This is a genomic window from Gelidibacter algens (assembly GCF_001678675.1).
Classification (GTDB): domain Bacteria; phylum Bacteroidota; class Bacteroidia; order Flavobacteriales; family Flavobacteriaceae; genus Gelidibacter; species Gelidibacter algens.
In genome coordinates, this window is record NZ_LZRN01000001.1 from 57,672 (window position 1) to 115,342 (window position 57,671).

Here is a 57,671-nt window from a genome sequence, read left to right on the forward strand (position 1 = left end):
TTGATGTGGTGCCCTCGGCTTCAAAATCATAATCGGCATACAAAGTATCACCTCTCATTACACCTTCAAAAGAGCCGTGGCTGGCGTCTTTCTCGAATACATTATAGACCATTTTCCCGGTCACAAGGGTTTTGTTCTCCTTTAGCATGAGTTTGATGGTATCTTTGTTTTTGGCGTACATATAGCAGTGTTCCTCAATTTTTATTTTCGGTTTTTCATTCGCTTCAGTTTGTAGAGGTGCTGCTTCTGCTTGGGGTTCTTTGCAGGAAATACTCAATGTAAACAATGATAAGACCACTGTTTTTAAGATTGTTTTCATTTTTATTCCGAATTATTTTTCACTCGTCAATAACTAAAAAGAAACCTATTCCTTACAATTAAGAATAGGTCTCCTGTGCGTTTATATCAAAAAAATTATTTTTTATTTTTTTGTATCTTTTATTGTTTTTTTATCAATGTCAAACTGATTGACATCCTCTTTATTGACTCCTGTCGGATTGGTAGGTGTGGTCTGTTCAGTGGTTCTTTTAAATTTCTTGTTATCGTCTATAACTCCCATGATTTCTAGTTTTAAATTCCTTGATAAGTTAATAAAAAGAGAACGGAATTATATTAAGATTGTCTTAAAATTTAAGGGCGACATTAGCGCTTGACTATTCTATGGCCTTAGGAGCGGACTTATAAAGCTGTTGATGTTTTCAGGCCCATTAGAAGTTAAATGCTTTATAAATGCACTTCCTATAATGGCGCCTTTAGCATGCGTTGTGGCTTGCGTAAACGTTTTATGGTCAGAAATACCAAAACCAACTATTTGCGGACTCTCCAGCTCCAAGTTGGCAATACGCTCAAAGTAATCTGTTTGTGCGTCTCCAAATCCAGAACTGCTACCCGTTACACTGGCGCTACTTACCATATAAATAAATCCTTTTGAAAGTGAGTCAATGAATCTAATCCGTTCATCAGAGGTTTGTGGCGTAATCAAAAACACGTTGATGATGCCATACGCTTCAAAAACAGCTTTGTATTGCTCGTTATAAACATCCACCGGTAAATCAGGAATAATGAGTCCGTCAATACCCACTTCCGCACATTTTTTACAAAAAGCTTCCACGCCATATTGCAACATCGGATTGAAATAGCCCATGATGACCAGAGGAATGCTGACCGTTTTTCTGACGGCTTGAAGTTGGTCAAAGAGCACATCAGTTGTCATCCCATTTTTTAGAGCTTGGGTAGAACTTGCTTGAATAGTTGGCCCATCTGCTAAAGGATCACTAAAAGGCAATCCAATTTCAATCATGTCCACACCGTTCTTTTCCAGATCTTCAATGATGCCTACGGTATCCTTTAAATTTGGATACCCTGCGGTAAAATATATGGAAAGTAATTTTTTGTTTTCTTGTAATTTTTTGTTGATTCTGTTCATAGAAAATTTATTTTTTCATTTCCGCGCAAGCGGAAATCTCATTTGTTGATGCTCCAAGAATATTGGGAATCCTTTGTTAAACTTTATCTTTAAAAACCTATCAGGTTTTCAAAACCTGAGAGGTTTCGTGTGCATAAAAAATATTGAGAAGAAGCGATTTTTATTGGTCTCAAATTTAGTTAAAACTATGTACTTTAGTGCATCTCGCTTTAGCTTCTAAAAATTTTGACACGAATTTCACGAATTTTCACGAATTCATTGGTTCATTGAAAATACAGTCGTAAATCATTTACTGTAAATTTCACGAATGCAACAGACTTTCAGTCTGTTTTAAAAAATCTATGGCACTTTAGTCCATAATGATTTAGTTTCATATACCTCCGTCTTTTTTGTAACCACAATCTTATCTACCACAGGTGCATTAATATATTCCAAATTTTAATTTAAGATGGACGTACTTGCGTTAAGGATTGAGGCATTGTTGGAGCTCCTCGAAGAGAGCGACTGCCGAAAGCCTGACCCTTGGGTAACGCCATAATTTTAAAGATTAAAATGCTTTACATAAGTATCCAAATCCTTATCCCCACGACCAGAAAGGCTGACCACAACTATATCATCAGGTTGAAACTTTTTATGTTCAAAAATGGCCAAGGCATGGGAGGTTTCAATAGCAGGAATGATGCCTTCCATTTTGCACAAATCCAATCCTGCGGTCATGGCATCATCATCTGTAATGGCGATAAATTCAGCGCGTCCACTTTTGCACAAGTGCGCATGCATCGGGCCAACCCCAGGATAATCCAAGCCTGCAGAAATACTGTAAGGCTCCGTAATTTGACCATCAGGAGTTTGCATCAAAAGCGTTTTGCTACCATGAATAATCCCTTCCTTTCCCAATATAGACGTAGCAGCACTTTCACCAGAATGCACACCTTTGCCCGCAGCTTCCACCGCAATGAGCTTGACCTCTGTATCTTCTAAAAAGTGATAAAAAACACCAGCGGCATTACTGCCACCACCAACACAGGCCACGACATAATCAGGCTTTGTGGTACCTTCTTTTTCTTTAAGCTGCCATTGGATTTCTTCAGAAACGATTGCCTGAAAACGCGCTACCATATCTGGATAGGGATGTGGGCCAACCACGCTACCAATAATATAATGGGTGTCTACCGGATTATTGATCCAATCCCTGATGGCCTCATTAGTAGCATCCTTTAGTGTGCGACTTCCAGAAAGTGCAGGCACTACTTTTGCGCCCAACATTTTCATTCGTGCTACGTTTGGAGCCTGACGTGCAATGTCAACTTCTCCCATATATACAATACATTCCAAGCCCATCAGTGCACAAACCGTTGCCGTGGCGACCCCATGTTGACCAGCCCCAGTCTCTGCAATAATACGGGATTTGTTCAAGCGTTTGGCCATCAAAATCTGCCCAATGGTGTTGTTGATTTTATGTGCGCCTGTATGATTGAGGTCTTCCCGTTTTAAGTAGATTTTCGTATTATACTTCTCGCTCAATCGTTTTGCAAAATAGAGTGGGGAAGGACGCCCTACATAATCTTTAAGCAAGGCATTGAATTCTTCTTGAAATTCTGGTTCTGCCATTACCTTGAGGTAGTTTTGGCGCAATTCTTCCACATTTGGATACAGCATTTCAGGGATGTATGCACCTCCAAATTCGCCGTAATAACCTTTGTCATTAATGTTGTATGTCATTTTTCACGAGATTAGAACTCACAAGTTTTCAAAACTTGTGAGGTTGGGTTTAATTTTATTTTTAAATTCTTTTAATATTTTGAGATCTTTCAAACCTGGCTCACTTTCAAATTTGCTATTCACATCAATGGCATAGCAATATTTAGAAGCGTTGCCTTGAAGGAATGCGGTGATGTTGTCAGTTTCTTCCAATCCAATGCCACCACTTAAAAAGTAAGGTTTAGTTGATGGGTAATTTTTCAAAACATCCCAATTAAAGGTGTAGCCGTTGCCTCCTGGGAGTTTGCCTTTGGTGTCAAACAAAAAGTAATCGCACACCAATTCATAAGGTTGTAATTGGTCAAAATTGAAATGGTCTTTGATAGAAAATACTTTTACAATATCAATTTTGCTGTCATTGCTAGCGTGGCATGGCAATCTCTCATTTTTAATTGCGTTTACGTTGTCGATGTTCTCCTCGAAGTGACGTTTTAACTGGCTGCAAAACTCAGGTGATTCTTCACCATGTAACTGGACGACATCCAAGCTGTATGTTTCTACTTTTTCAAGAATCTCATCCATTGAAGCATTCACAAAAACCCCTACTTTTTTTGTTCCTTGGGGTAACTGTGGCATATTTCCATTGAAAAACCTAGAAGATTTTTCATAGAATATAAATCCGAGATACTCTGGTTGCAGTGCGGCAATTTCTGTGATATTAGCTGGATGCTTCATACCGCAGATTTTGATCCTCACCCCAGCCCTCTCCAAAGGAGAGGGGGTTTGACCCGGAATTTGTTTAATATTTTCGCTGCTCATTTGAATTTCGATGTTTGTTTCAATATTTAAGTAAATCTTTTATAAATGTGGAAGCACTTTCACCAGCATTCTCTGTTTTCATAAAGTTTTCTCCTATTAAAAAGCCTTGGTACCCATAAGGTTGTAATGCTTTGATGGCTTCAATGTTACTGATGCCGCTTTCTGATACTTTTATAAAGTCGTTCGGAATTAATGTGCTCAAGTGTTTGCTGGTGTCCAAACTCACCTCAAAAGTTTTTAAATTGCGATTGTTTACCCCAATCATGTCTAAACTTGGCATGACTGATTTGTGTAATTCTTCTTCATCATGGATTTCTAGAAGCACATCGAGATTTAAGCTTTTTGCCAATTCAGAAAACTGTTTGATCTCTTCTTTGGATAAAATGGCTGCAATAAGCAAAATCACATCGGCTCCGTAGGCTTTTGCTTCCAGAATTTGATAGGTGTCAATAATAAATTCTTTCCTGAGCAAAGGCAATTGGCAACTTGCTCTTGCCAACAACAAATCGTCCAGAGATCCTCCAAAATATTTGCCATCCGTTAAAACAGAAATCCCGCAAACTCCCGCATCTTCATAACCCTTGGCCACGTCAAAAACATTCAGGTTTTGGTTGATAACCGATTTTGATGGCGAACGTCGTTTGTGCTCGGCAATGATTCCTGAAGAGCTGTGCTGCAATTTGTTGACTAAAGAAACAGTTGCTCTTTCAAAAAACACCGATTGTTCCAATTGTGAGACAGGAATAATCAATTTTTTGAAGTCAACTTCTTTGCGCTTATCAGCGACGATATGGTCTAAAATGTTCATTTTATAATCTGTTGTGTGTTGTGTGTTGTGTGTTGTGTGTTGTGTGTTGTGTGTTGTGGGTTTTGTGTTGTGGGTTGTGGGTTGTGGGTTTTGTGTTGTGTGTTTTGTGTTGTGTGTTGTGTGTTGTGTGTTTTGTGTTGTGTGTTGTGTGTCTGCTATGTCGACTTGACTGCTAACTGCCAACTGCTGACTGCCGACTAACTGCTACTTATTTTAACTAAGGTCTCAAACTTCTCTCTCGCTCGTCCGCTCAACAATGCTTCTTTGGCCAATTCAAAACTGTCTTCAACAGATTTTTTGGTAACTGTGGCAATGGCCATGGCGGCATTGGCGCAAACCACATTATTTTGTGCTTCTGTGCCTTGGCCATTTAGGACCTGCGTGAATATTTTTGCTGCGTCTTCTACAGATTCGCCGCCATAAATATCATGTTGATTTAAAGTCTCCACACCAAAATACTCTGGATTGATAATTGTTTCTGAAGCATTGCGGATCACTTTTGCTGGTCCAGTCAATGAGATTTCATCATAGCCATCCAGAGCATGAATAATCGTGTAATTTTTATCGGTATTTTGATAAAGATAGCTGTACATCCTCAACAACTCCAAATTGAAAACACCCACCATCTGATTTTTTGGAAATGCTGGATTCACCATTGGTCCCAACATGTTGAAAAATGTTTTTACGGCGAGATCCTTACGGATAGGCGCCACATTTTTCATAGCAGGGTGAAAGAGTGGTGCATGCAGCACACAAATACCGGCCTCGTCTAAGGAACGTTTTAGAAAATCGATGTCAGCGGTGAATTTAATACCTAAATGCTCCATCACGTTAGACGATCCGCAGGCAGAAGATACACCATAATTACCATGTTTGGTGACGTTAACGCCAGCGCCTGCAGTGACAAATGACGCCAATGTTGAAATATTAAAGGTGTCTTTACCATCGCCACCTGTGCCGCATAAATCAATGCCATTGTAGGCGTCTAAATTGACGTGTAAGCAAAGTTCCAAAAGTGCATCTCTAAAGCCTTGTAATTCTTCAATAGTGACGCTTCGCATCATATAAACTGTAAGGAATGATGCAATCTGGCTTTGATTATAATCGCCTTTGGAGATGTTGACCAGCACCTGTTTGGCTTCTTCACTAGAGATGCTTTCTTGATTGATGAGTCTGTTGAGTATGTGTTTCATGCTACTTCCCACGAAAGTGGGAATCTTTTTTGATTAAACTAAGTTTTTTGTACCTGTATAAAATAGAATTTACTTTTACATAAACGCTTCCTGACTCATCCCGTTTTCCTGGGATGATTCCACCTTCCCTATTAAAGGAAGGCATTTTGATCACTCTTATTTAAACTTAAATTCATGAGATTCCTGCCTTCGCAGGAATTTTAATCCAATTTTCTAAAATCTTTTTCCCATGCGGTGTCAACACCGATTCTGGATGGTATTGAACCCCTTTTAAATCGTATACCTTATGGCGTAAGGACATCACCTGACCATTTTCATCATAGGAGGTGGCTTCCAATTCTTCTGGCAAATTTGGATCCAACACCCAAGAATGGTAACGCCCAACTTCAATGGTTTTATCCAATCCGTTAAAGAGCGATTCGTCGGTAACACAACTGGTCACTTTGGTAGCCACACCATGATAAACATTCTCAAGGTTGATTAAGGTGCCGCCATAAACTTCGCCAATGGCTTGCTGACCGAGGCAAACTCCTAAAATGCTTTTTGTGGGTGCATAGGTTTTTATAATGGCCTTTAGCAGTCCCGCTTCATCTGGAATTCCTGGTCCTGGGGATAGCACGATTTTTTCAAAAGCATCCACCTCGTCTAAGGTGAGTTGATCGTTCCGTTTTACGGTAACCTCACAGCCCAAATCTTCAAGGTAATGAACGAGGTTGTAGGTAAAACTGTCGTAATTGTCTATAACTAGTACTTTCATATGCATTCCCCGCGAAGGCGGGGATCTTTTTTGATTAAAATTAAAACTCGGTGTGGATGCTAGAGTAAACGTAAAGCTCTTAAAAACCCTTCCGTCATCATCCCGTTTTCTCGGTATGAATCCACCTTCCCTTGAAATAAGGGAATTAATTCTTTGCGTTTATATTTCCTTCCCCATCTCAATTGCCTTCGTCAATGCACCCAACTTATTGTACACTTCCTGCAGCTCATCTTCGGGCTTTGACTTAGACACTATGCCGGCACCTGCCTGCCAATGTAGTTGGTGGTTTTTGCTCAAAAACGTTCGGATCATAATGGCGTGATTAAAGTTACCTTCAAAATCCATAAATCCGATGGCGCCGCCATAAAAATCACGGCTCGTTTTTTCGTATTTCTCGATGAGTTGCATGGCCCTATGTTTTGGCGCACCGCTTAAGGTTCCCGCAGGAAAGGTGTCGGCAACCATTTGCATGGTGGTCGTGTCTTTATGTTTTTGACCAGTGACCTTACTTACTAAGTGAATAACGTGCGAAAAGAACTGCACTTCTCTATATTTTTCTACCGTTACCTGACTGCCGTGACGGCTCAAATCATTTCGAGCCAAATCAACAAGCATCACATGTTCAGCATTTTCTTTATCGTCAACTGCTAATTGTTTGGCGAGTTCAGCGTCCTTTTCATCGTTTCCGGTCCGTTTGAAGGTGCCTGCAATTGGATGGATTTCGGCTTTGTCTTTATTGATGACCAATTGTGCTTCTGGCGAGCTGCCAAAAATCTTAAAATCGCCATAATCAAAATAGAAAAGATACGGAGAAGGGTTGATGCTTCTCAAAGCGCGATAGACATTAAATTCATCACCTTTAAATTGCTGTGAGAATTTTTTGGAAAGTACCAATTGAAACACATCGCCTCTGGCACAGTGCTTTTTTGCTAGGATTACATTGTCTTTGTACTCATCATCGGTTAAATTTGAAGCGGTCTCACCATCTGTTGAAAAATTAAAGGCCGCAAAGTTTTTTGATTTGATGAGCTGTAAAATTTCATCGATATTGTTATCAGTATCATAGCAATGGGCGAATACATAGGCCTCATTTTTAAAGTGGTTGATAGCGATGATGTTCTGATAAACCGCATAATAAATATCAGGAATATTTTGATGGCCTTCTTTTTTTGCAATGTCTACATCTTCAAAATAGCGCACCGCATCATAAGCAATGTATCCAAAAATGCCATTATTAATGAACTTGAAGCTCTCTTCAGAATGGATTTTAAAGCGCTGTGTAAAATTATGGATTACATTGGCCACATCAGTATCCGGAGTGATGTGAGTAAACACTTGACTTTTATCAGGAAAGGTTTCTGTAATGGTTTCATCCTTCACTTTTATGGAAGCAATTGGGTTGCAACAGATATAGGAAAAACTGTTATCATTGGCATGATAGTCACTACTTTCCAAAAGAATGCTGTTTGGGAATTTATCCCTGATTTTTAGATAGATGCTTACTGGCGTGATGGTGTCAGCCAGTATTTTTTTGTAATGTGTGTATAGACTAAACGTCTTCATAGGTTTCAAAGGTTATAAAAATGCAAAAAGGCCTGTCGTGAATGACAAGCCTTTTTTATATTAAATTAAATATACTATAGCGTTACCTCACGAATGTTGTTTCGAAAAGTTCCACCACCAAGTATGATTTAAAATTGTGTACATGTTTTTGTTTTGTCAAATATAGAAATGAAAATTAAGTTTTTCAAACAAATTGAAAAGAAATTCTAAAAAAGAATCCACTTCCTAAGTTTTTGGAAGTAGGATTCTCGTTATTTGATGTGGCTACTAACCAATTTTAAAGTTTAGAATTTAAGGTTGATGCTTAAATCAAATTCATCATAGATAGCTTTATCTTTCAAGTTGTCAAAGAAACTTGCTGAGCCATATTTGATGTCATATTTTGTTCTGTCAATCTTTAAGTTAGCAATAGCAGAGTTATTGTCTTTTATAGTCATGTTAAAAGTGTTTGGAAAGCTGATGCCCTTGATGGTCAAATCTCCTGTGACTTTATATTTACCGTCTTTGCCTTCTACCTTGGTAATCACAAATTTTGAGGTCTCGTGATTGGTAGTTCCAAAAAAGTCATCTGATTTTAAATGACCTTCAAGCTTGCCTTTCATTTCTCCTTCTAAATCTGTTACGGTCAATGTTGACATGTCCATAATGAAAGATCCTCCTGTTAATTGGTTGTTGTCATTAAATTGGAGAGTACCTTCTTGAAGTTTAATGGTACCTTCATGTTGTCCTGTTACTTTTTCTCCTTTCCAGTTGATTTTACTGTTAACCACGTCAACTTCTTTTTCTGTTGACACTGTAAAAGCGGCGAATGCCATTGCTAAGATTATTGTAGTTTTCATAAGAATTTGTTTTTGATATTAGTATTTAAATTAATGGTTTTAATCTCTGAGTTTTGTTAATAAATGATTCAAGGTTTGAAGTTCTTCCTGAGTTAGGGGAGACGCTATGTGTGCTTCTGTTTTTTCAATGACCGGATCAATCTCCAATAAGGCTTTCAAACCTTTTTCTGTGATGAAAATGTCAACCTTACGCCTATTTTTTTCACATATAAATCGTTCTACAAAGCCTTTCAAAATGAGCTTATCCACCAACCTTGTGGTATTACTCATCTTACTGACCATTCTGTCCTGAATGTCCTGAAGGTTGGTCGGTTTGCCGTGTTGGCCCCTTAGAATTCTGAGTACGTTAAACTGTTCAATAGAAATATCAAAGGGTTTTAGTACATGTAACATACTGTCCTTAATTGTCGTACTGGTGTAGGAAATATTCAAAACGGTCTTTTTTGCCAATGGCATTTCGGATTTTGTTTTTAAAATATCTTCCAACTCTTTCATGTACAACAATTGTATATACAAATGTAATCGTTCTTTTTAAATTAACATCGATGCGGTATATAATTTTTTGTTAAAATTCCAGTTGAGATCAAATGGATTTTTATTTTTATGACATGAGAATACTGTGTTTATTAGTGTTGGTTTTATTGATGTCATGCAAGAATGAATCTCAAAAGAATGGGACGGTTGTAGATGCACATAGCCCAGTTGAGGTACGAGAGCGCCCGTTAGAGATCTATGACTTTGAAGGCTTAAAGCCGTTTTTAAAAACTACATCAGATACGGTGTATGTGGTTAATTTTTGGGCCACTTGGTGTGCACCCTGCATTAAAGAAATGCCATATTTTGAAACTTTGAACGCGAGGTATAAAAACAAAAATGTAGAAGTGCTATTGGTGAGTTTGGACTTTCCTAAGAAGTACGATTCCCATTTAAGGCCCTTCATAAAGAAAAACGGATTACAATCTAAAGTTGTAGCTTTGGATGACGCCGACTTTAACTCATGGATCCCGCAAGTTGATCCAGATTGGTCAGGGTCTATACCTGCAACGCTCATCTTTAACAAAGACAAACGTGAGTTTTATGAACAATCCTTTACCTATGACGAATTGGAAACCGAACTTCTAAAATTCATCAAATAACATTCGCTTCATTCCCTTTTAATAATGGAACGTTTCTTGAAGTGTTAATGAAACTATTTAAAAGAACATCACATGAAAAAAATAAAAGGAATTATAGCCATCGCCGCAATTATGATGCTTTCGGCTTTTACAACGGTAAGCAATGGGTACAAGGTTGGAGACATCGCCACAGATTTCAATCTGAAGAATGTTGATGGGACCATGGTGTCGTTGTCAGATTATAAAGACGCCAAAGGATTTATCGTCATTTTCACCTGCAACACATGTCCTTATGCGGTGGCTTATGAAGATCGAATCATTGCCCTTGATAAAAAGTACGCATCCAAAGGCTACCCTGTTATTGCCATCATGCCCAATAATCCTGAGATCCAACCAGGAGATTCTATGGAAGCGATGAAGCAAAGAGCACAGAAAAAGGGCTTTACATTTCCGTATCTAATGGATGAAGGCCAAAAAATTTATCCCCAATATGGCGCTACAAAAACACCACAAGTGTATGTGCTTCAAAAAACCAGTAAAGGCAATGAAGTAAAATATATTGGAGCCATAGATGATAATTATCAAGATGCTAAAGCGGTCAAAACCAAATATGTTGAAAATGCTGTTGACGCTTTAATGTCAGGTCAACCTATTAAAGAAACTGAGACCAGAGCGATTGGGTGTTCTATAAAGTCTTAATTAGTTGGCGTTAAACGATGTCTGAAAAATTTATTGAATTCTTATAATTAGAAATATTTTTTTAGAACGCTATTATTTGATTGTCCATGTAAACAGCAACCAAATTGACGCGTAACTGTTAAAAATTAAATCTGAGGTGTAACACTTCGGATTTTTTTTCGTCTTTGTCCTAAAGAAATGTTAAATTTGCATCTTTGAATATAATTTCTATGGCAGATTTAACACAACAACAATGGTCTTCTCAAATGGAGAATGACAAGGATGCAGTAGTTCTAGATGTTAGAACACAAGAAGAAGTCGATGAAGGCTATATTCCTGGAGCGATCCATCTAGACATTCATCAAGGTCAGGAGTTTATCGAAGCGATTAAAAAATTGGATGCAAACAAGAGCTATTATGTGTATTGCAGATCAGGCGCTAGAAGTGGACAAGCCTGTTCCATAATGAATCAGTTAGGATTTGAAAAAGCATACAATTTAATGGGCGGTTTCAGTAAATGGGACGGACCATCCACACAATAAAAAATAATTTTTTCTTTATAAAAAGAATAAACCAAAGATTATGAAACGCCTTTTACTAGTATTTACAGTTGTTGCGGCCTCATTCTTGGCAAGTTGTGAAGATGATCATGGCAGCGAAATAAAAGTGGTGACCCCTGAAGAAATGCAGTCATTAATGGAGTTGGAAGACGTGCAACTGGTAGACGTCAGATCTGCCAAAGAGCGGGTGGATGGCTTTATCAAGAATTCACAAAATATCGATTTCAATTCTCCAACTTTTGATGAAGACATCCTAAAGTTAGACAAAACCAAGCCTGTCATTTTATATTGCCATGCTGGCGGACGTAGCGCAAAATGTGCCAAAAAGCTTCAAGAGGCGGGTTTTATTAAAATATATGATCTTAAAGGTGGCATCACCCAATGGAAATTTGAAGGCTTTGATTTAGAGTTGGCCAATTAAATACTTCCTAGTTTTTTACTCTTATTTTTCTAATGGTGTAGCGTTTCTTCTTTCGGGCTTATGTTCCCTACATCACCCTCCATCCGCTAATTTTTACGGTAATTCATCGTGGTTTTTGTTGAAAAATAAATACATTAGCCTGTTAAGATGTGATGGCTTTTCTATGAGTCGATTAGAAGGGACAGATTCCTGATAATAAATCTTATCTACCATCAAGTTGAAGAACCCATAATTTCCAATAGCTTATAAACTTGGACCAGCATAAAAATAGAACACTTCGTTTATGGAGAAAGCTTAAGGATGGTGATGTTGAGGCTATGGGTGATCTTTATGATATTTATGCTGATGAATTATTTGCATATGGCATGCAGTTTTCGGCCGATAAGGGTCTCGTCATGGATGCCATACACGATTTGTTTTTAAATCTTTACAAATACCGAAAAACGATAGCCGAAACGGATAATGTTACCTACTATCTGTTCCGTTGCCTCAAAAACAATATTCTTAAAAAAGCGACAAAAGGGCTTTCTCTAGTTGCATATTCTCAAAATCATGAATTGAATCATGATGAGCCATCTGTGGAAGAGCACATTTGTGCTAAAGAATTTGAAAACGAACGCGCCTACAAACTTGCAAAGGCCATCACCAGGTTAAGTAAAAAGCAGAGAAAAGCCCTATCCTTAAGGTTTACAGAAGAACATTCTTACGAGGACATTGCCGCCATTATGGACGTTTCCGTTCAAACTTCAAGAACAATTATTTATAGGGCTATCAAGACGTTGAGAAAACAGCTCTACCTATTTATGACCTTCTTTTTTTAAAGTTTTTAATCTTTTCAAAAAAAAAGTGTCTATAAACTAACCCTATCTGACTTACTATAGTAAGACACCCCGTGTTTTGATGTCCACCGTCAAATACAATGTGCTTTAGTAATCTATTTAGATAGTCCTATGCAAGATCATTCGAAAAATAATATAAATTTTCAACAGCTTTCAAAACATGAGAAAGCTCGTATTAAACAGCGCATCGCCAGTTCAGTGTATGCCTATATAAGACGCCGAAGAACTAAAAAATATGGTTTTGGAATTGTGGCGGCTAGCGTTGTCATGCTCCTTTCTATAGGATTTTTTAACAGTATTAAAGAAGATTCCTCTATTGAGGTTTTTGCAAAAACCGTAAAAGATCAAAAATCTACTCATAAGGTGCAGTTGGTCTTGAATGATGATCAACAGGTTGAAATAGAAGGAGACCACTCGTCAATTAGTTACTCAAGTACGGGAGACGAAGTTAAGATCGGGAAAGAGCAATATGTAAGTCAAAACACTTCAAATTCAGAGACCATCGTATATAATACGCTCATCGTTCCTTTTGGTAAGCGTTCAGAAATTGTGTTGTCAGATGGGAGCAAGGTTTGGTTGAATTCTGGTTCAAAGCTGATATTTCCTGCTCAATTTTCTAAAGATAAACGAGAGGTCTACCTAGAAGGTGAAGCTATTTTTGAAGTGGCACATCGTCAAAAACAGCCATTTTTGGTAACATCTGAACATCACGAAATTGAGGTGTTGGGAACGGTTTTCAATATCAGCAACTATAAGGATGATACTGCAATTACTACAGTTCTACAAAGTGGAAGTATTCAAATCAACTTTACTGAGGATCAACTTTTCAATGCTGATAAGGCCATTAAAATATCTCCAGGAACACTAGCTTCTTTCAATAAAAATAACAGAGCCATCACCACCAAAACTGTAGCAACTGAGCCCTATTTTTCATGGCGCAACGGAATTTTTATTTTTAGAAACGACTCGTTAAAATCCATTATGAAAAAAATCTCACGCTACTACAATGTGGACATTGTGATTAATGATGAACACTTGGCCAACGAAACTTTTTCAGGTTATCTGGATGTCAAGGAAAACATTGAACATGTGATGCAAACTATAAAAGAGACAGAATCTTCAAAATTTGAATATGAACTAACGCAAGATAACAAACTCATTATTAACTAAAACCTTATCAGCAATTGAAAAAATAATCTGTAAAAAAAAACTAGAAGATGCGTCAACATCCTCTAGCATTTAAAAAATCAACATTACCGTAAGTCAGCAATATTAACCACTAAAACAAAATTATGAATAAAAATGAGAACCTTTATTCTTTTAAAAGGATAAAATCTTTTAGATACTATTTGGTACATATGATGCGAGTTTTCCTCTTATTAGTCACCCTTGGTCTCAGTTCAGCTTTTGCAAATTTTTCGAAAGCTCAAACCAAGATGGATATCAACGTGAAGGATGTTTCCTTGGAAGAATTATTTAAAGAAATTCAAAACAAGAGCGAGTTTATTTTCTTTTATAAGGACGATGTTTTGAAACATAAAGTGTCGCTATCATTGAAAAATGCAACTGTAGCAACCATTTTGGATACGGCTTTAAAAAACACCAACCTGATCTATAAAATTGATTATAGGCAAGTGGTCATTAAAGAAGATTTGAGTGTTGATGCCAAGCAAATGGCTAACCAAAACCAACAGCAACGTACCATAAAAGGAAAAGTGTTGGATGAAGCTGGGGTGCCACTTTTGGGAGCCACAGTACAGCTAAAAGGGACAAATAAGGGTGTTACTACAGATTTTGATGGTAATTATGAATTGTCCGTTCCAGAAAACGCGACAACTTTAGTCATCTCTTACTTGGGGTTCGTTACTCAGGAAGTCTCCATAGATGGGCAATCAACAATTAACGTTACCATGGTGGCTGATAACATGGCTTTGGAAGAAATTGTCGTTATTGGTTATGGTACAGAACGAAAATCATTAATAAGTGATGCCGTTACCGCAATCAGTTCAAAACAAATTGAAGATTTACCTGTGTCATCAGTAGATGGTATTCTACAAGGACAGGCTTCTGGTGTTCAGGTCATGCAAAACTCAGGAACTCCTGGTGGCGAAATGTCAGTGCGTATTCGTGGTTTAACGTCTATTAGTGGTTCTAGTCAGCCGCTTTATATTATTGATGGAATTCCAGTAACTACGGGCGATTTTGGACAAATTGGCTATTCCGGACAAGGGTCTAGTGCCTTGACTGATTTAAATCCGAGTGATATTGCCTCCATCAGTATCTTAAAAGATGCGTCTGCAACAGCCATTTATGGTGCTAGAGCGTCCAATGGTATTGTGTTGATTACCACCAAACGTGGTAAGGCACAACAATCGGTTGTGAGTGTCAACGTGTATTCTGGGGTTCAACGTGCTTGGAATAAATTGGATATGTTGGATGCAAGACAGTGGATGGACTATAGAAATGATCTCACAGGAACGACCGTTTTTACGCCTGAGCAAATGAACAACATCACTATTGATACCAATTGGCAAGATGTTATTTTTAGAACAGCACCTGTAAGTAGCTATGAGGTTTCTGCAACTGGAGGCTCAGAAAAGACCAAATTTTTTATCAGTGGAACGTTGTTTGACCAAGAAGGAATTTTGATAGGTACAGATTACCGAAGAATGAACGCACGTGTCAACATTGACCATCAACTTTCAGATAAGGTAACCATTGGAACCAGTATCGGGTTGACCTATGCTAAAACGGATCGTGTGGAAAGTGACCAAACACTTCATGGGCCGCTTCCAAATGGTATTTCAACACCAGCCATTTTTCCTGTTTATAATGAAGACGGGTCTTACAATCAGTCAGGACCTTATTCAAATCCGGTATCTATCGCTAATGAAGCTATTAATGAGAATTTCTCTTACAGAACTAATTCCAATATCTATATAGACTGGAAAATTATAGAAGATTTGACCTTCTCATCAAAATGGGGTGTTGATTTTTTAAATTTCAGAGAACATGGGTATGAATCGACAAGAACGGTACAAGGTGCAAAATATAACGGTCTTGGATTTGAAACGTATAGCAACGTCACCAATGTGGTGTCCAATAACCTTTTAAAGTATAATAAACAGTTCAATAAACACAAAATAGAAGCTTTGTTAGGGTACAGTTTTGAAAGCTATAGTTACCGTTCCTCTTTTATTAGGGGGCAGGATTTTGCGGATGATGATTTAGAATATATAGCTTCTGCAGCGACCATTGTTTCAGCAAGTGCAGGTGCAACTGACACAGGGTTGAGATCTTATTTTGGACGTTTAAATTACAATTTTGATGATAAGTATATTGCTACGTTTTCAGGACGCTCTGATACGTCAACAAAATTTGGAGAAAATAACAGAACAGGGTTTTTCCCAGCAGCATCTGTGGCATGGCGTATTATTCAAGAAGATTTTATGGAAAGCCTAACGCCTATTTCTGATTTGAAACTTCGTGTGAGTTATGGTTTGACAGGCAACGATGACATCAGTCCATTTTTGTTTTCTGAGCTTTATGGCAACACAGCGTATGGCGGTTTGCCTGCCATCTATCCTAGCAATATTCCCAATCCGGATTTGAAGTGGGAGAGTACTTCACAGTTAAATATTGGTTTGAATTTAGGCTTGTTTAATGATAGAATTACACTGACTGCTGATTATTATGACAAACAAACCAATGATTTGTTATTGAGCCGGCCATTGCCGCCAACCTCTGGTTTTTCATCTATAACAGAAAACGTAGGAAAGGTCGAAAACAAAGGGATTGAAGTGTCATTATCCACTCAAAATTTTATTGGCGATTTCACTTGGAACACAACCATGAATATTTCAGGAAACAGAAATAAAGTATTGGAACTCTACAACGGGCAGCCCATTGACGATATTGGTCGTGGTGGTAACCGGATTATGGAAGGCCAACCCATTGGTGTTTTCTACAGCTTTAAATCGTTGGGTGTAGATCCTTCCACAGGAGATATTGTGTATGCCGATACCAATTTTGATGGGGTCATTACCTCTGCCGATAGAACCATTGTTGGGAATCCGCATCCAGATTTTATCTTCGGGTTGACTAATAACTTTGCTTACAAAGGACTCGATTTAAGTATATTCCTTCAAGGATCCTATGGCAATGATGTATTTCACGGTTCAAGATTGTTTCTGGAATCCCTTCAAGGAGGTGATAACCAATTGGAAGCTGTTACCAGACGTTGGCAACAACCAGGGGATATTACAGATATTCCAAGAGCCACTAATGATCCTGTGGCATCTTCTCAAAACAAACGTGTCTCTTCAAGGTATATTGAAGATGGCTCCTATTTGAGAGTAAAAAATGTCACATTAGGTTACACTTTAAATACTGACGTTTTAAGAAAAACCTTCTTTAGCTCTATTCGTGTGTATTTGAGTGCACAGAACTTGTTCACGTTTACAAAATATACAGGTTTGGATCCTGAGGTTAATTACAGAGGTGATGATAATTCAGTTATTGGAACTGATTTCTTTACCTATCCGCAGGCGCAAACATTCACTTTAGGTGTTAATTTAAAACTTTAAAAAAATGAAGAAGATTATACTCATAGCCTTAATCATCGTCACAACATTTTCTTGTGATGTGCTGGAAGTTGAACCGCAAAATTCAATTCCTGCGGCTGAGGCATTTAAAACGAAAGAAGATATTGACAAGGGTATTTTGGGAGCGTATGCAACATTTCAAAGTTTGAGTTATTACGGCAGAACCTATAGCATTTTTTCAGACCTAGGTGCTGATAATTTAGCCCATCCTTTGGCTGCAACAGCCACTGAGTATGCGGAAGTAGATAACAATAATATTTTGCCTGAAAATAGCTCCATAGATGGTATTTGGAGCGTCATTTATGACGGCATCAATGTGACCAATAATGTCATTGATAAAGTGCCTGGCATTGCAGATATGACTGACGCTGAAAAGAACAAGGCCTTGGGAGAACTCTATTTTATAAGAGCCTTAAACCATTTCAACGTTTTGAATTATTTTGGCGCTGTGCCAATTAAGGTAACACCAACGGTAGGTGTTGGTAATTTGGATGTGCCAAGAGATCCTGTAGAGGCAGTATATAGCCAAATCATCAATGATCTACTGTTTGCCTCAGAGAATCTTCCCACATCAGGCAACAAAGTAAGAACGTCCAAATATGCTGCAAAAGCATTATTGGCCCGTGTATATTTGTACAAAGGAGAGTATGCGCAAGCCGTAACATTGGCTACTGATGTCATTCAAAACGGAGGGTACACCTTATTAAGTGATTATGCTGAGGTTTTTGAAGCAGATCAATCTCCAGAATCAATTTTTGAAATCTATTTTTCCCAAACCGAGAGAAACAGGATTGCAGAATATAATTTTCCAACGGCCTTAAATGGAAGACGGGAAGTGGAACCATCTGCAGATTTGCTTACAGCCTATGAAACCAGTGATGAACGCTATGACGCGACTATCGCTTTTGCGGGCACTAGTGCTTATGCCATTAAATACGACGATTTAAGCCTTGGAGCCGATAATTTCGTGGTCTTACGGCTGTCAGAAATGTATTTGATAAGAGCGGAAGCTGAAGCTAATAAAACGACGCCAAATGTGGAGGCTATCCAAAGTGATATCAATCAAATTAGAAATCGTGCAAACCTGTCATCAACCTCTGAAACGTCTCTAGCGCAATTGCTCAGAATTATTGAAAAGGAGAGACGTGTTGAATTTGCATTTGAAGGCCACCGATGGTTTGACTTGGTAAGAACAGGAAGAGCAATTGCTGTACTGCCTAATGTTAACACTGTCAATCAGACCTTGTTTCCAATTCCATCTGATGAAATCCAAACCAATAATGACCCAGGAATGACGCAAAATCCGGGCTACTAAATAACTCATGACCATATTTAAAATAGATCTTATGAAAACTAAATTTCTAAATTACATACTACTAAGTTTCTTCACTTTAGCATTTGTTTCATGTCAAAATGATGATGATGTAGTGCCACCACAATCGCAGGCTGAGTTTACAGCTAGCCCGTCAGAAGTTAAGGTAGGCCAAGACATTCAATTTACTAACAACTCTCAAAATGCGACAGCCTATTTGTGGAGTTTTGGAGATGGTACGACTTCCAATCAAGTATCACCAAGAAAATCATACCAGTCTAGTGACGTATTTTTGGTGAGTTTGGTATCCACAGGAGCTGGCGGTTCTACAATTTCCAATATGGAAGTTACGGTAACGCCTGCCAGTGCTTTTACGGTTGCTGATGTGGATGATTTGACGGCTAAAATCCCCGTACAATTTACAAACACCTCATTAGGTGCTGCAAGTTACAGTTGGTCTTTTGGAGATGTCAACAACTCAACTTCTACCGAACAAAACCCAAACTTTGCTTATCCTTCAGCAGGCACGTATACCGTGAGTCTTACGGCAACAAGTAGTGCTGGTTCCAATACCTTCACCAAAGAGATCATGATTGCCGTAGCTCCAGAATCACCTGGTGAGTTATATTACATTGATTTAAGTGATGAGTTTATAAGAAAACTATCTCTTGACGGTTCAGGCACTGTTATGGATGTCCTAGATTTAGTAGGTAAAGGCGGTGTAGGCATGGCCTATGATGCGACCAACGAGAAAATTTACTTTAGTGATTTTGACACGTATCCATTTGGAAATATTTGGAGAGTCAATCGTGACGGTACTGGTTTAGAAGTTGTTGTTACAAATATTGGAGATCCTTATGCCATCGCCTTAGATGTTGCAGGTAATAAAATGTATTGGGTAGATGATGAGGGTAATGTGTCTAGAGCAAACTTAGATGGTACAAGTTTAGAAATAGGAATCTTAAATGTACCAACGGCATCTTGGAGAGCTTTGGCTTTAGATGTAGAAAACGGAAAGTTGTATGCTTATGATGCCTCCCTTGACGAAAATTTAATTGTTGCAAATCTTGATGGTACTAATCCGCAAATTATCATATCAGGAGTTTATGGGTATGCCATTGCTGTAGATACTGTCAATGATAAAATCTATTTTGATGACCAGAATTCGGGAGAACTTAAAATTGCCAATTTGGATGGTACTAATATTGAAACCGTTGATACCGATGGGACTCGTATTTACGGGATCCAAATAGATTATGATTCCAACAAACTCTATTGGTCAGGAAGGGATTCTGGAGAATTATACCGCGCTGATTTGGACGGATCAAACAAAGAAGTTTTAAAATCTGGTTTAGGTAGTGTAAGAGGCATTGTATTAATTAAATAAAAGACTATGAAATGGCCATTATCAAATTCGGAAATCGAACGATATGATCAATAGGACATTCCATCTGACCATAAAAAAATCAATAAAACATAACAGATGAAAAATTTAGTTATAATAACCTTAATGTTGACCCTTGGAGTAGGCTTTCAGTCGTGTAGTGATGATGATTTTCCGGTACCTCCAGCAAGTACGGTGCCTTCATTTACTTACAATATAAGTAACGACGAGTTTGCACCGGCAACGGTAAGTTTCAGCAACACCTCTATTGTTCCAGAAACTGTTGGTACTGCCACCTATTATTGGAATTTTGGAGATGGCGAATCGTCTTCAGAAGCCAATCCTACCTATGTGTATGATGAAGCTGGAGCGTATGTGGTTAATTTGGTGGTGACTACTTCACAATCTTTAGAAATAAAGAAGTCTTCACAAACCATCGTCATTAAAGACCCGAATGCTACCGGAACGCCAATTTATTATACGGACGGTGCTCAAGTGTATCAAGGTCTTATCAATACGCAAGCCCCAATTTTTACACCGCTCAGTGGTGTAGCGCCGCAATCGTCTTACGGCATGGTGATGGATACGTTAAATCTTAAATTATACATTAGTGATTATGACGCTGACAAAATCTATAGAGCCAATTTAGACGGCAGTAATTTTGAAGATTTTAGAACAGGCCTAAACAGTCCTAACGGAATGGCTATCGACTATCAGGAAAATCAAATCTATTTTGATAGTAGTGATGGTATCCAACGAGCAGATTTAGATGTTACAGACCTTTCACAGAAAGAAGATTTTGTTTCAGGTCAAGCAAATGATCCTGACGGTGTGAGTATTGATGTTCAAAACCGAAAACTCTACTGGATTAATTATGATGGTGGTGTGTGGTCTAAAAATCTGGACGGCACAGGAGAAGCGGAGATTATTCCAGGTGTTGAAGGTGGTAGTATCTTAGTGGTGGGCAATCGTATTTATTATGATGAGTTTGTGGCTTCTGGAGATATCAGGTTGAAATCGGCTAATTTGGATGGTACTGGTGTGACCACCATTGCTGTAGGAATTACAAGAGTTGTTTATGGTTTGGCATATGATGCCAACGCACAGAAACTATATTGGGGAGACCGAAATAATGATACGATGATGCGCGCTAATTTAGATGGCTCAAATGCCGAAGTTTGGTACCAAGCCACTAGTGATACAAGAGGTATTGTCATAGGAAAACAATAAGAAAGATGAATATTAGTAGATTAATAGCAGTCTGTGTGCTTGTCGGTAGTTTCTTGCAAACTACCGTTAGCGCGCAGGAAACACAAAGTAAAGGCAAACTCTTTATCATAGGCGGAGGCTCAAGACCTGCAGCCATGGTGGATAGAATGATACAAGACTCAGGAATTGATAAAGAAGGTTATGGCATTATTTTACCAATGTCTAGTGCTGAACCTGATTCTGCCGTGTATTATGCCAAAAAACAGTTTGTAGAAAAAGGACTAAAAAATATTTTCGGATTGCATTTTAGTAAAGATGAGGTGCTGACCAAATCAAAAATTGATTCCATCAAAAACGCAAAATTGATCTACATTTCTGGAGGTGATCAAAACAGATTTATGGATGTGGTTGCTGGAACTGACATTGAAAAAGCAATCCATCAATCCTATCAAAATGGGCATATGATAGCAGGAACAAGTGCAGGAGCAGCAGTGATGAGCAAAATGATGATTACCGGGAACGAATTGAAACACCCTGATTACTCTTCGACATTTAGAAACATTGAATCTGACAATATTGAAATCAAGACCGGTTTGGGAATGTTGACCAACGTGATCATCGATCAGCATTTTGTGAAACGGAGCCGTTACAACCGATTGATAAGTGCCGTGATTGAACATCCTGATATGATGGGGATTGGTATTGATGAAGCCACCGCTATTTTGGTGGAAGGTACAACGGCTGAAATTGTTGGAGATTCACAAGTTATTGTGCTACGAAATTCCAACAGTTCAAAAAACCAGCATGGAGAAAAACTGGGCGCCCATGACCTACAACTGAATATCTATTTGCCCGGAGAAAAATTCACACTAAATTAAACAGATAATTTTGAAGACTATATCAAGAAGAGTTTTAGTAATTTCAATAGCATTCATAAGTGCATTTGCATTTGCGCAGAATGAAAAAATGGAAAAAAAAATAATAAAATCTGTCGATCAACATTCTGATGCGGCTATTGATTTGCTTAAAAAGGCAGTCAATATCAATAGCGGCACCATGAATTTTGAGGGCGTGAGAAAAGTAGGTGAGTTATTCAAAGCGGAATTGGAGCCATTGGGCTTCCAAACGGAATTGACTAATGGCGATGCCTATGGCCGTGCAGGACATTTGATCGCCAAGAGAGAAGGCAAGAAAGGTCCAAAATTTCTATTGATTGGACATTTGGATACGGTTTTTGAATTGGATAGTCCGTTTCAAGAATACACAATGTTGGATGGTACCATGATCAAAGGTCCAGGAGTTGCCGATATGAAAGGTGGGGATGTCATCATCATTTTGGCGATGAAAGCGCTTAAAGATGCCGGTGTTTTGGAAGATATGTCCATAGAAATTATCATGACTGGGGATGAAGAAAAAAGCGGAGAGCCTATTGAATTGTCCAAAAAGGATTTGATAGAGGGTGCCAAACGTGCTGATATTGCTTTAGGTTTTGAAAATGGTGATAACAATCCGAAAACCATTGTGGTTTCTCGCAGAGGATCGTCAGATTGGCAATTGAAAGTTACAGGAACACCCGCCCATTCCTCCCAAATTTTTACTAAAGAAATTGGTGTAGGTGCTATTTATGAAACCTCACGCATTTTAAATGAGTTTTATGTACAGCTATCCAAAGAGAAAGATTTGACCTTCAATCCGGGGTTTGTTATTGCCGGTACAGATTTGGATTTGAACGATGATCTCACGGGAGGTACTGCCTTTGGAAAAAACAATGTGGTAGCGCAACATGCCATTGTACATGGCGATATCAGAGCCACCTCACCAGAGCAATTGGAAAATGCTCAAACCATTATGAAGCAAATAGTAGCCAATAATTATCCCAACACTACCGCAGAATTGATATTCAATACGGGCGGTTATCCACCTTTGGCTTTGACAGAAGGCAACACCAAACTTTTACAATTCTATGATGGTGTAAGTCAGGATCTGGGTTTTGGTTATGTGGCAGCAGTAAATCCTAGAAATGCAGGAGCAGCGGATATTTCGTTTACCTCGGGGTATGTCGATATGGCGCTTGATGGCTTAGGATTGACTGGTGGCTCGGGAGATCATACAATTGAAGAAACTGGCGATTTGAGTACGGTGGCTACCCAAGCAAAAATTACTGCCGTGATGCTTTATCGATTAACGCAGCAGAAAAAATAAATCGCAAAACAGAAGAGACCCATGAAAAAAATTACATTTCTCTTTTTACTGAGTATCCAAACGATATTGGCTCAGAATTATAAAGAATATTTGACCGGTAGTGCTATTGACGTTGCAACCAATCATCAAGCAGGGGTTTGTTTGATGGGTGGCGCTTCAGAGCAAAAAGAGGCCATGATTTGGTTTTTGAACCAAACCAATGGCGGTGATGTTGTGGTATTGAGAGCCGACGATAGTGATGGGTATAACGATTATTTTTATTCAGATTTGGGTGTGACGATCAATTCGGTAAGAACCTTTGTCATAAATAATTCTGACGGTGCCGTTGATCCAGATGTTTTGGAACACGTAGGCAATGCTGAAGCTGTTTGGTTTGCGGGCGGCGACCAGTATGATTATATCACGTATTTTAAGGATAATGCTATGGAAGGTGTCTTAAATACATTTATTAATACCAAACAGGGTGTTATTGGTGGCACGAGTGCTGGTTTGGCTATCATGGGAAGTTCTTATTTTTCGGCACAATATGGAACTCTTGACAGCGATGTAGCCTTAAGCAATCCTTATCATCCGCGCGTGCAGTTAGGTTATAATGACTTTTTGGAAGTGCCTTTTATGGAAGATGTTATTGCCGATTCGCATTTTGCAAATCGTGATAGAGAAGGGCGCTTGAGTGTTTTTATGGCACGCTTTGCTAAAGATAATAACAGACGTTCCTTTGGCATTGCCGTTAATGATCATACAGCCATTTGTGTAGATGCCAACGGAAAAGCTTCTGTATATGGAGATTATCCCGGGTATCAGGATTTTGCCTACTTTTTGCAGTCCAATTGTGTGGCAGCTTATGCACCAGAAACGGTTGTAGCATTCACACCCGTCACTTGGAATAGAGGAGGAGAGGCCATAAAAGTTTTTAAAGTTCCTGGAACAGGTGCAGGCACCAATTATTTTGATCTGTCAGACTGGGAAACCGGGAATGGCGGAACTTGGGAAAATTGGTCCATCAATAATGGTGTTTTTACAATGGCAGCAGGAACAAATCCGATGTGTGATCGACTTTCTACTTCAGATTTTGAGAATCTAGAGGTCAACGTTTATCCTAATCCAGTTGTGGACAGAATTTTTATAAAATCACAGTCACCTATCAATTCCGTAAAGGTTTTCAACATGTTAGGAAAGGAAATTCAAGTCCGTAGGATGGAAGACAATAGTATTGACGCATCTAATTTAAGTTCTGGACTCTATATTTTGAAACTGCGTTCAGAAACATCAGAGCAAACTTTTAAATTTTTGAAGAGATAACCAACCAATTATTTAGTAGTAGAACCTTGTATGAGCTTGTATCATGCAAGGTTTTTTTTATGTCTAACGGCTGGAGATACACACTACCTGAGAAAACACTGTGCAGATGGGGCAACTCTGATTCTTATAGGTACAATGACAGAACTTTCATGATACAGTAGTTTAATGACTAAAATCATGGCGTAGGTGTAGATACTTACGTAATTTTATAAGATCAAATTCAAACCCATGAAAAACATTCTGCTATTAACTGATTTTTCCGACACATCGAAAAATGCAATTCGTTATGCTTTGGAGTTGTTTAAAGATGAGCACTGTACTTTTTATGTGCTTTATGTTCAAGATGCCACCACATACACCACCGATGATGTTGTAGCAACCGCATCATCAAGCTTATATGATTCGCTCATTAATAAAAACCGGATCAAATTGGCTACTTATGTGTCTGATCTCAAAGCGGAATATGATGTTGAACATTTCAATTTTAAAACCATTGTCGACTTTGATTCGTTTATAGCCGCCATTCATCAGAGCATAAAAACCAAAGACATAGATGTGATAGTTATGGGGACCAACGGCGCCACTGGCGCTAAAGAAACTGTTTTTGGCAGTAATACACTCAAGGTCATCCGTAGGGTCAATTGTACAACCCTGATCATTCCTGAAAATTTTGCTTATGTGGCCCCTAAAGAAATGTTATTGGCTTTGGATCCGTCAGATCAATTGAATGGAAAAGCAATAGCCGATTTTTTTAAATTCCTTAAGCGCCATAGCACGAGATTGCATGTTTTGAGAGTCAGTTCTGAGAGTGACACTCATGAGCTTCCGGATACTGATAAGAAAAATTTAAACCATTACATGACTGGTGAAAACTACCTGTATGATCTTGTGGAGAATATACCCATGGAACATGCAGTGGATACCTATATACAAACCCATCAGATTGATATGTTAAGCCTCATTGTACAGAAGGAGTCATTTTTGGAGCGTTTATTTGTGGGCTCGCCTACCACCAAAATCAATCAAAATACGCATTTGCCATTGCTTATTTTTCATTCCTAAGAGGCCTCTACAAAAGAGCCGTGTTGAACTAACCTTGCTTACCCAAATCTTAAATGATAAGTCCTTCAAGATACTCCATGATCTCAGATTTTAATTTGGCGGTTTGCGTTAAGAAATTGACAACATCCAACTCTATTTCATTATTTTTTCTGACGAAATAATCATCGCAGGACAGCTCGTCACATTCAATTTTGAGTTGAACCTCATTGTGTTGCCTTTCAATTACAATAGCCAATTTGGAGGTTTTTTTTAAATTGATGTCGATCTGCTTCTTAAAAAGCGTGACCTTTTCAAACAGGTTGAGCGTTTTTGGATCGAAACTATTAGAATCCAGCAACTGTTTAAAGAATTCCAACTCTTTAGTGAGTAGCGTCAAACGTGATTTGTAAAAGGACAAATTAAACCTAAGCTCTTCTATACTCTTGTCTCTATAAGGGTTTTCGTCATTATTAAATTGTTCCATGGGTGCAGTTTTTTAAATGATTATGTGTTCTACATCAGATAGTTTGGGAATGCTCACATTCCAATGGTAGGTATCTTTTATTTTTACTCTAAAGGCATCTAAAGCAGACGGCTCACCATGGATGAGGTACACTTTTTCAGGAATATTGATAATGTCACCCATCCAATGTAGCAATTCATTCTGGTCCGCATGGGCCGATAAACTTTCAAGATGTTTGATGGTTGCTTTTACTGGGTGGTATTTTCCCGAAAACTTGATCTCATGGGCACCGTCAAACAGCAGTCTTCCACGGGTGCCTTCAGCTTGATAACCTACCAATAAAACAGTCGTGGACGCATCATCGATAAGTTGCTGCAAATAGGTGAGGACTCTTCCGCCAGTAACCATACCGCTTCCTGCAATGATTATTTTAGAGCGTTTGTCATCAATCGTTTCCCAGGTTTCCTTGTATGATTCAATAATAGTTACATGGTTGCACATCGCATTATAATCAGAATCAGACAGTTTATGCCATTTTGGAAAGCGTTTAAAAACATTCAACACATTGTTTCCCATTGGGCTATCTACAAAAATAGGAATATTGGGAATCTTATTTTTCTGATATAATTTCCAAAGGATAAACATCAAGGTTTGAAGGCGTTCTACCGCAAAACTAGGGATGATGAGGTTGCCTTTTTTGTGAAGGGTCTCAACAATAATATCAGCAAGCAGTTGCTCTACATCTTCTGTTGGATGGAGTTTATCGCCATAGGTACTTTCTACAAAAAGAAAATCTGCCTGATCGGGACGTTTAGGATCATCCAATAAGTAATCATTGGTTCTCCCAATATCTCCAGAAAACACAAACCGTTTGGAATTGATGTCCAATTCTATAAACGTCGCCCCAAGAATGTGTCCGTTGTATTGAAATCGGTATAAAATGTGCTCTGATAAACTAATCCATTGGTCTTCGGCTTCTGCCTGAAACAAAAGGATTGTTTTTTCAGCCTCCGCAACGGTATAAAAAGGAAGCGCAGGGCTATGTTTAGTGTATTTTTCGTCGTTGGCCTTTTCTGCTTCTTCTTCATGTATTTTAGCACTGTCCCTTAAAATGATTTCGGCAATGGCCAAGGTAGGTGCGGTGCCAATTATTTTACCACTAAAACCTTGTTTTACCAAGCGTGGTAAATAGCCAACATGGTCTAGATGTCCATGGGTAAGTAAAACTAAATCTATTGTGGCAACATCTATAGGGAGGTCCGTCCAATTGAGTTCTCGCAGTTCCTTTAAGCCTTGGAACATACCACAATCAATCAGAATATTTTTTTCAGAGGTTTGAATATAAAATTTTGAGCCTGTAACCACACCGGCGGCTCCCAGAAAATTAATTTTTACATGATGGTTCATAATTTTAGATTTTACAGAGCATTTTTATCTCGTTTTTGATCTTTGATTTGCGAGATTCTGAAATCCCGAGATGGTCCAAGAAAAAAACGTCGTCTATCAAGTCTCGACACAGCACAACATCTCTACTTAGCAAAAATTGTTTTTCCCGTTTGGTCAATAGTGTTGAAACGGTGATGGGATATAATCCCAATCGGTCTATCCTGTTTCGCAATCCGTCATGTTTTGGATAGTCCCAACTCAAAAGGTATAAACCTATACAATTTCCGTATTGAAGGGCATCTTCCGTAAAACGTGTGTTGGTCACCACCCAACCTACATCCAATACTGTTTCATGTGGTTTTGAGTTCCAATGTATTTTGACATCCTTAAACCGAGAGGCTATATATAAAGGAACTTTAACATTGCAATTTCTACCTTCTTCACTATGGAATTTACATTCTATAAGGGTGGTGTTGCCATTTTTTGTGGCGATAACATCTATTTCATGGCTCACACATTGGCCTTGCACTATCTCACTCACATGAGTGTCATAACCTGAATATCTTAAAATGGCGCTTATAAAACGTTCAAACGGATATCCTGTAGGACCCAACTCATAAATGGCTTTTTTAAGCTTGTATTTTGAGGCTAAGTAGCTTCCTTTTTTTTTAAGTAAAGCAAAGGCCCTGTTATAGATTTCCTTGGTTGAAATGCCGTGGTATAATTCTTTCTGCACTTGTTCAATAATATCACTTACTGTATGCTTGTCGGCACCTGATTTCCCTAAAGATGCACGCAATTTGTCCAATGAAAATTTTACTTTTTCACCTGATGACTTAATGATGTCAATGTTAGTATCCATAGTTTTCATAGAAATAGTTTAAAATCAAACGCTGACTGTAAAAATACCTTCACTTAAGTTTATGCGTTGTCGTTATTTCTGATTTTGAGAATTAACGTCTTAAGTCACCTATTTACTTGGAATAATTAAAAATGGAATGGTAGGGTGGTAACCTATGTTTTTAATAATAGGCTCTTTGGTGATATTCTCAATAATGCTATGCTTATAGTTGAACATGGCCAAAATATCAATATCTAAATACTTCAATAAAGTACATTAATCACGTCAGATTTTTTGTGATAGGCAGGCATCCAATGGAAGCTATGTTCAGTGTCCTTTAAGTACTCTTTGAGGATGCTTATATTTTTATTTTGCTTTTCACTCAAATCCTCTTCCACATTAATGTGCAATACGTTGATATGAGCATCATACAACGACGCAAAATCTTGTAAGGTTTTTAGCGTCTTGGCATCATATGGACGATTAAAATCTGTGGGAAAAGCTATTTTTTTTGGAGTCTTAAAGTCTTGCTTATTTAACACAACCAATACCGGGCAACTTTTTATATGTTTAATAGTCTTCACGGTATAACTGCCAAAAAAGAACGCGTCTACACCAATTGCACCTTTGGTACCCATGACGACCAAGTCAATATCATGTTGTTTGATGCTTGCTTCAATGGCATGTGGCAATTCATCACTACTTGAAATCATTCCGAAAGTGTGATTTGTGTTCGTGTTTTCTTCATCCATTTTCGCTTTGAGTTTGGTCAAGTCTCTTTTTGAGTTGTCTCTAAAAGTACCAATAAAATTACTGCTCATTAACGAAGGAGACCTTGAACTTGAGAAAGCATATGAATTTAGAAAATAGAAGGTACACGTTTCATTGGCATACAGTTTTAAAGCATAAGATAGTGCGCTCTTTGAATTTTCAGAAAAATCTGTTGGAATTAAAATTGACTTCTTCATGTGTTGTAAATTTGATTGTTATTAGATGACGGCTCAACCACGACCGGAACTGTTTTATGAAATGTGATGTGGTTGCCTGTCGATTTAAAAAATATAGTCTTAAAAAATGATTTTTTGATATTGATGATGACTAGCTTATCAACTGCGATATTTTAACCTCTTAAGTCGTGCATGACCAATATAGGTACTTTGGAATCATACGCAATTCCTTTGACCAAGGGTTGATTAATGATACTTGCAAAAAAAGTATGTTTTTTATTAATAAATGCGACCATATCACTTTCTCTACTTTCAACAAAGCAGTTTATAGCAGCCGGAACAGACATATTTCTCAGAAAATGGAATGAATGATTGACATCAACAAAATAATCTTCCAATTGTGTTTTCGTGTCCATCTGTTTGTCACTCAATTTGTCTTCTACCATAATATGCAGTACTTTTATTGAAGCGCCGCATCTTTTGGTGATATCCATAAGATAATTCAATTCTCTCCTTTTAAAGTGTGTTTTGTAACTTGTTGGAAAGACAATCTCTTTTGGAAGGTTTAGTTTTGCCAATTGCGGAACCACAATAACAGGACAATTCCTAATGTCTTCCATTACCCTCAACGCTGTGCTGCCATAAATTTTATTTTTCGAGTTTGTTTCACCCTGAGTTCCCATAACGATAAGCTCGATATCTTTCTCTTCCACTACTCTTTCAATACCATCTAAAGGATAACTGGACGTAGAGATGGTTTGAAAACTATGCTTTGAATTTCCATTTTCTCCAAAAGCCAAATCGTTCAAGAGTTTGTCCAACCCTCTCATAGATGCTATTTTTGAGGTTTCATAAAGTTCACTTCCTGGTTCCATGTTTATGATGCTATCTAGATCATTTGCATCAATATAGAATACGTTGAGAAGATAAAAAATACAAGGTTCATCTTTATAAAGTTCCAGTGCATAATTAACGGCTTGTAAGGCGTTAACTGAAAAGTCTGTTGGTAATAATATCCGTCGTTTCATGAGTGCTTTTTTTAATTTTATGAGTAAACCTATAGGTGTCAATGGTAATGACCCTAGTCTATATTAACTATTCACTTGGGATAATCAAAAATGGAATGGTAGGTTGGTAACCTATATTTTTAATAATAGGCTCTTTGGTTATATTTTCAATAATGCTATGCTTATAGTTGAACATGGCCAGAATATCTATATTTAAATCTGCAATAAAATCATTAATTACTGCCGATTTTTTGTTGTACGCGGGCATCCAATGGAAGCTGTGTTTATTTTCCCTTAAGTGCTCTTTGAGGATGACCATATTTTTGTTTTGTTCATTGCTCAAATTCTCTTCTACATTAATATGCAGTATGTTGATGTGGGCATCATACAATGCCGCAAAATTCTGCAAAGGTTGCAGCATCTTAGTGTCGTAAGGGCGGTTAAAATCTGTTGGAAAGGCAATTTGCTTCGGGATTCTAAATTCAGTGGTGCCAGGTACAGCTAGTACAGGACAACCTTTTATGTTTTGAACAGTCTTTACTGTGTTACTGCCAAAAAAGAACTTATTCACGCCTGTTGCGCCTTTGGTGCCCATGACCACCATGTCAATAGTATATTTTTTAATGCTATTTGCAATGGCATACAATAATTCATCACCGCTTGCGATGATTTCAAAAGTATGGCCCGCATTGGTGTTTTCTTTTTCGGCCTTAGCTTTGAGTTCTTTCAAGTCTCTTACTGAACTGTCTTTTAGGATCTGAATAAAATGCGTTGTGATAAATGTTCTGGATTGTGAGCTGGAAAAGTAGAATGAATTCAAGAAATAGAATGTACATTCTTCTTTGGTGTATAATTTTAAGGCATAAGCTAATGCGCGCCATGCATTATCAGAAAAATCAGTAGGGATTAAAATGGACCTTTTCATGTGGTTTTAGTTTTTTGAGTGTTAAGTTGTGAAGGCATGACCAAAAAAGGAGCGTTAAATGGAATCCGATTTGGTTGACTGTCGATTTAAAAAAGTAATATTTTCTAAAAAATAAGATTTTTTGTTATTGATCATCGCCAACATATCTACTGCATTTTTTTCTTGATAGGCAAGTATGCCACGCATAACATTGTCGCCTTTTAGGTCGTGAAACTCATGATTACCTTGTGGCAAAATCTTTTGTAAAGACGCTTTGTTATTGAGTTGTACTTCAGATAAGTCAGTGGTGAGCACATGGAGAATGTCAATTCTTGAATGGTGCGTTTTGGCAAGTGCCAACAACGGTTCCAATTGGCTTGTGTGGTACGCAAGCCCATAATCTGAAGGAAATAAAATAGACGAAGGTGTTATATAGATAAAACCATCAGGAATTGCCAATACTGGACATTTTACATTTTTAAAAACTTGAACCGTATTCGATCCAAAAAGCACTTCTTCTGCGCCTGTAGCTCCTTTAGTTCCCATGACAATCATATGTATGGTATGCGACTCCATAAAATCATGTATCCCAGAAATCAAAGTATCAAAGCGGGCCATGGTTTGAAACTCATGGTTGGAATTGTTTCCAAAGGTATCAGAAATGCGTTGTTTTAAAGTTTTTAAATGCTCAAGTGAGGTGTTTCTTATGGTGTCTTCCAAACCAAATTGTGCAGGATACCCCAACACATACTCCACATGATAGATTACTGGTGTGTACGTATTAAGCAGATAGAAAGTGCAGGCGTCATCTTTAAAAAGATGGATGGCATAGCTGATGGCGTTCCATGAATTCTCAGAAAAATCAGTTGGTAGGAGAATATGTTTCATAAATTTTAATTTGAATAATTTATGCGTCACGTTTTAGGTTTTGCATCGCCAAAAACGGAACCTTAAGGTCTAAACTTAACTGATCAACACGAGAAGGATAAAGAAAAGATTCTAAAAATGATTCTCTGGTATTGACCATCACAAGCATATCTATGGGATGGTCTTTAACATACTGCTCAATGGCCTCCACCACATTTTTGCTGTCAAGAGTTTTAAAATTAATCTCGTTTTTACACAATGCTTCTTTTATAAAAAGCTGGTTGTCTTCCTGTCTGATTGAAAGTTTAGTGCTTTTTGAAATATAGACCACATCAATGACAGATCTATACGGCGCCACCATATCACAGAACAATTTAAGCTCTCTTCTTTTAAAGGGGATAAGATAATTGGTAGGGAATAGAATCTTTTTTGGTTGTGTGTAGGTCTGTTTCTCAGGAATGGCCAAAACAGGACACTGTACATATTTTAAAACCTGCAATGTCTGGCTGCCAAAGGTGATGTTTTTGTCATTGCTCTTACCTCGGGTGCCCATGATAATGAGGTCTATATTCTTTTCATTTACAATGCTATCAGCCTCATCAATAAGAATGTTGTTGGCAGAAATGGAGTGATAGGTATGACGTGGATTTGGAGAAATCTCATGGATGTCCTTCAAAATTTGCTCCAAATGTGCAGCAGATTTGGCAGCCATCATTTCAGTGACGTCATCAAGGTTTTCGCGGGTTAGCGCTGCCGTTTCTTTATGAATGGCATCTTCATAGGCATGCATGATATAAAACTCGCACTTTTCATATTTAAAAAGTTCTAGTGCATATTTTACAGCATTCATAGAATTGTCTGAAAAATCAGTTGGAATCAATATATTTCTCATAGTATTCTGTTTGTTTATACGTTAAAGTTAAGAAGCAAACGTGACAAAAACTATGATAAATATCAGACGCTAAGGATAAAAGGAAAGGAAAATACTAAAATTTAGTTAATGCAGCACCAAAAATGGAACATCAGTATGGTAGCTTATTTTTTCAATTTTTGAGTGAAATAGGATATGCTGAAAATAATTCAGATTTTTTGCGACCATAACAATCATATCAATGTTCCTACTTTCAACAAAACACTGCACGGCGTCCTCAACTTTTTTATTGGTCAAAAAATGGAAACTATGATCGAGATTACTGAAATAATCTTCTAACAGCTCTTTATTTTTATTTTGATCATTGTTTAAGACAGCATCTTTTTTACTGATATTTAAGATACGAATGGCAGCACCATGCTTTTCTGTTATATTGACTACTGGTTGAAGAATGTTAATGTTGTACAGCATTGAAAAATCTGTTGGAAACGCCACCTCTTTGAGAGTTTTGAATTTTGCATTTTCAGGCACCACAAGGGTGTTACAATGAACTTTCGTAATAACATCCCCAGTGTTGCTGCCCACTATTATTTTTTTGAGCCCCGTAGCCCCTTTGGTGCCCATGACAATCATATTGATTTTTTTTTCACTGACTTGTTGTCTTATGGACTCTACCAAGAAATTATGATCAGTTACGGTGTAAAATTTGTGTTTTTTGCTAGTAGATAGTTTTGTAGAAATATGGTTTAAGGTGTCTCTTAACCTTGCTTTTGCAGTTTGGGTGTAAACATCTTCAATTTGTGCAGTGGAGACAAGGTAAGGGGAGTCATTGATTCCGATAGCACTCGATTTTATGACATGCAGTAAATAAAAATTGCAGGCTGTTTCTTCAAATAACCTCAAGGCGTACTTGATAGCATTCAATGAATTCTCTGAAAAATCTGTGGGCAATAGTACATTTTTCATTTCTTAATCTTCATGAAACAAATGTAGAGGTCATTGCCTTTTCAAAAAATGATAAAAATCATATTTGATTTTGAGAAGTGGTTAGCTAATATTTTTGAGTTTTTCTAAATCTAGAATTCTGATGTTTCTGCCTTCTATTTCCAGAATACCCTCCTTTTTAAAAGAAGACATCGTTCTGATTAAAGTTTCAGTAGCAATGCCTGCCACACTTGCCAAATCATTTCTGGAGATTCTGATAGGATCTTCTGGTTTTTTATTTAGTTTTTCTGCAAATTTCAGAATGGTCGTGGCTGTTTTTTTATGGACAGAACTGTACGCCATTTGCAGCAGTTGGTCTTTGGTGCCTTTTAAATCTTCAGTCAATAAATGGATCAATTCTAAGGTCACATGATGGTTGGTGTTGAGAATTCCTTTAAGGGTATGACTGGAAACGCCTACCAATTCCGTTTTTTGAATGGCCGTCGCTGTTTCTTGATACGTGGTATTTTCAGTAAAAGACGTGTAGCCAAACAAATCATCTTCTCTGTGTAACGCTGTGGTCAATTCCTTGCCTTGCTCATCCAACTTATGGCATTTCACAAGGCCTTTAATGATCAGGTAAATAGTATTTGAGTGTTGGCCTTCTTCATAAATATACTGTCCTTCATCAACAACACTGTTTTCCCCATTATCATCAAAAAAGTTTTTGAGATCATTCAGGGTCCGCAAATCGTGTTTATTTTCTTCAAGGGTTTCTGCCCTTTCCTGAATGTCCTTTAAGATAGAAACTTTAGCCAACCTACTTTCTATGGCACTGATCAGTTCATCTTCACTAAAAGGTTTGGTAATGTAATCATCAGCGCCCAAGTTCATCCCTCTTCTAACATCTTGCCGTTCTGTTTTTGCCGATAAATAAATAAAGGGGATGTGTTTAGTACTCTCATTTTTTGATAACGCATCCAATACGGCATAACCGTCCATTTCTGGCATCATAATATCACAAACAATTAGTTCTGGAAGATGTTCCATTGCAAGATGCATCCCAATTTTGCCATTGGGTGCGGTCATCACTTGAAAATTTGAAAGTTCCAATAACTCTGCGGTGTTCTCTCTTAAAACGGTATCATCTTCTATTAAAAGTATTCTTTTCATATGATGCTTTGATTTGGTAATGTGATTGTAAAAACGCTACCATTATGCTCTTTACTTGCAAATTCAATGGAGCCTCCTAAATTTTCGAGATGGCTTTTAACAATGTTGAGGCCAATGCCGGTGCCTTGGATGTTTAGTACATTTTCAGCTCTAAAATACCGATTGAAGATGTTTTTTTGTTCAACTTCAGGAATGCCTATCCCACTATCCTTGATTTTAAACACTGTATTTTTATCATTTTGTACAATTTTGATATCAATATTGGTGTGCTCTGGAGAATATTTAATGGCATTATGGACAATGTTGGATAAAGATAGTTCTAAAATCTTTTCATCTTGATGTAGTGACATATCGTCAATGTTTTCAGGATAGTTAATTTTCTGTCCATCTTTTAAGAGCATGTTGGCATTGTAAATGACCTCATTGAGTATTTTACTCAATTTAAAGGTTTTAAATGTGTAGTTGACTTTTCCTGTTTCCAAGCGCTCTACAGATAGGAAATCATTGAGGATGTTGTTGAGATAATGCACTTTGTTGGTAATGGTATTCAAATGCTTATCCCTTTTTTCTTGGTCTTCAGCTAACTTGTATTTTCCCAACAAAACGGTGGAAGTCAAAATGCCGCTCAAGGGCGTTTTAAATTCATGAGATACCAACGATAGGAATTTGGTCTTCAATTCATTAAGTTCTTTTTCTTTTTTAAGTGCGATTTGGGTTTTTTCTTCAGCCTTGATGCGGCGTTTGTTTTCTTTGTCCAACTCAAAATTCACAAGTTTGAGTTCCTCTACAGTATGGTTCAATGTTTTGGTGCGTTCCTCAACCTTTTTCTCTAGTCTGTTGTTGAGGTCTAATATTTCCTGTTCTTGTTTTTTTCGATCACTAATATCAATTATAAGTGCCATGACATAGGTTCTATCATAAATGACAAAAGGGTTCAGTCCTGCTTCTACCGGAAAAACCGAGCCATCTTTTCTTTTTCCATAAATATCACGCCCTTTTCCCATTTGCCGACGCTCATGTTTTTCCATGAAGCCATCAAAATGCGCGCCGTGCTGAGCATGATATTGTTGAGGAATCAAGGTGTTGAGCGATTGGCCTACAAGATCTTCTCGTGTGTAACCAAAAATAGTCTCTGCAGAGGCATTTACCTCCTTAATGGTTTGTGTTTCATCAACAATGATAACGCCTTCAGAAACGGCACCCAATAGCATGTTGAATACCTTTTTTTGGTCTTGTTTGAACATAGATTTTAGACAAAAAATATAAGAAGTAAAAATACAAAAAATTGACCCCAATAAAGGGTAATCCCGTCAGATATCCTGAATTAATAACCAATGGTCGAGTTTTGATAAAAAAATTAGGTGACTTAGTTCATAGAATGATCTGTCTTGGAGCCTATAAAAACTCTCAATCCCTTTGATGAAGGGATAAGGACACGTTTGTAAGGGGTTATAGAGGACAAAAATAATCCTTGATGTCATTTTTAGAACCTAATGCTAAGTATTTCAAGGGATCCAATTATTGCCTCCTTATGATGGATATCATTTTATAACATCATAATTTGAGATACCTTTAAATACAAAACCTAAATGATAGAACCAATAAACGGACGTCTCTCTTATACTTTAGGCGATTAAATTTATCAATCAATTCAAACAAAACAAGATTTTATAAATGAAAGCCAATCTCAATTTAGGTAAATACTACGGCACGGAGGTTCAAATCCATTGGACATTTTTCCTGTTAATTGCATGGATTGTTTTTAGTGAGATTTTAAGTGGTTCATCTACGGATCGTATTTTGTTCAATCTTCAGTTCATTTTAGCGGTTATGATTTGCGTGCTATTGCATGAACTTGGGCATTTATTGGCCGCCAAAAGATTCGGTGTTAAAACCAAAAAAATGGTATTGCTGCCTATTGGCGGTATTTCAACGGTCGATAATACAACCGAATCTCCCAAAGTAGAATTCTTGATCACCCTAGCTGGTCCGCTAGTAAATATTATCATAGCTATTGTCCTGTTTTTTGTAATTCCTGTACGTGACTATATCAGTTTTAATCTTGGTGAATATTTTACAGCCCTAAACGATTTTTCTGTTAGGACCTTTCTTTTCTTTTTGTTTATTGTGAATGTAGCCTTAGCTGTTTTCAACATGATCCCCGCTTTTCCTTTAGATGGCGGCCGAATTTTGAGAGCATTATTGGATGTGAAATTCACGCGTGTAAAAGCCACATTTTTAGCAACAAGGATAAGCAATGTTATAGCGATTGTATTGTTATTGATTGGCTTGCTGTTCAATCCGATATTGGTATTCTTATCATTATTCCTCTTGATTGGAAGTTTTAGTGAAAACAGAATCGTACATCAAATGGGATTGCTCAAAGGACATCAGGTTAGGGAAGCCATGCTAAAAAATATTACGGTTTTTGACCCTGAAGATACTATGGAAGCTATTGTAAAAGTTATTCTTACGGGCTCTGAAACCAACTTTGTTGTAGTGAGTGATAAGAAGATAGTTGGGCTACTGTACCATAAGGATATTATTCAAAACTCACATAAAAGAACGCTCTTGGTTCGCGATTTCATGACGGTCGATTTTAAAACTATAAAAGCCCGAGAAGGACTATCTGTTGCCTATCGTCTTTTGCAAGATGAACCGCACCCTTTTTTACCTGTCACAGAAAATGACGAACTTGTTGGTGCCATTAATTTTGCAAATTTGCATGAGTTTTTATTGATGGAAGACAAATTAAAACACTAAACACGCTCTAATTAATGAGGTTTCCAATATACATAAGTTTACTGTTTTTGATGGGGTCCTGCAAGAGTAAAGAGGACAACAGATACCCTGAATACAAGACGCTTACAGAATCTGTCTATGCTTCAATACTCATTCAGCCCGATAGTTCATATCAAGCTTATGCCAGTGTCGCGGGAATTTTAGAAAGAAATTTTGTTGTAGAAGGTGATTTGGTTCTTAAAAACCAGATACTGCTTCAAATTAATAACAGTGTCCCACAAGTGACCATTGAAAACGCAAAACTGTCCTTGCAACTTGCCCAGCAAAATTATACAGGAGAGGCTGCAGTTTTAAATGGGATTAGAGATGAGATGGCTTCAGCTAATCTGCGATATAAAAATGATTCCATAGTTTATAAGCGTCAAGAAAACCTCTGGAAACAAAAAATCGGTTCCAAAGCCGATTATGATGCCAAAAAATTAAATTATGAAGTATCGCAGAAAAACCTTCAACAATTAAAGAATTCATACGAGCAAACAAAAAATCAATTGCAGACTTCCATAAAACAGGCAAACAATAGTTTAAAGACGTCTATAATTTCTAATAAGGATTTCACCATCCAAAGTAAAATCAATGGAAAAGTTTATGCCCTATACAAAGAACCTGGGGAGATCATTACAACGATGGAGCCCTTGGTTTCAGTTGGGAGTGCTTCGGTTTTTGTGATTGAGATGTTGGTAGATGAAGTTGATATCGTCAAAATAGCCTTAAATCAATCGGTGGTCATTACGCTTGATGCTTACAAAGGAATGGTGTTTAATGGAAAGGTTTCTAAAATCTACCCGCAAAAAGATGAACGCAACCAAACGTTTAAAGTAGAAGCACGATTTGAGAAGCAGCCCGAGGTGTTATATCCTGGGCTTTCTGGCGAAGCGAATATCATTATTTCCAAAAAAGAAAATGTCCTGACCATCCCTAAATATTATTTGATAGATGGCACCAAAGTAGAAACAGATCAGGGCATTGTCACCATAAAAACAGGCGTGGAAAATATGGAGTTTATTGAAATTATAGAAGGTATTACGGATAGCACCTTGCTGCACAAACCAAAATACTGATGAACTGGAAGGTCATTCTCAATATTGCCAAGACCCATTTGATTACAAAAATCAAACAAACGGCTATCGCAGCCTTGGGCGTGACGTTTGGTATAGGATCTTACATTACGTTGGTGTCTTTTATGACCGGGTTGAATACGATGCTGGATGACTTAATGCTGAATCAAACACCTCACATCCATATTTACAATGAAATTAAGCCCTCTAAAAATCAACCCCTCACGCTCTATGATGAACTCAGCAACAGTTTCCATGTGGTCCATTCCATTAAGCCCAAATTAAATCAAAAAAAGATCCATAATGCACTCCCAATCATTCAATATTTAGAAGAGGATGATCAGGTAAGAGGCGCACTGCCTCAAATAAAAACATCCATCTTTTATATTGCAGGATCTATAGAAATTGGTGGGACACTAACAGGAATCAACGTTATTGATGAGGCTAATTTATTCAATTTAAGAGATTACATCGTACAAGGGACTCCTGAAGCTTTGGACATTACTGACAATGGTATTTTACTGGGTATAGGGCTTGCGGAAAAGATGTCGCTTGCCGTGGGAGACCGTGTTCAGGTGAGCACTAGTAAAGGTGATGTTTTTCCGTTAAAAATAGTCGGGTTTTATCAAAGCGGGGTGGCAGATATTGATGCTGTCCAAAGTTTTGCCAATCTTAAAACAGTGCAGCGCATTTTGGGTGAAGCTGAAAATTACATTACAGATATTAACGTCAAATTGAAGGATATAGAAATGGCATTGCCCATGTCAAAAAAAATAGAGAACCAATTTGATTTAACGGCTGTAGACATAAAAACTGCCAATGCACAATTTGAAACAGGTACAACGGTCAGAAATTTGATCACCTATGCCGTTTCAATTACCTTACTTATTGTTGCCGGTTTTGGCATTTACAACATTCTGAATATGCTTATTTATGAAAAGATGAATGACATTGCCATTTTGAAAGCGACGGGATTTTCTGGGAAAGATGTCCAATATATTTTTATGAGTCAAGCCATGATTATCGGATTTGTGGGCGGTATTTTAGGCCTGTTGGTTGGCTATGTTTTGGCAAAATTTATAGGCACCATTCCCTTTGAAACGGCTGCCTTACCCAGAGTTAAAACATACCCAGTAAATCTCAATCCTATGTTTTTTTTGTTCGGGTTTATATTTGCTATGGTATCCACGTTCTTGTCGGGCTATCTTCCTTCTAAAAAAGCAAAAAGAATAGATCCAGTAACCATTATTAGAGGACAATGATGACCCCAATATTAGAAGCGAGACATATTGATAAATATTTCAAGAAACCTGTGAAATTTCAGGTGCTGAAAGATATTAGTTTTGGAATTAACGCGGGCGAATTTGTGTCCATTATGGGCAAATCTGGATGTGGAAAATCGACGCTGCTCTATATTTTATCAACCATGGATACGGCTTATGAAGGAGAACTCTATTTGAACAACGAGCTTATTACGGGGCAAAACCCAGATAAATTATCATATATACGAAATAAGCATATTGGGTTTGTATTTCAATTTCATTATTTGCTATCAGATTTTTCAGTATTGGAAAATGTGATGTTACCAGCTAAAAAATTGGCAGAAAAATCACCTCAGGAAATTGAATACGATGCTATAGGAAAACTTCAGATACTCAATATCCCACATTTGGCAAAAAAAAAGGCTTCGCAAATTTCAGGTGGGGAAAAGCAACGAGTAGCTATTGCAAGGGCACTGATTAATAGTCCTTCTATAATTATGGGCGATGAACCTACAGGAAATTTGGACAGTCATAATTCTGATAATGTATTCAATATTTTTAAACAGTTAAGTGAAGAGCAGGGCTTATCATTATTAATTGTAACCCACGACGAAGATTTTGCCAACCGCACCCATAGGATTGTCACCATGGAAGACGGAAGAATAATAAGCGTTTAAAGATTTTATCGACGTATGGCAATATCTCATTATTAATCTTTAATGAAAATAGTATGGAACAAATTAAAATGTGGTTCGATGAAAATCCCATAGTGTATAGCATCTTCAAATACCTATTGATTGTTGCAGCTGTATTGATAGCTGTTCAGTTTTTAAGAAAGGCACTAAAGCGAAATATACCAAACACTGCCATAAGATATAAGTCGCAGAAGGGTATAGAAATCTTGGGATATTTTGTCATCATAATTCTGTCAATCTCCTATTTTACTGGTAATATCAAAGATTTTACGGTCGCCATAGGATTGTTTTCAGCAGGACTTGCGTTTACCTTGCAAGAGCTGATTTTGAGTATTGTGGGTTCTTTGTACATTTTTATTGTGAAAGTTTATACCCCAGGAGATCGGATAGAAATTAATGGCATTAAAGGCGATGTGATTGATGTGGACAGCATTTATACTACCATGATGGAAATTGGCCAATGGGTAGATAGTGATAATTATAGCGGACGTATTGTAAAATTGAGCAATGCCTTTGTATTTAAAGGTCCTATTTATAATTATTCGCAGGATTTTCCATTTATTTGGGATCAATTTGATTTGCCAATTCGCTATGGCTCTGATATGGAACTCGCAAAATCAATCATCGTAAAAATTGCATCCGAAACGCTTTCAGAGTACACCAAAGCCTCAAAGATGCAATGGGAAGATATTGTTAAAAAGTATTATATTGAAGATGCCCAGGTAGAGCCAACGCTTGCCATAGCATTGACAGATAATTGGGCACAATTTAACCTCAGATATATTGTAGATTACAAAAGGCGGCGTTCTATAAAGCATTTATTGAATTATTCTATTTTCAAAGCAATTGAACAAACTAATGGTAAGGTCGTGTTGGCGTCTTCGACGTTAGAAATTATAAAAATTCCGCAATTGAAAGTAGATGTAAACAAAGAGTGAGTTGAAATCTTTATTATAGCTGACATGATATTTATCATTTCAATTTCCATTTATTGCAGTTATTTTTATTAAAAATCACACCTTATGAAAACAAATATGGGAAAATCCGATCGAATGATCAGATTGTTAATCGCTGCAGTTATTGTGATACTTTATATCGCCAACATCATCTCGGGAACTTTAGGGATCATTCTTTTGGTAGTTGCAGGCATTTTTATCTTGACCAGTGTGGTCAGTTTTTGTCCTTTATATGCGTTGCTTGGGATGAACACCTGCAAGACCAGTCAAAAGTGGAATGATTAAGCGGGTAGTGCATACATCAAACCTTTAATGACATGAAAAACACTATAAAATCATAACGCCATGTTTATAAATTTAGAGGATAAAAATATCAAGTTCATTTTAGAGAATAATTACATTGGGCATCTGGGTTATATCTATCATAACAAACCCTATGTTGTGCCAATTACCTATTATTTTGACAAAGAGGATAACAGTATTATTTGCTACTCCGGTGCAGGTCATAAAATGAATGCCATGAGAAAAAATAGCGCTGTATCGCTACAAGTAGAAGAAGTTGAATCGGTTAGCAACTGGAAGTCAGTATTGGTACACGGCACTTTTGAAGAATATTCTGGAAGCGATGCCAAAGCCTATCTTCATAAGTTTTCATTGGGAGTAAAAAATGTGATTCTTGAAAAAAAACACATTAAACTTGACTTTATCAGTGAGTTTTCTAGCAAGATCTATAATGATAACATTCCAGATGTGTTTGTTATCAAGATCGAGGAATTTAGTGGGAAAATGAGACAAAATAAATTTGAAAAATAGAGCACATGAAATATATATACATAGGCATACTGATGCTGTTATTTTTAAGTTGTAAGGATGATGGACGCCAAGAACAAACTCCTGAAACTGAAGAAACAGAAAATGTTGTAACACCTACCGAAGATACGCTTAAACCGGGGGACAGAGATGTCGATGCGTTAAACAAGTCAATTTCCATTGAAGTCAAACAAAAGGAATTGATTGAAAAAAAGGACCAGCGGTCTGAGTTTCAAAAATTGATCCTCGATAAAAAATATGTTATTGACCAGAAGGATTACACGATCAATTTTAAGTATCCCTTGCTTGACGAATCCCTTCATGCTTCAAACCGAAATTTCAACGAATTTATCACTAACTATTATGTTAATATCAAAAAAACACTTTCTGATATACAAGCCAGCAAAATGCTGTGTGACAGTATTGAAACCATAAAATTTAGAGAAGAACGGTTTATAGATTACAAAATCTACATTGTTAATGATCAACTATTAAGTGTCCTCTTTTATAAAGAAAGCTTTTATTCAGGTGCCATGCATCCCAGCTATTCTTTTGACTGCTTTAATTTTGATTTAATCAACGGTGTGTTCATGACGTATGAAGACTTTTTTAATCAAGGCTCTGAAGATGAATTATTGAATATTATAAATGAAAAAATACTGAAAAAAATTCAAAATTCAGACATGTATTATGATTGTTGGGCATTATCTCCTTCTGATTTTTTTGAAAGCAAAAACAACTTCGTTCTTAATGATACCTATATAGAGTTTTATTTTGATGACTGTGTTATGTGTCCATCTTATACAGGGTCTTATTCCATTCAGCTTCCGCTCGTAGATTTGCTGTCGGTTTTGAAAAAGTCCAATTCAAATCCTTTGGTTTTTTAATAAAAAATCGAAGAATTAGTGAATAAAAAAGATGCGTTTTCTGTGCTTAAGTGCTTCTCCATAAATGATTAATATCATTTTAGTATTCCAAAGCGAGTGTTACTTTTAACGTACTAATTCAAAATATAGCATCATGAAAAAACTAATTAAAAATGGCGTTATCGTGTTGATTATGATACTCTCGAGCACGTCTTTTTCGCAAAACAAATGGTCTGTAGAATTTAGACCAGACATCAATTTCCCGACCGAAGATTTTGGCGATTCCAAGATAGAAACCGGTTACGGTTTTGAATTGACCGGTGCTTACCGTTTTATGGAACATCTATCGGCCTACGCGGGATGGAGCTATAATACGTTTGGTATCAAAGACTCTGATTTGGACTTTGATGAAACCGGCTATACCTTCGGATTACAGTTTATACATCCTTTAGGTACTTCGGAAACGCTTTCTTATCTCTTGCGAGCAGGTGCTACTTATAACCATATCGAACTTGAAAACACAGATGGCGATATTACTTCCGACTCGGGTCACGGGTTGGGTTACCAAATTGAGGCAGGCTTGAATTATGACTTGGGCACCAATTGGGATTTACGTCCAACCATTAGATACAGAGCCTTATCGAGAGACCTTGATATTGATAACACCACCCTCAATGTTGACCTCAATTATTTGTCCTTCGGACTTGGGATTGCAAAAACATTTTAATCACAACTTCATGCGTATCGCTTTTGCATTATTAATTATAGTCCATGGCCTCATTCATGTTTTGGGCTTTATCAAAGCATTTAAAATTGCAGATGTCAACCAATTGAGCCAAAGTAGTTCCAAATCAATGGGAATGCTTTGGCTCTTTGTTGCGATTTTATTCTTAACATCGGCAGTACTCTATCTATTAAAGAAAGATTGGTGGTTCTATATTGCAATTGCAGCTATTGCGGTCTCACAAATCCTAATCATTATCTATTGGAAAGATGCCAAATTTGGTTCCATTGCCAATGTTATCATTTTGATAGCGGCTATTATTGGTTTTGCCTCCGTCCAATTTGAAACGAGCTATAAAAAGGATGTCGCATCCGCAATGGAAAAAAATCCAGAGACCAATGACGTTGTTACGGAAAAAGACCTAGAATACTTGCCGCCAATAGTTCAGAATTATTTACACTATGTTGGTGTCGTTGGCAAACCCAAAGTAAAAAATGTCAAAGTCGTATTTGAGGGCGAAATGAGGGATAAGGGAAAAGACTGGTTTAAATTCACTTCAGAACAATACAACTTTTTCGAATTCCCCGCCCGACTCTTTTTTATGAAGGCCAAAGTTAAAGGATTGCCAACGCATGGCTATCATGCCTATAAAAACGAAGAAGCGCGTATGCAGATCAAAGTGCTTTCACTTTTTCCAGTGGTTCAGATCGATACACCTGAACTCTTTCCAGCGGAAACCGTTACTTTTTTTAACGATCTGTGCCTGTTTGCACCTGCAGCCTTAATCGATGACCGCATCGTATGGGAACCCATTGACGAGCGTTCCGTAAAGGCGACTTTTACTAACAAGGGCACGAGCATTTCGGCCATTTTACATTTTAACGAAAAAGGACAGCTGGTCAACTTTGTATCCAACGACCGAATAGCCATTGACCAAATGAAAGCCTTTCCGTTTTCTACACCAGCGAGTCATTATAAAAATATCGGAGGCTATAATTTGCCAACCTATGGAGAAGCCGTATGGCATTATCCTGATGGCGAGTTTGTTTATGGGAAGTTCAATTTGAAAAGTATTGCGTATAATGTAAATACACAGTAAAAACCAGAAGTGAAGACACCTTAAAAAAGTGTTAAGATGAAACTCAATAAAAAATGGCATCAAGCACATAAAATGCTAAAAAACATTACAATTGAAGAGCGCATCGAATGGCATACTGAATATCTAAAAAATTGCCAGTGTAGGACAGATGTGCCCGAAAAGATAAAAGTGGCGATGGATAAAAGGAAAATAAAACCATGATATCCATTAAAAGATTAGCATATAGGAGGCGTCATCATGAAAACTATCACTAAAATTTTCCGCATGGTCATAAGCGTTATCTTGGGATTCATAAGTATTCTTCTGGTTGTTTTGATCCTATACAGTCCAGGGAAATCAGAACCATTTTTAGATTCTGATGGAACTAAATTAGCTGGTAGCATTTCAGAGAAAACCTTTGTAACCATTGGAGGTGTTCGTCAGGGAATGTTTATAAAGAGTAAAAACAAAAATAATCCAGTCTTGCTTTTCCTTCATGGTGGTATTCCCATGTACTATCTGACAAAAAAATATCCAACTGGACTCGAAGACTATTTCACCATTGTATGGTGGGAACAGCTAGGTTCAGGACTTTCATATAACAGCAATATTCCACCAGAAACAATGACTTCTGAACAGATGATAAGTGATGCTGTAGAGCTAACAAATTACCTACGCCAGCGTTTTGGTCAGGAAAAAATATATCTGATGGCTCATTCAGGCGGCACTTTTTTCGGGATACAGACTGCCGCTCAACACCCTGAATTGTTCCATGCCTATATTGGTGTCAGTCAAATATCTAACCAGCTCAACTCTGAAAGATTGGCGTATGACTATATGTTGAAACGGTATAAAGAGACCGATAACAGAAAGATGGTCCGAAAACTTGAGAACGCATCTATTAGTGATGGCATTTCTGATTCTTATCTTCAAATCCGCGACAAGGGCATGCACGAACTGGGTGTTGGCACAACTCGGGATATGAAATCGGTATTCACCGGAATTTTCATACCGTCCTTAACATGTAAAGAATATACTGTAAAGGAAAAGTTTAATATGTGGCGAGGTAAATCGCAATCTGGTGTTAGTTCAATGTGGGATGAAATACTCACAACAGATTTGAAGGATAAAGTGACAAACCTTGATATTCCTGTCTATTTTTTTTCTGGGGTTTACGATTACACCACATCCTACACCTTATCCAAAGCATATTTTGAAAGGCTAAATGCACCTATAAAGGGATTTTATTCGTTTGAAAAATCAGCCCACAGTCCGATTTTTGAAGAACCATTGCGTTTAAGAGAAATTATTGAAAACGATGTATTGAATGGAAAAACAGGTTTATCTGATACTGTTTTAGAAGACTTCTGAAGAAATTATTAAGAGTCATGAAACATCCGAATCTATTGATTATAAAAATCGTCCACACCATTATTTGGCTGTTCTTTAATGTGGTTATTTTCTATCTTTTATATGCAGCAATAGTAAATAAAATTGATATTTGGGTTTGGATTTGCATCGGATTGGTGGTATTTGAAGTATTGGTTTTGTTGGCATTCAAGATGTTTTGTCCTTTGACGGTTATGGCAAGAAAATATTCGGATTCTACAAAAGACAATTTTGATAATTTTTTGCCGAACTGGTTAGTGAAACATAATAAGCTGATTTACACCAGTATTTTTGGTGTCGCTATCGTAATTTTACTATTCCGATTGCTTTCAAATTAGAGTTCAATTTCTTCTTTTGCTGCTATTTTTCCTTTTATTTCTACGTTATAAAATAGCCTCTGGCTAGGAAGTTCCGTTTCCAAGGTGTCCCTATTTTGGTTAAACGTAGCTGCCCTAAGTGAATATTATGATTGGTATCATTTTATAACCCATAAATAATGTTTATTTATGCAATAAAAATAGTCATATGAATGTTGGTTTGGTATTATCAGGAGGAGGGATGCGAGGTGCTGCCCATATTGGCGTGATCAAAGCGCTAGAAGAACATCAAATTTATCCTACGCATATTGCAGCGTCAAGTGCAGGCGCCATCGTGGGGTCTCTTTATGCTTATGGCTATAGCTGGGAGGAGATCTTAAGGTTTTTTAAGGATATTCAATTCTTGGATATTAAAAAATATGCCATCAATAAACCCGGATTTATTGATGCAGAAAAATTTTACGACGACTTTAAGGCCTATTTAATGGAGGATGATTTTTCGGTGCTCAAAAAGAAACTATTCATCACAGCCACCAACATTTTGAATGGCAAGCTAAAAATATTTGAAAAAGGAGAGCTGATCAAACCGGTTTTGGCATCTGCTGCTTTTCCTGGCCTGTTTGCTCCCGTAAAAATTAAAAGTTCCTACTATATTGATGGGGGAGCGCTCAACAACTTTCCTCTGGAGGCCATAAAACAAAAATGTGATGCGATTATTGGCGTATATGTGGATGGCTTTGATGTGCTAAAGATGAAGGATCTAAAACATTCCCACAATGTGATAGAAAGGGTGTTTAAGCTTAAGGCCGTTGCCGACAATCAGCATAAATTTGAAGAATGTGATGTCATGATCTATCCTGCTGAATTGAACAAATTTGGAACTTTTGATAAAAAAAACATCGATGAGATTTTCAATATAGGATACACTGCTGCAAAACATGCGCTTTCAAATTATGATCTGGAAAATTTTAGGACATCTTCCAAATCTTCTCAGTAACACCAGATCTTATTTTGTAGAATGCTCAGAAAAGTATATCTTTTTTTTTTATTTCAATTATGAAAGGAATAACCAGCTATTGCTAACCTATTTTCAAGAACAATCATAAACCTACATCCAAATATTATTTATTGAACGCAAGATTCTCGCTAATTTGAATACTTTTAGTATCTCAAGATAGTGGCGTGTTTAGAATTTAAAATCATGAAAAAGGCCTTAACATTTAAAGAACTCAAGTATCTGCCTTTAGGTGCTAAGACCACAATTTTTATTATAGATTTGAGGTTTTGAACCGATTTAATGAATGACGCTAGGTAGTGAAAAACAAAATACCCCAACCATAATTTAGATAGGGCCAAGAATCAATTTAACCTGTTACAGAGTTTCAATGACAAATTGGGTGTGTCATTGGCCGAATTCAAAATTTAACACAACCTATATAATAAAAACATACGCTTGCGCTAACAAAAACTATAATCATTATGACCCTTAACAAAAACCTATCTTTATGAGTAAGACATCCAAAAACAATTTCGTCCCAATTGCAATCATTGGAGGGCTCTTCGCTATTTTTGGTTTTGTCACATGGATCAATGGCGCGTTGATTCCCTTCATGAAAACCATCAATGAACTTACGCAAGCCCAATCTTATCTTGTAGCTACAGCATCATACATATCTTTTGTAGTTATGGCATTGCCTGCGTCATACCTCATAACTAAAATTGGTTATAAAAACGGGATCTCATTAGGATTGGCTATTATGGCAATCGGTGCTTTGGTGTTTATTCCTGCAGCTGATGCCCGTACTTACTGGCTATTTCTAGTGGCCATTTTTATTCAAGGTATCGGCATGACCATCTGTCAAACCGCTGCCAACCCTTACATTACCATATTAGGTCCCATTGAAAGTGGTGCCAAACGCATGGCGATGATGGGCATTGCCAATAAAGTGGCCGGTGCACTCGGATCAATCATTTTTGGCGCTTTGTTATTATCGGGTATTGATGAAGTCAATGAAAAATTGGGAACTGTTTCTGTTGAAGAGAAAACGGTGCTTTTAGATACGATGGCAGACAGCGTGCATACCCCTTATATTGTTATGGCTATAACCTTATTTATATTTGCTTTTTTTATTAGAAAAGCACCTTTGCCTCATGTTGAAGCAACAGAGGATGAGCAAATAGCAGGAGGAGTAACAACCAAGAAAACCATATTTCAATTTCCACATTTATGGTTGGGAGTCTTGGCACTGTTTGTTTATGTTGGCGCTGAGGTGATTGCTGGAGACACGATTATTGCTTACGGGATATCTTTGGGAATTCCTGCTACTGATGCAAAATTCTTTACAACCTATACGCTAATGGCTATGGTGGTAACTTATGCTTTGGGCGTGTTCCTGATTCCTAAATATGTCAAACAAAAAACAGCACTTGTAGCGAGTGCCGTCTTAGGCATTGTGTTCAGTATTCTTATTTTATCGACTTCTGGGTTTACATCGGTATTATTTGTTGCCGCCTTGGGAATTGCAAATGCTTTAGTTTGGCCGGCAATTTGGCCATTAACCTTAGATGGACTAGGAAAACACACTAAAACGGCCTCGGCATTATTGATTATGGCCATCTCTGGTGGTGCCATTATTCCGCCTTTATACGGGCGTTTGGTAGATGCCAATAAACATGAACTTATAACCAATGGAATTAATGAAGCTGATGCTTTGGCAGCCTCATCAACCAGTAGTTACTGGATTTTGATTCCGTGTTACCTGCTCATTTTGTTTTTTGCGCTCTGGGGCCATAAAATCAAAAGTTGGAAAAAATAGAAATGCCGTATGAGTTCAATTTTTGGAGTTAAAAGAAGTGCACGATTTTGAAAGTTATGGAGAACAAAGTCTATAAATGGGGAATGATTGGCTGTGGCAGCGTGACCGAGCTAAAAAGTGCGCCTGCTTATCAAAAAACGGAAGGCTTTGAGCTTTATGCTGTGATGGGAAGAGATATCACTAAAGCAAAGGATTATGCCAAAAGACATCACGTGCCTCACTTTTATGATGATGCTGAGGCACTCATCAATCACCCAGAAATTGACGCCATTTATATTGCCACGCCACCCGATTCGCATGAATATTATGCCTTAAAAGTAGCAGAAGCGGGTAAAATATGTTGCATTGAAAAACCAATGGCACCAAGCTATGAGGCCTGTGTAAGAATCAACGCAGCTTTTGAGGATAGAAAATTACCCTTGTTTGTAGCCTATTACAGAAGATCGTTACCAAGGTTTTTACAAATTAAAGAATGGATCGATCAACATAAAATAGGAAGCATAAGACACATTCATTGGCACTTTAGCAAACCGGCCAACGCCATGGATAAATCAAGATCATACAATTGGCGCACAGATGCCACTATTGCACCTGGCGGCTATTTTGATGATTTGGCTTCCCACGGATTGGACTTAATTGTGTTCTTATTGGGTAGCATAAAAAGCGCAGAAGGAATGGCGGAAAATAAACTGGGTCTTTACACCGCTAAAGATAACATCACAGGCCATTGGAAACATAGCTCGGGAGTTACGGGTTTTGGCACTTGGGATTTTGGTGCAGACAAACGTGAGGATGTCGTTAAAATTTATGGTAATGAAGGCAATATTACCTTCTCTGTATTTGGAGAGGATCCTATCATTTTGGAACGTGATGATGAAACAAAACGTCTAAACATCGCACATCCGGAACACGTGCAATGGCATCATGTTCAAAATATGAAAGCAAATTTGCTGGAAAATGCGATGCATCCATCAACCGGAGAAACGGCAGCCCACACCGCTTGGGTAATGGAACGCATCTTGAAAAATAAAATTGAAGTCATTAATAATTAAATACATAGGCATGTTAAAAAGCACAATTGATAAAGCGACTGGTTTTGAAAAAAGGTTTGAAAGCATTGATACATTAATGTTTGAAGATTCTCAAGCAGCTTCGAAGGCTGTCGCTAAAGAAATAGCGAAACTTATTAAGGTGAAACAATCACAAAAACAACCTTGTGTGCTAGGATTGGCAACAGGTTCTTCACCAAAAGGGCTGTATGCTGAGTTGGTGCGATTGCACAAAGAAGAAGGTTTGAGCTTTAAAAATGTGGTGACGTTTAATTTGGATGAATACTATCCAATGCAGCCCGACGCTGTTAACAGTTATGTGCGCTTTATGAAGAAGTTGCTATTTGACCAAATAGACATTCTTCCAGAAAACTGTTACATCCCTGACGGAACATTGCCTAAAGAAGACATTGCTGATTATTGTAGCCGCTACGAATCGAGAATTGAAGCCGTTGGAGGTATCGACCTACAAGTTTTGGGTATAGGTGGTAATGGACATATTGGTTTTAACGAATCTGGATCCCTTCAAAACTCTAAAACCCGTTTGGTGGCTTTAGACCATATTACAAGAGTTGCTGCCAGTAAAGATTTTGCGGGCCTATCAAATACCCCAAGAACGGCTATTACCTTAGGCGTCAAAAAAATCATGGAAGCCAAACGCGTTATTTTGTTGGCATGGGGTGAAGGTAAATCCAACATCATCAAAACATCAGTAGAAGGGCAGATAACCAATCAGGTGCCGGCATCTTTCTTACAAGAACATAACAATGCAACTTTTGTGCTCGATAAAGAAGCGGCATCTAAGTTATCACGTATCAATACGCCTTGGCTGGTTGAAAAGGTAGCGTGGACCGATAAGCTTATCAGAAAAGCGGTAACAGGTTTGGCCCTGCATCTCAAAAAACCAATTCTAATGCTCACCGATGCAGATTATATTGAGAATGGAATGAGTGATTTGTTGGCCGATTTTGGACAGGGTTACGATATCAACATTAAAATTTTTAACGATTTACAGCATACCATTACTGGTTGGCCAGGAGGCAAACCAAATGCTGAAGATACCAAAAGACCAGAACGTGCCGAGCCTGCCAAAAAACGTGTCTTGATCTTCAGTCCGCATCCAGATGATGATATTATCAGTATGGGGGGTACTTTTAGAAGACTTCACGAACAGGGTCATGAAGTGCATGTGGCTTACCAAACTTCAGGAAATATTGCCGTAGCAGATGAAGAGGCCTTAAGATTTGCAAGCTTTGTGTGCGACTACAATGATAAATTTGGTATTCAGAATGAGGAAACCGAAAAGATCCAAAAGAAAATGGTAAAGTCTCTCAAGGATAAAAAACCAAGTGAAATGGATATTCCAGAATCACGATATATCAAAGGATTGATTAGAAAGGGTGAAGCTCGGGCGACCAGTCATTTTATCGGATTGACAGATAAGCAAATTCACTTTATGGAACTGCCATTTTATGAAACTGGGACTATCGACAAAAATCCTTTGGGCGAAGAGGATATTCAGTTGACGGTAGATTTGATTGAAAGCATCAAACCCCATCAAATATATGCTGCTGGAGATTTAGCTGATCCTCACGGCACGCACAAAGTATGTTTGGATGCTGTTTTTGAATCTGTCAGGAGGTTAAAGTCAAAACCATTTATGAAAGATTGCTGGGTGTGGCTTTATAGAGGCGCATGGCAAGAGTGGGGTGTTGACGAAATTGAAATGGCAGTGCCAATGAGTCCTGATCAGGTATTGGAAAAACGTAACGGAATCTTTAAGCACCAATCGCAAAAAGATGGTGTGGTATTCCAAGGTTCAGATTCTAGAGAGTTTTGGCAACGTGCTGAAGATCGAAACAAAGAAACTGCTGAACTCTATGATCAACTGGGCTTGTCACATTATGCCGCAATGGAGGCCTTTGTAAGATGGCATTTTTAATTATAAGAAAATAGTTATGATGGAAGTAACCATGAAAACCTTGTCCTGAATGAGAGGCTATTCTATGTCTACGGTTTCCAGGGACCTCACCCTTAATTTTATTCCTGGGAATATGGGGGTAAAGAAAGAAAGAGTTGGTAATCCTACACTACTTCTAAAATACTTCTGTTGCGTTAGTGCGAGGAGTTCGGTTTGAAAATCAGCAAAAACTATCATAATTTATCGATCATTAGAAAAATGCACTACCTCAACCAAATATAGTTTAAGTGCATTTGTTAGTGAATATTGAAACCCCGTAAACCACAATAAGTTTATGGGGTTTTATCAAAATACCATGTTCAAAATCATGACGTTGATGATACTGTGGTTGTGCAGAGAAATCAAATTTTAAACTCTGCCCACAAGGGATAGTGATCTGAAATAAGCCAGGACAAACTGTTTTTTGTTAATTGACGGTTTTGAAGGGCAAATGGAACAAAGTCGTAATTGCCGCCACTTAAAAATTCCATAGAAAGTTTAGGTCCGTTGGTCTGACTGTTAAACCAAGCAATCTGATCATAATATTTTGTGGCGTTGAAGATGGATCTTGTGACGCGCTCATTTTGAAGTTGTGGAGGGATGTACAATCCTTCTGAAAGAAAGGTTCTTTCTAAAAGATCACCACGCTCATCAATATTAAAATCTCCCAAGGCAATCAAATCTTGATGATAGGCGTTGATATTACCTGCCCAACTTGAAAGCCATTTGGCAATCCCTCTCAATTCCTCGATTCGGCTTTCTGGACTTGTGCCATATAGGATATGCAAAGTGACTAATATAAACGTGTGTTTGTTTGACTGAAAACTCACTGCGTAAGGAGATCTTACAAATTGTTTCGATAATGCGTGGTCTCCAATATTTTCTTCCCATTCCTCAGGGACCACCAATTCTCCTGCCAATCCTGATAACCGTACGCGTCTTGTATCAAAAAGATATGCCATACGTTCGCCATTGCCCACCTTGCCCTTATTGACATCAGTAAGTAGAAATGACCAGTTTTCTCCAAGAACTTTAAGGGTATCTCTCAAGGCTCTGATATTATCCTTTACCTCCTGTACGGCAATGATATCAAAACGACTTATAATTTCGGCAATACATAAAACGGAATGTAAATCACGTTTAGGAGAATCGTCATCATCAGAATCCCATTTTCGGGTTAAATTTCCAAATGCGCGTATGTTCCATGTGGCAATTAGAAGATTTCTATCCAACTGTTTGGATGGAATTTTAGAGTTTAAATCTGCTATTAACAAATTCAAATTTTCCTGGACAGCAATCGGTGGTATGTCTGTTATAGAAATCATACTCTAAATATAATGCAATATTGCTTTAGATGTTCAGTACACTATATAAAAAATTGAATTTCAGTATATTGACGTGTTGTACTTGGGGTTGTCGTAATAGTATTGAGCATGACATAGTTTGAATCCTCAAATTCCATTTCGCCATTAAATATCCTTTTTTATTGAATAGAATTTAATTTTTCACTCCTATTCTGTATACCAATGGGCAGGTGCGATCTTTTGGATTTTTTTTCCAACTATTTAGTCATAAGAAAAGCGCAATCGAATATTTATCGATCGCGCTTTTCTTGTTTTAAATTACGATTAATTTTGATGTAATTGTAGAGATTAACCTGTTTGTTATAAGTTAATACTACGTATAAGTAAAAAAGCAAGTTATTCTTCCTCCTCTTCTTTTCTAGCTTTTTTATTTGCGGCTTCTTTTTTCTGCTTCTCTATATCTGAAGTTTCGTCTTTAGCTATCCCTTTCGCATGTGGAATTGGATGTTTTCCTACTGTGTTATCATAATTTGGTGTTTTCATAATGTTTATTTTTAGATTATTAATTAATTACTTATTTGTAGTTTTCAATTCAGCTGTTTGAATTATATCTCCTGAAAAATGTACAATTTTTTGAGACCGGAATTTTTTGATTCACTATAACCGATAGGGTGTATTCTAGCGGGTTTTATTGACAATTGTTCTTCAAGCTACAAATTTTTAGATCACATTGTGGAGGTATTAACGCTATTTAACATTTTGTTAGTGGATAATTAAGACCATCTAATAATTCGAGATTTCAACGGCCTGTTTGTAATGGTCGTTTTCTGAAAACAACAAAATCCGTTCAAGTAAGCTTGACGGATTTTGATGTTTTCTCTCATAACATTGTGGTGAGTGTAGTGGAGTCGATAGTATCGACATGTTCAACTTCTCGCCGTTTATAAGACTTCGAAAAGGGTCGCTTTTTTACTTGATATTTGTTAATGCCAGACGGCCTCTTCCGCTAAGAAACTCATAATAATAATAATAATAATAATAATAACTATTGTCCGATAAAGAATCAAGACCGCTGCGCTTCTAGAATATAGAACAAAGACTTGATTGCAACTAACTGACTAATATCTATCGTTTAAATTAAAATCACCCCATCACTCTCGGTAGTAGTAGTTTCTAAATGTCAAGGTGTCATTTTGAAAATCTCGTGGAATCCCTTCCTTTAAATGGGTGTATTAACTTTTTTTGTTTTACCGGACACTAATGAAATAATAATAATAATAATAATAATAATCTATAATAGGGTAAGCGCAACTAAAACCTAACGGATATCTTGCCTCTTGCATAAAACGGGGTGCCGGGTGTAAAATGAATTTCTTCAACTGACGCTGCCTCGTTAAACAACCTACTTTCAGTGGCAAATTGGGTCTCGTTCCATTCGGTATCGAATAAATTTTCAATGATGATACCAATCGTCCAATTCTTAATAGAATAATTAAGGTTCATATCTGTCACAAGATAACCTTTGGCCACGATGGAATTATCTTCATTAGCAGGCCTATCATTTACGAAGCGATAGTTTATTCCGCCAGAAAAATCACCAACATCCCTAAAATTAAGTCCAGCCGATGACGTAAGATTTGGTGCTAAGGGTATGTAATCTTGTCCCTCTGGCTCTTCAGCACTTCTAGCATGGGTATAGTTCACATCACCGTTTAGGTATAGCCAATCAGCCAGTTGGTATCGCAATCCAAAATCAACGCCCCAACGTTGTGTTTTTCCACTGGGTTCTACTATGGCAGCATCACCTACATACACAAATTCTTGTTGTAGGTATAGCGTCCAAAGAGCAGCATTGAGCACTAATTTTCCCATAGGTTTGTAAATAGCTCCAAAATCGACTCCAAAAGCGAGTGGAAGAATTTCTTTCCCATTGTTAGCGGTCACTACCCTGGTGTCATTGGAATGAAAACCAATTCCTGATTTTGCGAACACTTGAAAGTTGGGAGACGCGGCGTAAAGAACGTTTAGTTTAGGGCCTAAAAACACTTTGTCTTCACTTTTGTTGTCGTATGTTTCCGTAAGCAAATTAATATAATCAAATCTGAAGTAATCGAGACGAAGGCCAGGATTGATGGTCCATTTGTTTTTCTTATAAGTAAGGTCAAGGTAGCCGTATAGATTTAGCTCATCGGTGTTTCCATATGCCAAACGTTCCAACAAAGTTTGCCGATTTTTAGTTCGGGAAAGTTGAACATCGTTAATGTCATCATATCTAAAACCAATTCCGGTGTTATACTTCAACTGTGAGTCGTGGTCTCCTACATGAATTGAATGTTCATAACTGGTTTCTGCCCCAATAATGGTACGGTTTTCCGTCTGGCGTATCTGATCTGCATTTACCGGATCTTCCAAGAAAAAAGTGAAATTCGAAAACAATTCAAAATCATATGCAGAAATAAAAGCTTTCGATTTTATTCTTGAGTGCTCATCAAGTTGCTGTGAATGATTTACGATAATGTTAGACCTGCTGGTATTGCCTCCTTCAGTATCATCGATAGCGCCAAACCGAGTAATCAGACCTTGATCAACAGCTCGTTGAGGTATTTGACCCGAAGCATCCCACTTACTTTGAAAATGGGAAAGTGTCAAACTCAACTCTTGATCTTCACGATTGTTAAAATGGTATCGACCCATAACATTGAATCGATTGAAATCTTGTGGTGATTCGAAAGCACCATCTGACAGCACCATTTCTGAGGCGACATAGGCGTTTGCAAAGTCGCCTTGATATATTTTCATCATTCCCAAAGTTCGGATCGAGTTAAACTGACCTGCCTCAACAGATATAAGGTTTTGGTCGATTTTTTCCTTCGTTTTTAAATCAATATAACCGGCAGTATTGAAATTACCTTTTTGTGCGTAATAGGGTCCCATTCCAAAATCGATATTGTCAATCGTTTCAGGAATGATAAAGTGCATGTCAGCATAACCTTGACCATGTGCATGAGAAACCAAATTGACGGGAAGTCCATCAACATCTATAGTAATATCGGTGCCATGGTCAATATCAAAACCTCTTAAGAATATTTGTTCCGCCTTTCCGCCCCCTGCATGCTGGCCTATGATCAGGCCTGGTACTTTTCTTAGAATCTCTTGTGAAGATTTTACTGGGTTGGCTTTGACGTCAACATTCACAAAATTACTCAAGACATTTACCTTAGAAACCAAAACGACCTGATCTAAAGATACGGCGGACTCTTCAAGAACGACTTTAATGAAGCCATCCAACTGGTTTTCAGCGATGGTTAATTGGTGTTTTTTATAGCCGAGACCATAAAAGGAGATGATGTCTCCTACTGATATGTCATCGAGTTCAAAATATCCGGAAACATTGGAATGGGTATATGCCCCAGTGGTATTGTTATAAACACT

57 protein-coding genes (2 of these 57 cut by a window edge) are annotated in these 57,671 nt (G+C 37.6%); 30 read left to right on the top strand and 27 right to left on the bottom strand.

Features of this window, described 5'->3' with window-relative positions; translation table 11 throughout:
- The 11 genes from A9996_RS00285 to A9996_RS00330 all read right to left on the bottom strand — a co-directional run.
- On the bottom strand, nt 1–319 hold the 5' portion of the coding sequence (locus A9996_RS00285) for a hypothetical protein (protein WP_066429567.1). 164 nt of this gene lie to the left of the window's left edge; 319 of the gene's 483 nt are visible here — the first part of the coding sequence; it begins with the start codon at nt 317–319; its stop codon lies off the left edge, out of view.
- Between the two features lie 102 nt (nt 320–421).
- Nucleotides 422–559: a hypothetical protein gene (locus A9996_RS20045; protein ID WP_169817222.1), complete on the bottom strand. Its 138-nt coding sequence runs from the start codon at nt 557–559 to the stop codon at nt 422–424.
- Between the two features lie 99 nt (nt 560–658).
- Entirely contained in the window at nt 659–1,426 is a 768-nt protein-coding gene (gene trpA, locus A9996_RS00290) for a tryptophan synthase subunit alpha (protein WP_066429570.1), read from the bottom strand.
- A gap of 540 nt (nt 1,427–1,966) precedes the next feature.
- Nucleotides 1,967–3,148: a tryptophan synthase subunit beta gene (gene trpB, locus A9996_RS00295; RefSeq protein ID WP_066429573.1), complete on the bottom strand. Its 1,182-nt coding sequence runs from the start codon at nt 3,146–3,148 to the stop codon at nt 1,967–1,969.
- 18 nt (nt 3,149–3,166) lie between these two features.
- On the bottom strand, nt 3,167–3,883 hold the full coding sequence (locus tag A9996_RS00300) for a phosphoribosylanthranilate isomerase (protein ID WP_066429910.1): 717 nt from the start codon (nt 3,881–3,883) through the stop codon (nt 3,167–3,169).
- Nucleotides 3,884–3,965: 82 nt separating this feature from the next.
- On the bottom strand, nt 3,966–4,754 hold the full coding sequence (trpC, locus tag A9996_RS00305) for an indole-3-glycerol phosphate synthase TrpC (protein ID WP_066429912.1): 789 nt from the start codon (nt 4,752–4,754) through the stop codon (nt 3,966–3,968).
- Between the two features lie 197 nt (nt 4,755–4,951).
- Entirely contained in the window at nt 4,952–5,947 is a 996-nt protein-coding gene (gene trpD, locus A9996_RS00310) for an anthranilate phosphoribosyltransferase (RefSeq protein ID WP_066429576.1), read from the bottom strand.
- Between the two features lie 172 nt (nt 5,948–6,119).
- A complete protein-coding gene (locus A9996_RS00315) occupies nt 6,120–6,704 on the bottom strand; it encodes an anthranilate synthase component II (protein ID WP_066429580.1) in 585 nt (194 codons plus the stop codon).
- A 159-nt stretch (nt 6,705–6,863) separates the two neighbouring features.
- Entirely contained in the window at nt 6,864–8,267 is a 1,404-nt protein-coding gene (locus tag A9996_RS00320) for an anthranilate synthase component I family protein (RefSeq protein ID WP_066429588.1), read from the bottom strand.
- 284 nt (nt 8,268–8,551) lie between these two features.
- The gene (locus A9996_RS00325) at nt 8,552–9,106 is read right to left on the bottom strand and encodes a YceI family protein (protein WP_066429591.1); all 555 of its coding nucleotides are present in this window, start codon (nt 9,104–9,106) and stop codon (nt 8,552–8,554) included.
- A gap of 39 nt (nt 9,107–9,145) precedes the next feature.
- Complete coding sequence (locus tag A9996_RS00330; RefSeq protein WP_066429594.1) at nt 9,146–9,601, bottom strand: MarR family winged helix-turn-helix transcriptional regulator; 456 nt, start codon at nt 9,599–9,601, stop codon at nt 9,146–9,148.
- Nucleotides 9,602–9,714: 113 nt separating this feature from the next.
- Here A9996_RS00330 and A9996_RS00335 point away from each other — a divergent pair, with 113 nt between their 5' ends.
- From A9996_RS00335 to A9996_RS00400, 14 genes are all read left to right on the top strand, one after another.
- Complete coding sequence (locus A9996_RS00335) at nt 9,715–10,242, top strand: TlpA family protein disulfide reductase (RefSeq protein WP_066429918.1); 528 nt, start codon at nt 9,715–9,717, stop codon at nt 10,240–10,242.
- Between the two features lie 72 nt (nt 10,243–10,314).
- Nucleotides 10,315–10,920 carry a thioredoxin family protein gene (locus A9996_RS00340; RefSeq protein ID WP_066429602.1) on the top strand — a complete coding sequence of 202 codons (606 nt, stop codon included), beginning with the start codon at nt 10,315–10,317 and terminating at the stop codon, nt 10,918–10,920.
- A gap of 209 nt (nt 10,921–11,129) precedes the next feature.
- Nucleotides 11,130–11,441, top strand: coding sequence for a rhodanese-like domain-containing protein (locus A9996_RS00345; protein ID WP_066429604.1), 312 nt, complete (start codon nt 11,130–11,132; stop codon nt 11,439–11,441).
- Between the two features lie 40 nt (nt 11,442–11,481).
- On the top strand, nt 11,482–11,880 hold the full coding sequence (locus tag A9996_RS00350) for a rhodanese-like domain-containing protein (protein WP_083993801.1): 399 nt from the start codon (nt 11,482–11,484) through the stop codon (nt 11,878–11,880).
- A 251-nt stretch (nt 11,881–12,131) separates the two neighbouring features.
- On the top strand, nt 12,132–12,701 hold the full coding sequence (locus A9996_RS00355; protein WP_066429607.1) for an RNA polymerase sigma factor: 570 nt from the start codon (nt 12,132–12,134) through the stop codon (nt 12,699–12,701).
- A gap of 129 nt (nt 12,702–12,830) precedes the next feature.
- Nucleotides 12,831–13,889, top strand: coding sequence for a FecR family protein (locus A9996_RS00360; RefSeq protein ID WP_066429610.1), 1,059 nt, complete (start codon nt 12,831–12,833; stop codon nt 13,887–13,889).
- A gap of 122 nt (nt 13,890–14,011) precedes the next feature.
- Entirely contained in the window at nt 14,012–17,305 is a 3,294-nt protein-coding gene (locus tag A9996_RS00365; RefSeq protein ID WP_245905321.1) for a TonB-dependent receptor, read from the top strand.
- 4 nt (nt 17,306–17,309) lie between these two features.
- Nucleotides 17,310–18,638 (top strand): RagB/SusD family nutrient uptake outer membrane protein, encoded by a 1,329-nt coding sequence (locus A9996_RS00370; RefSeq protein WP_066429615.1) that lies wholly within the window; start codon nt 17,310–17,312, stop codon nt 18,636–18,638.
- Between the two features lie 31 nt (nt 18,639–18,669).
- Complete coding sequence (locus A9996_RS00375; protein ID WP_066429619.1) at nt 18,670–20,022, top strand: PKD domain-containing protein; 1,353 nt, start codon at nt 18,670–18,672, stop codon at nt 20,020–20,022.
- Between the two features lie 96 nt (nt 20,023–20,118).
- Nucleotides 20,119–21,249 carry a PKD domain-containing protein gene (locus tag A9996_RS00380; protein WP_066429621.1) on the top strand — a complete coding sequence of 377 codons (1,131 nt, stop codon included), beginning with the start codon at nt 20,119–20,121 and terminating at the stop codon, nt 21,247–21,249.
- A gap of 5 nt (nt 21,250–21,254) precedes the next feature.
- Nucleotides 21,255–22,106, top strand: coding sequence for a cyanophycinase (locus tag A9996_RS00385; RefSeq protein WP_066429623.1), 852 nt, complete (start codon nt 21,255–21,257; stop codon nt 22,104–22,106).
- 88 nt (nt 22,107–22,194) lie between these two features.
- The gene (locus A9996_RS00390; RefSeq protein ID WP_083993803.1) at nt 22,195–23,430 is read left to right on the top strand and encodes a M20/M25/M40 family metallo-hydrolase; all 1,236 of its coding nucleotides are present in this window, start codon (nt 22,195–22,197) and stop codon (nt 23,428–23,430) included.
- 21 nt (nt 23,431–23,451) lie between these two features.
- Nucleotides 23,452–24,732 (top strand): T9SS type A sorting domain-containing protein, encoded by a 1,281-nt coding sequence (locus A9996_RS00395; RefSeq protein WP_066429629.1) that lies wholly within the window; start codon nt 23,452–23,454, stop codon nt 24,730–24,732.
- Nucleotides 24,733–24,960: 228 nt separating this feature from the next.
- Complete coding sequence (locus A9996_RS00400) at nt 24,961–25,794, top strand: universal stress protein (protein WP_066429630.1); 834 nt, start codon at nt 24,961–24,963, stop codon at nt 25,792–25,794.
- Between the two features lie 49 nt (nt 25,795–25,843).
- Here A9996_RS00400 and A9996_RS00405 read toward each other — a convergent pair whose 3' ends face one another.
- The 12 genes from A9996_RS00405 to A9996_RS00455 all read right to left on the bottom strand — a co-directional run bounded on the left by A9996_RS00405 (nt 25,844) and on the right by A9996_RS00455 (nt 36,400).
- Nucleotides 25,844–26,257: a hypothetical protein gene (locus A9996_RS00405; RefSeq protein ID WP_066429631.1), complete on the bottom strand. Its 414-nt coding sequence runs from the start codon at nt 26,255–26,257 to the stop codon at nt 25,844–25,846.
- Nucleotides 26,258–26,269: 12 nt separating this feature from the next.
- Nucleotides 26,270–27,643, bottom strand: coding sequence for an MBL fold metallo-hydrolase RNA specificity domain-containing protein (locus tag A9996_RS00410; RefSeq protein WP_066429633.1), 1,374 nt, complete (start codon nt 27,641–27,643; stop codon nt 26,270–26,272).
- A 4-nt stretch (nt 27,644–27,647) separates the two neighbouring features.
- Complete coding sequence (locus A9996_RS00415; protein WP_066429924.1) at nt 27,648–28,484, bottom strand: ATP cone domain-containing protein; 837 nt, start codon at nt 28,482–28,484, stop codon at nt 27,648–27,650.
- A gap of 108 nt (nt 28,485–28,592) precedes the next feature.
- Complete coding sequence (locus A9996_RS19795; protein ID WP_157487170.1) at nt 28,593–28,730, bottom strand: hypothetical protein; 138 nt, start codon at nt 28,728–28,730, stop codon at nt 28,593–28,595.
- Nucleotides 28,727–29,431: a universal stress protein gene (locus A9996_RS00420; RefSeq protein WP_157487171.1), complete on the bottom strand. Its 705-nt coding sequence runs from the start codon at nt 29,429–29,431 to the stop codon at nt 28,727–28,729. Before A9996_RS00420 ends, A9996_RS19795 begins: the two co-directional genes overlap by 4 nt.
- Nucleotides 29,432–29,583: 152 nt before the next feature.
- Entirely contained in the window at nt 29,584–30,438 is an 855-nt protein-coding gene (locus A9996_RS00425; RefSeq protein WP_066429636.1) for a universal stress protein, read from the bottom strand.
- 67 nt (nt 30,439–30,505) lie between these two features.
- Entirely contained in the window at nt 30,506–31,342 is an 837-nt protein-coding gene (locus tag A9996_RS00430) for a universal stress protein (RefSeq protein ID WP_066429638.1), read from the bottom strand.
- Nucleotides 31,343–31,396: 54 nt separating this feature from the next.
- Complete coding sequence (locus A9996_RS00435; protein WP_248912297.1) at nt 31,397–32,209, bottom strand: universal stress protein; 813 nt, start codon at nt 32,207–32,209, stop codon at nt 31,397–31,399.
- A 19-nt stretch (nt 32,210–32,228) separates the two neighbouring features.
- Nucleotides 32,229–33,080, bottom strand: a complete 852-nt coding sequence (locus A9996_RS00440) for a universal stress protein (protein WP_066429644.1) — start codon at nt 33,078–33,080, stop codon at nt 32,229–32,231.
- Nucleotides 33,081–33,185: 105 nt separating this feature from the next.
- On the bottom strand, nt 33,186–34,025 hold the full coding sequence (locus A9996_RS00445) for a universal stress protein (protein WP_066429646.1): 840 nt from the start codon (nt 34,023–34,025) through the stop codon (nt 33,186–33,188).
- An 81-nt stretch (nt 34,026–34,106) separates the two neighbouring features.
- On the bottom strand, nt 34,107–35,156 hold the full coding sequence (locus A9996_RS00450; protein WP_066429649.1) for a response regulator: 1,050 nt from the start codon (nt 35,154–35,156) through the stop codon (nt 34,107–34,109).
- Complete coding sequence (locus A9996_RS00455) at nt 35,153–36,400, bottom strand: PAS domain-containing sensor histidine kinase (protein ID WP_066429652.1); 1,248 nt, start codon at nt 36,398–36,400, stop codon at nt 35,153–35,155. Before A9996_RS00455 ends, A9996_RS00450 begins: the two co-directional genes overlap by 4 nt.
- A 430-nt stretch (nt 36,401–36,830) precedes the next feature.
- On the opposite strand from A9996_RS00455, the gene A9996_RS00460 reads away from it, so the two are divergent.
- The 12 genes from A9996_RS00460 to A9996_RS00510 all read left to right on the top strand — a co-directional run bounded on the left by A9996_RS00460 (nt 36,831) and on the right by A9996_RS00510 (nt 46,775).
- Nucleotides 36,831–37,919 carry a M50 family metallopeptidase gene (locus tag A9996_RS00460; protein WP_066429654.1) on the top strand — a complete coding sequence of 363 codons (1,089 nt, stop codon included), beginning with the start codon at nt 36,831–36,833 and terminating at the stop codon, nt 37,917–37,919.
- Between the two features lie 14 nt (nt 37,920–37,933).
- Entirely contained in the window at nt 37,934–39,016 is a 1,083-nt protein-coding gene (locus A9996_RS00465) for an efflux RND transporter periplasmic adaptor subunit (RefSeq protein WP_066429657.1), read from the top strand.
- Nucleotides 39,013–40,275 carry an ABC transporter permease gene (locus A9996_RS00470; protein WP_066429661.1) on the top strand — a complete coding sequence of 421 codons (1,263 nt, stop codon included), beginning with the start codon at nt 39,013–39,015 and terminating at the stop codon, nt 40,273–40,275. The genes A9996_RS00465 and A9996_RS00470 overlap by 4 nt, the downstream gene beginning before the upstream one ends.
- Nucleotides 40,275–40,952, top strand: coding sequence for an ABC transporter ATP-binding protein (locus A9996_RS00475; protein ID WP_066429663.1), 678 nt, complete (start codon nt 40,275–40,277; stop codon nt 40,950–40,952). The genes A9996_RS00470 and A9996_RS00475 overlap by 1 nt, the downstream gene beginning before the upstream one ends.
- Before the next feature lie 53 nt (nt 40,953–41,005).
- Entirely contained in the window at nt 41,006–41,908 is a 903-nt protein-coding gene (locus A9996_RS00480; RefSeq protein ID WP_066429665.1) for a mechanosensitive ion channel family protein, read from the top strand.
- Between the two features lie 84 nt (nt 41,909–41,992).
- Nucleotides 41,993–42,211 (top strand): YgaP family membrane protein, encoded by a 219-nt coding sequence (locus A9996_RS00485; RefSeq protein WP_066429666.1) that lies wholly within the window; start codon nt 41,993–41,995, stop codon nt 42,209–42,211.
- A 60-nt stretch (nt 42,212–42,271) separates the two neighbouring features.
- Complete coding sequence (locus tag A9996_RS00490) at nt 42,272–42,739, top strand: pyridoxamine 5'-phosphate oxidase family protein (RefSeq protein ID WP_066429668.1); 468 nt, start codon at nt 42,272–42,274, stop codon at nt 42,737–42,739.
- 5 nt (nt 42,740–42,744) lie between these two features.
- Complete coding sequence (locus A9996_RS00495; protein WP_066429670.1) at nt 42,745–43,623, top strand: DUF3298 and DUF4163 domain-containing protein; 879 nt, start codon at nt 42,745–42,747, stop codon at nt 43,621–43,623.
- Between the two features lie 133 nt (nt 43,624–43,756).
- Nucleotides 43,757–44,329 (top strand): outer membrane beta-barrel protein, encoded by a 573-nt coding sequence (locus A9996_RS00500; RefSeq protein WP_066429671.1) that lies wholly within the window; start codon nt 43,757–43,759, stop codon nt 44,327–44,329.
- A gap of 10 nt (nt 44,330–44,339) precedes the next feature.
- Nucleotides 44,340–45,425: a DUF6544 family protein gene (locus tag A9996_RS00505; RefSeq protein WP_083993807.1), complete on the top strand. Its 1,086-nt coding sequence runs from the start codon at nt 44,340–44,342 to the stop codon at nt 45,423–45,425.
- A 36-nt stretch (nt 45,426–45,461) separates the two neighbouring features.
- Nucleotides 45,462–45,626, top strand: a complete 165-nt coding sequence (locus tag A9996_RS20050) for a hypothetical protein (protein ID WP_169817223.1) — start codon at nt 45,462–45,464, stop codon at nt 45,624–45,626.
- A 63-nt stretch (nt 45,627–45,689) separates the two neighbouring features.
- Complete coding sequence (locus A9996_RS00510) at nt 45,690–46,775, top strand: alpha/beta hydrolase (RefSeq protein WP_211272617.1); 1,086 nt, start codon at nt 45,690–45,692, stop codon at nt 46,773–46,775.
- A 91-nt stretch (nt 46,776–46,866) separates the two neighbouring features.
- Here the strand turns inward: A9996_RS00510 and A9996_RS19800 are convergent, their stop codons facing one another.
- Entirely contained in the window at nt 46,867–47,022 is a 156-nt protein-coding gene (locus A9996_RS19800) for a hypothetical protein (RefSeq protein WP_157487172.1), read from the bottom strand.
- A 296-nt stretch (nt 47,023–47,318) separates the two neighbouring features.
- Between A9996_RS19800 and A9996_RS00520 the strand changes: the two genes are divergently transcribed.
- The 4 genes from A9996_RS00520 to nagB all read left to right on the top strand — a co-directional run bounded on the left by A9996_RS00520 (nt 47,319) and on the right by nagB (nt 52,917).
- On the top strand, nt 47,319–48,107 hold the full coding sequence (locus tag A9996_RS00520) for a patatin-like phospholipase family protein (RefSeq protein ID WP_066429676.1): 789 nt from the start codon (nt 47,319–47,321) through the stop codon (nt 48,105–48,107).
- Nucleotides 48,108–48,615: 508 nt separating this feature from the next.
- Nucleotides 48,616–49,926 (top strand): sugar MFS transporter, encoded by a 1,311-nt coding sequence (locus tag A9996_RS00525; RefSeq protein ID WP_066429678.1) that lies wholly within the window; start codon nt 48,616–48,618, stop codon nt 49,924–49,926.
- 56 nt (nt 49,927–49,982) lie between these two features.
- Nucleotides 49,983–50,978, top strand: a complete 996-nt coding sequence (locus A9996_RS00530; RefSeq protein ID WP_066429681.1) for a Gfo/Idh/MocA family protein — start codon at nt 49,983–49,985, stop codon at nt 50,976–50,978.
- 10 nt (nt 50,979–50,988) lie between these two features.
- Nucleotides 50,989–52,917, top strand: coding sequence for a glucosamine-6-phosphate deaminase (gene nagB / locus A9996_RS00535; protein WP_066429684.1), 1,929 nt, complete (start codon nt 50,989–50,991; stop codon nt 52,915–52,917).
- Between the two features lie 380 nt (nt 52,918–53,297).
- Here the strand turns inward: nagB and A9996_RS00540 are convergent, their stop codons facing one another.
- From A9996_RS00540 to A9996_RS00545, 3 genes are all read right to left on the bottom strand, one after another.
- Nucleotides 53,298–54,260 (bottom strand): endonuclease/exonuclease/phosphatase family protein, encoded by a 963-nt coding sequence (locus A9996_RS00540; protein WP_066429687.1) that lies wholly within the window; start codon nt 54,258–54,260, stop codon nt 53,298–53,300.
- 375 nt (nt 54,261–54,635) lie between these two features.
- Nucleotides 54,636–54,782 carry a hypothetical protein gene (locus A9996_RS20055; RefSeq protein WP_169817224.1) on the bottom strand — a complete coding sequence of 49 codons (147 nt, stop codon included), beginning with the start codon at nt 54,780–54,782 and terminating at the stop codon, nt 54,636–54,638.
- A gap of 768 nt (nt 54,783–55,550) precedes the next feature.
- Nucleotides 55,551–57,671: the 3' portion of a TonB-dependent receptor gene (locus A9996_RS00545; RefSeq protein WP_066429690.1), read on the bottom strand. It continues 108 nt past the right edge of the window; the window shows 2,121 of its 2,229 coding nt (coding positions 109–2,229); its start codon lies off the right edge, out of view; it ends in the stop codon at nt 55,551–55,553.

Coding starts and splice junctions, on each gene's coding strand:
- A9996_RS20045 (WP_169817222.1), bottom strand. CDS start 559: ATGGGAGTTATAGACGATAACAAGAAATTTAAAAGAACCACTGAACAG.
- trpA (WP_066429570.1), bottom strand. CDS start 1,426: ATGAACAGAATCAACAAAAAATTACAAGAAAACAAAAAATTACTTTCC.
- trpB (WP_066429573.1), bottom strand. CDS start 3,148: ATGACATACAACATTAATGACAAAGGTTATTACGGCGAATTTGGAGGT.
- trpC (WP_066429912.1), bottom strand. CDS start 4,754: ATGAACATTTTAGACCATATCGTCGCTGATAAGCGCAAAGAAGTTGAC.
- trpD (WP_066429576.1), bottom strand. CDS start 5,947: ATGAAACACATACTCAACAGACTCATCAATCAAGAAAGCATCTCTAGT.
- A9996_RS00315 (WP_066429580.1), bottom strand. CDS start 6,704: ATGAAAGTACTAGTTATAGACAATTACGACAGTTTTACCTACAACCTC.
- A9996_RS00320 (WP_066429588.1), bottom strand. CDS start 8,267: ATGAAGACGTTTAGTCTATACACACATTACAAAAAAATACTGGCTGAC.
- A9996_RS00325 (WP_066429591.1), bottom strand. CDS start 9,106: ATGAAAACTACAATAATCTTAGCAATGGCATTCGCCGCTTTTACAGTG.
- A9996_RS00330 (WP_066429594.1), bottom strand. CDS start 9,601: ATGAAAGAGTTGGAAGATATTTTAAAAACAAAATCCGAAATGCCATTG.
- A9996_RS00335 (WP_066429918.1), top strand. CDS start 9,715: ATGAGAATACTGTGTTTATTAGTGTTGGTTTTATTGATGTCATGCAAG.
- A9996_RS00340 (WP_066429602.1), top strand. CDS start 10,315: ATGAAAAAAATAAAAGGAATTATAGCCATCGCCGCAATTATGATGCTT.
- A9996_RS00345 (WP_066429604.1), top strand. CDS start 11,130: ATGGCAGATTTAACACAACAACAATGGTCTTCTCAAATGGAGAATGAC.
- A9996_RS00350 (WP_083993801.1), top strand. CDS start 11,482: ATGAAACGCCTTTTACTAGTATTTACAGTTGTTGCGGCCTCATTCTTG.
- A9996_RS00360 (WP_066429610.1), top strand. CDS start 12,831: ATGCAAGATCATTCGAAAAATAATATAAATTTTCAACAGCTTTCAAAA.
- A9996_RS00365 (WP_245905321.1), top strand. CDS start 14,012: ATGAATAAAAATGAGAACCTTTATTCTTTTAAAAGGATAAAATCTTTT.
- A9996_RS00370 (WP_066429615.1), top strand. CDS start 17,310: ATGAAGAAGATTATACTCATAGCCTTAATCATCGTCACAACATTTTCT.
- A9996_RS00375 (WP_066429619.1), top strand. CDS start 18,670: ATGAAAACTAAATTTCTAAATTACATACTACTAAGTTTCTTCACTTTA.
- A9996_RS00380 (WP_066429621.1), top strand. CDS start 20,119: ATGAAAAATTTAGTTATAATAACCTTAATGTTGACCCTTGGAGTAGGC.
- A9996_RS00385 (WP_066429623.1), top strand. CDS start 21,255: ATGAATATTAGTAGATTAATAGCAGTCTGTGTGCTTGTCGGTAGTTTC.
- A9996_RS00390 (WP_083993803.1), top strand. CDS start 22,195: ATGGAAAAAAAAATAATAAAATCTGTCGATCAACATTCTGATGCGGCT.
- A9996_RS00395 (WP_066429629.1), top strand. CDS start 23,452: ATGAAAAAAATTACATTTCTCTTTTTACTGAGTATCCAAACGATATTG.
- A9996_RS00400 (WP_066429630.1), top strand. CDS start 24,961: ATGAAAAACATTCTGCTATTAACTGATTTTTCCGACACATCGAAAAAT.
- A9996_RS00405 (WP_066429631.1), bottom strand. CDS start 26,257: ATGGAACAATTTAATAATGACGAAAACCCTTATAGAGACAAGAGTATA.
- A9996_RS00410 (WP_066429633.1), bottom strand. CDS start 27,643: ATGAACCATCATGTAAAAATTAATTTTCTGGGAGCCGCCGGTGTGGTT.
- A9996_RS00415 (WP_066429924.1), bottom strand. CDS start 28,484: ATGGATACTAACATTGACATCATTAAGTCATCAGGTGAAAAAGTAAAA.
- A9996_RS00420 (WP_157487171.1), bottom strand. CDS start 29,431: ATGAAGAAGTCAATTTTAATTCCAACAGATTTTTCTGAAAATTCAAAG.
- A9996_RS00425 (WP_066429636.1), bottom strand. CDS start 30,438: ATGAAACGACGGATATTATTACCAACAGACTTTTCAGTTAACGCCTTA.
- A9996_RS00430 (WP_066429638.1), bottom strand. CDS start 31,342: ATGAAAAGGTCCATTTTAATCCCTACTGATTTTTCTGATAATGCATGG.
- A9996_RS00435 (WP_248912297.1), bottom strand. CDS start 32,209: ATGAAACATATTCTCCTACCAACTGATTTTTCTGAGAATTCATGGAAC.
- A9996_RS00440 (WP_066429644.1), bottom strand. CDS start 33,080: ATGAGAAATATATTGATTCCAACTGATTTTTCAGACAATTCTATGAAT.
- A9996_RS00445 (WP_066429646.1), bottom strand. CDS start 34,025: ATGAAAAATGTACTATTGCCCACAGATTTTTCAGAGAATTCATTGAAT.
- A9996_RS00450 (WP_066429649.1), bottom strand. CDS start 35,156: ATGAAAAGAATACTTTTAATAGAAGATGATACCGTTTTAAGAGAGAAC.
- A9996_RS00455 (WP_066429652.1), bottom strand. CDS start 36,400: ATGTTCAAACAAGACCAAAAAAAGGTATTCAACATGCTATTGGGTGCC.
- A9996_RS00460 (WP_066429654.1), top strand. CDS start 36,831: ATGAAAGCCAATCTCAATTTAGGTAAATACTACGGCACGGAGGTTCAA.
- A9996_RS00465 (WP_066429657.1), top strand. CDS start 37,934: ATGAGGTTTCCAATATACATAAGTTTACTGTTTTTGATGGGGTCCTGC.
- A9996_RS00475 (WP_066429663.1), top strand. CDS start 40,275: ATGACCCCAATATTAGAAGCGAGACATATTGATAAATATTTCAAGAAA.
- A9996_RS00480 (WP_066429665.1), top strand. CDS start 41,006: ATGGAACAAATTAAAATGTGGTTCGATGAAAATCCCATAGTGTATAGC.
- A9996_RS00485 (WP_066429666.1), top strand. CDS start 41,993: ATGAAAACAAATATGGGAAAATCCGATCGAATGATCAGATTGTTAATC.
- A9996_RS00490 (WP_066429668.1), top strand. CDS start 42,272: ATGTTTATAAATTTAGAGGATAAAAATATCAAGTTCATTTTAGAGAAT.
- A9996_RS00495 (WP_066429670.1), top strand. CDS start 42,745: ATGAAATATATATACATAGGCATACTGATGCTGTTATTTTTAAGTTGT.
- A9996_RS00500 (WP_066429671.1), top strand. CDS start 43,757: ATGAAAAAACTAATTAAAAATGGCGTTATCGTGTTGATTATGATACTC.
- A9996_RS00505 (WP_083993807.1), top strand. CDS start 44,340: ATGCGTATCGCTTTTGCATTATTAATTATAGTCCATGGCCTCATTCAT.
- A9996_RS20050 (WP_169817223.1), top strand. CDS start 45,462: ATGAAACTCAATAAAAAATGGCATCAAGCACATAAAATGCTAAAAAAC.
- A9996_RS00510 (WP_211272617.1), top strand. CDS start 45,690: ATGGTCATAAGCGTTATCTTGGGATTCATAAGTATTCTTCTGGTTGTT.
- A9996_RS00520 (WP_066429676.1), top strand. CDS start 47,319: ATGAATGTTGGTTTGGTATTATCAGGAGGAGGGATGCGAGGTGCTGCC.
- A9996_RS00525 (WP_066429678.1), top strand. CDS start 48,616: ATGAGTAAGACATCCAAAAACAATTTCGTCCCAATTGCAATCATTGGA.
- A9996_RS00530 (WP_066429681.1), top strand. CDS start 49,983: ATGGAGAACAAAGTCTATAAATGGGGAATGATTGGCTGTGGCAGCGTG.
- nagB (WP_066429684.1), top strand. CDS start 50,989: ATGTTAAAAAGCACAATTGATAAAGCGACTGGTTTTGAAAAAAGGTTT.
- A9996_RS00540 (WP_066429687.1), bottom strand. CDS start 54,260: ATGATTTCTATAACAGACATACCACCGATTGCTGTCCAGGAAAATTTG.
- A9996_RS20055 (WP_169817224.1), bottom strand. CDS start 54,782: ATGAAAACACCAAATTATGATAACACAGTAGGAAAACATCCAATTCCA.